This is a genomic window from Paracoccus xiamenensis (assembly GCF_011308835.1).
Classification (GTDB): Bacteria; Pseudomonadota; Alphaproteobacteria; order Rhodobacterales; family Rhodobacteraceae; genus Paracoccus; species Paracoccus xiamenensis.
This window is the reverse complement of record NZ_JAAOHY010000009.1, coordinates 1-56,544: the sequence shown is the minus strand read 5'-3', so window position 1 is coordinate 56,544 and position 56,544 is coordinate 1. Positions and strand designations below refer to the sequence as shown.

General features: G+C 62.8%; 56 protein-coding genes and 1 pseudogene (1 of these 57 only partly in view). 34 read left to right on the top strand and 23 right to left on the bottom strand.

Annotated features, from left to right (window positions below; genetic code table 11):
* The 7 genes in view from G7044_RS15715 to G7044_RS15685 are tightly spaced (each overlapping or abutting the next) and all read left to right on the top strand, a layout consistent with a single transcriptional unit that may run on beyond the window.
* On the top strand, window positions 1-216 hold the final stretch of the coding sequence (locus G7044_RS15715; protein ID WP_166330585.1) for a sugar ABC transporter ATP-binding protein. 1,281 nt of this gene lie to the left of the window's left edge; only the last 216 of its 1,497 coding nucleotides appear in the window; its start codon lies beyond the left edge, outside the window; the stop codon is at window positions 214-216.
* Window positions 216-1,226, top strand: coding sequence for an ABC transporter permease (locus tag G7044_RS15710; RefSeq protein ID WP_166330583.1), 1,011 nt, complete (start codon window positions 216-218; stop codon window positions 1,224-1,226). The genes G7044_RS15715 and G7044_RS15710 overlap by 1 nt, the downstream gene beginning before the upstream one ends.
* Window positions 1,223-2,197, top strand: coding sequence for a galactofuranose ABC transporter, permease protein YjfF (yjfF, locus tag G7044_RS15705; protein ID WP_166330581.1), 975 nt, complete (start codon window positions 1,223-1,225; stop codon window positions 2,195-2,197). The genes G7044_RS15710 and yjfF overlap by 4 nt, the downstream gene beginning before the upstream one ends.
* Complete coding sequence (locus G7044_RS15700) at window positions 2,194-3,036, top strand: SMP-30/gluconolactonase/LRE family protein (RefSeq protein ID WP_166330579.1); 843 nt, start codon at window positions 2,194-2,196, stop codon at window positions 3,034-3,036. Before yjfF ends, G7044_RS15700 begins: the two co-directional genes overlap by 4 nt.
* Window positions 3,033-4,022 carry an aldose epimerase family protein gene (locus tag G7044_RS15695; RefSeq protein WP_166330577.1) on the top strand — a complete coding sequence of 330 codons (990 nt, stop codon included), beginning with the start codon at window positions 3,033-3,035 and terminating at the stop codon, window positions 4,020-4,022. The genes G7044_RS15700 and G7044_RS15695 overlap by 4 nt, the downstream gene beginning before the upstream one ends.
* Window positions 4,019-4,915 carry a 2-dehydro-3-deoxygalactonokinase gene (locus G7044_RS15690; protein WP_166330575.1) on the top strand — a complete coding sequence of 299 codons (897 nt, stop codon included), beginning with the start codon at window positions 4,019-4,021 and terminating at the stop codon, window positions 4,913-4,915. The genes G7044_RS15695 and G7044_RS15690 overlap by 4 nt, the downstream gene beginning before the upstream one ends.
* The gene (locus tag G7044_RS15685; protein WP_166330573.1) at window positions 4,912-5,517 is read left to right on the top strand and encodes a 2-dehydro-3-deoxy-6-phosphogalactonate aldolase; all 606 of its coding nucleotides are present in this window, start codon (window positions 4,912-4,914) and stop codon (window positions 5,515-5,517) included. The genes G7044_RS15690 and G7044_RS15685 overlap by 4 nt, the downstream gene beginning before the upstream one ends.
* 1 nt (window position 5,518) lies before the next feature.
* Here the strand turns inward: G7044_RS15685 and G7044_RS15680 are convergent, their stop codons facing one another.
* The 5 genes from G7044_RS15680 to G7044_RS15660 form a co-directional block, all read right to left on the bottom strand.
* A complete protein-coding gene (locus G7044_RS15680) occupies window positions 5,519-6,430 on the bottom strand; it encodes a DMT family transporter (protein WP_166330571.1) in 912 nt (303 codons plus the stop codon).
* Between the two features lie 158 nt (window positions 6,431-6,588).
* Window positions 6,589-6,930, bottom strand: a complete 342-nt coding sequence (locus tag G7044_RS15675) for a DUF779 domain-containing protein (protein WP_166330569.1) — start codon at window positions 6,928-6,930, stop codon at window positions 6,589-6,591.
* A 53-nt stretch (window positions 6,931-6,983) separates the two neighbouring features.
* Window positions 6,984-8,012 (bottom strand): alcohol dehydrogenase AdhP, encoded by a 1,029-nt coding sequence (adhP, locus tag G7044_RS15670; RefSeq protein WP_166330567.1) that lies wholly within the window; start codon window positions 8,010-8,012, stop codon window positions 6,984-6,986.
* Window positions 8,013-8,101: 89 nt separating this feature from the next.
* Complete coding sequence (gene adh / locus G7044_RS15665) at window positions 8,102-9,628, bottom strand: aldehyde dehydrogenase (RefSeq protein WP_207630331.1); 1,527 nt, start codon at window positions 9,626-9,628, stop codon at window positions 8,102-8,104.
* A 132-nt stretch (window positions 9,629-9,760) separates the two neighbouring features.
* Window positions 9,761-10,705, bottom strand: coding sequence for a GAF domain-containing protein (locus G7044_RS15660; RefSeq protein ID WP_166330565.1), 945 nt, complete (start codon window positions 10,703-10,705; stop codon window positions 9,761-9,763).
* Window positions 10,706-10,970: 265 nt separating this feature from the next.
* Between G7044_RS15660 and G7044_RS15655 the strand changes: the two genes are divergently transcribed.
* The 9 genes from G7044_RS15655 (at window position 10,971) to G7044_RS15615 (ending at window position 20,299) form a co-directional block, all read left to right on the top strand.
* Window positions 10,971-11,651 carry a GntR family transcriptional regulator gene (locus G7044_RS15655; protein WP_166330563.1) on the top strand — a complete coding sequence of 227 codons (681 nt, stop codon included), beginning with the start codon at window positions 10,971-10,973 and terminating at the stop codon, window positions 11,649-11,651.
* A gap of 23 nt (window positions 11,652-11,674) precedes the next feature.
* Window positions 11,675-12,661, top strand: coding sequence for a TRAP transporter substrate-binding protein (locus tag G7044_RS15650; protein WP_166330561.1), 987 nt, complete (start codon window positions 11,675-11,677; stop codon window positions 12,659-12,661).
* A gap of 80 nt (window positions 12,662-12,741) precedes the next feature.
* Window positions 12,742-13,245 (top strand): TRAP transporter small permease, encoded by a 504-nt coding sequence (locus tag G7044_RS15645; protein WP_166330559.1) that lies wholly within the window; start codon window positions 12,742-12,744, stop codon window positions 13,243-13,245.
* A complete protein-coding gene (locus tag G7044_RS15640) occupies window positions 13,242-14,519 on the top strand; it encodes a TRAP transporter large permease (protein ID WP_166330557.1) in 1,278 nt (425 codons plus the stop codon). Before G7044_RS15645 ends, G7044_RS15640 begins: the two co-directional genes overlap by 4 nt.
* A gap of 1 nt (window position 14,520) precedes the next feature.
* The gene (locus G7044_RS15635) at window positions 14,521-15,564 is read left to right on the top strand and encodes an L-idonate 5-dehydrogenase (protein ID WP_166330555.1); all 1,044 of its coding nucleotides are present in this window, start codon (window positions 14,521-14,523) and stop codon (window positions 15,562-15,564) included.
* A gap of 4 nt (window positions 15,565-15,568) precedes the next feature.
* Complete coding sequence (locus G7044_RS15630; RefSeq protein WP_166330553.1) at window positions 15,569-16,741, top strand: alpha-hydroxy acid oxidase; 1,173 nt, start codon at window positions 15,569-15,571, stop codon at window positions 16,739-16,741.
* A complete protein-coding gene (uxuA, locus tag G7044_RS15625) occupies window positions 16,741-17,949 on the top strand; it encodes a mannonate dehydratase (protein WP_166330551.1) in 1,209 nt (402 codons plus the stop codon). Before G7044_RS15630 ends, uxuA begins: the two co-directional genes overlap by 1 nt.
* Window positions 17,946-19,397 carry a mannitol dehydrogenase family protein gene (locus tag G7044_RS15620; protein WP_166330549.1) on the top strand — a complete coding sequence of 484 codons (1,452 nt, stop codon included), beginning with the start codon at window positions 17,946-17,948 and terminating at the stop codon, window positions 19,395-19,397. Before uxuA ends, G7044_RS15620 begins: the two co-directional genes overlap by 4 nt.
* A 2-nt stretch (window positions 19,398-19,399) precedes the next feature.
* Window positions 19,400-20,299, top strand: coding sequence for a sugar kinase (locus G7044_RS15615; RefSeq protein WP_166330547.1), 900 nt, complete (start codon window positions 19,400-19,402; stop codon window positions 20,297-20,299).
* Window positions 20,300-20,370: 71 nt separating this feature from the next.
* Here the strand turns inward: G7044_RS15615 and G7044_RS15610 are convergent, their stop codons facing one another.
* From G7044_RS15610 to G7044_RS15590, 5 genes are read right to left on the bottom strand one after another with little or no spacing between them, the layout of a single operon-like run.
* Complete coding sequence (locus G7044_RS15610) at window positions 20,371-21,879, bottom strand: tripartite tricarboxylate transporter permease (protein ID WP_166330545.1); 1,509 nt, start codon at window positions 21,877-21,879, stop codon at window positions 20,371-20,373.
* Window positions 21,880-21,903: 24 nt separating this feature from the next.
* The gene (locus tag G7044_RS15605; RefSeq protein WP_166330544.1) at window positions 21,904-22,365 is read right to left on the bottom strand and encodes a tripartite tricarboxylate transporter TctB family protein; all 462 of its coding nucleotides are present in this window, start codon (window positions 22,363-22,365) and stop codon (window positions 21,904-21,906) included.
* A complete protein-coding gene (locus G7044_RS15600; RefSeq protein ID WP_166330542.1) occupies window positions 22,365-23,321 on the bottom strand; it encodes a tripartite tricarboxylate transporter substrate binding protein in 957 nt (318 codons plus the stop codon). The genes G7044_RS15605 and G7044_RS15600 overlap by 1 nt, the downstream gene beginning before the upstream one ends.
* Before the next feature lie 57 nt (window positions 23,322-23,378).
* Window positions 23,379-24,056, bottom strand: a complete 678-nt coding sequence (locus G7044_RS15595; RefSeq protein WP_166330540.1) for an RraA family protein — start codon at window positions 24,054-24,056, stop codon at window positions 23,379-23,381.
* 10 nt (window positions 24,057-24,066) lie between these two features.
* Window positions 24,067-25,065, bottom strand: coding sequence for a hydroxyacid dehydrogenase (locus G7044_RS15590; protein ID WP_166330538.1), 999 nt, complete (start codon window positions 25,063-25,065; stop codon window positions 24,067-24,069).
* A gap of 106 nt (window positions 25,066-25,171) precedes the next feature.
* Between G7044_RS15590 and G7044_RS15585 the strand changes: the two genes are divergently transcribed.
* A complete protein-coding gene (locus tag G7044_RS15585; RefSeq protein WP_166330536.1) occupies window positions 25,172-26,056 on the top strand; it encodes a LysR family transcriptional regulator in 885 nt (294 codons plus the stop codon).
* A gap of 92 nt (window positions 26,057-26,148) precedes the next feature.
* On the opposite strand, the gene G7044_RS15580 is transcribed toward G7044_RS15585, so the two are convergent.
* The 9 genes from G7044_RS15580 to G7044_RS15540 are packed head-to-tail and all read right to left on the bottom strand — an operon-like array spanning window position 26,149 to window position 34,806.
* Complete coding sequence (locus tag G7044_RS15580; RefSeq protein ID WP_166330534.1) at window positions 26,149-27,180, bottom strand: hypothetical protein; 1,032 nt, start codon at window positions 27,178-27,180, stop codon at window positions 26,149-26,151.
* Window positions 27,177-28,199 carry a DUF2169 family type VI secretion system accessory protein gene (locus G7044_RS15575; protein WP_166330532.1) on the bottom strand — a complete coding sequence of 341 codons (1,023 nt, stop codon included), beginning with the start codon at window positions 28,197-28,199 and terminating at the stop codon, window positions 27,177-27,179. Before G7044_RS15575 ends, G7044_RS15580 begins: the two co-directional genes overlap by 4 nt.
* A 2-nt stretch (window positions 28,200-28,201) precedes the next feature.
* Window positions 28,202-28,771, bottom strand: coding sequence for a hypothetical protein (locus tag G7044_RS15570; RefSeq protein ID WP_166330530.1), 570 nt, complete (start codon window positions 28,769-28,771; stop codon window positions 28,202-28,204).
* Window positions 28,772-28,774: 3 nt separating this feature from the next.
* Complete coding sequence (locus G7044_RS15565) at window positions 28,775-29,767, bottom strand: type VI immunity family protein (RefSeq protein WP_166330528.1); 993 nt, start codon at window positions 29,765-29,767, stop codon at window positions 28,775-28,777.
* Window positions 29,768-29,785: 18 nt separating this feature from the next.
* Entirely contained in the window at window positions 29,786-30,847 is a 1,062-nt protein-coding gene (locus G7044_RS15560; RefSeq protein ID WP_166330526.1) for a PAAR-like domain-containing protein, read from the bottom strand.
* Window positions 30,844-31,107, bottom strand: coding sequence for a hypothetical protein (locus tag G7044_RS15555; RefSeq protein ID WP_166330524.1), 264 nt, complete (start codon window positions 31,105-31,107; stop codon window positions 30,844-30,846). Before G7044_RS15555 ends, G7044_RS15560 begins: the two co-directional genes overlap by 4 nt.
* Window positions 31,104-31,973, bottom strand: a complete 870-nt coding sequence (locus G7044_RS15550; RefSeq protein WP_166330522.1) for a hypothetical protein — start codon at window positions 31,971-31,973, stop codon at window positions 31,104-31,106. The genes G7044_RS15555 and G7044_RS15550 overlap by 4 nt, the downstream gene beginning before the upstream one ends.
* Window positions 31,974-32,032: 59 nt before the next feature.
* Entirely contained in the window at window positions 32,033-32,743 is a 711-nt protein-coding gene (locus G7044_RS15545; RefSeq protein ID WP_166330520.1) for a hypothetical protein, read from the bottom strand.
* Complete coding sequence (locus tag G7044_RS15540) at window positions 32,743-34,806, bottom strand: type VI secretion system Vgr family protein (RefSeq protein ID WP_166330518.1); 2,064 nt, start codon at window positions 34,804-34,806, stop codon at window positions 32,743-32,745. Before G7044_RS15540 ends, G7044_RS15545 begins: the two co-directional genes overlap by 1 nt.
* A 388-nt stretch (window positions 34,807-35,194) precedes the next feature.
* On the opposite strand from G7044_RS15540, the gene G7044_RS15535 reads away from it, so the two are divergent.
* The 4 genes from G7044_RS15535 to G7044_RS15520 all read left to right on the top strand — a co-directional run bounded on the left by G7044_RS15535 (window position 35,195) and on the right by G7044_RS15520 (window position 38,911).
* Window positions 35,195-36,067 carry a LysR family transcriptional regulator gene (locus tag G7044_RS15535; RefSeq protein ID WP_166330516.1) on the top strand — a complete coding sequence of 291 codons (873 nt, stop codon included), beginning with the start codon at window positions 35,195-35,197 and terminating at the stop codon, window positions 36,065-36,067.
* 201 nt (window positions 36,068-36,268) lie between these two features.
* Window positions 36,269-37,240 carry a DUF1852 domain-containing protein gene (locus tag G7044_RS15530; protein ID WP_166330515.1) on the top strand — a complete coding sequence of 324 codons (972 nt, stop codon included), beginning with the start codon at window positions 36,269-36,271 and terminating at the stop codon, window positions 37,238-37,240.
* A gap of 30 nt (window positions 37,241-37,270) precedes the next feature.
* Window positions 37,271-38,299: a methionine synthase gene (locus G7044_RS15525; RefSeq protein ID WP_166330513.1), complete on the top strand. Its 1,029-nt coding sequence runs from the start codon at window positions 37,271-37,273 to the stop codon at window positions 38,297-38,299.
* 108 nt (window positions 38,300-38,407) lie between these two features.
* On the top strand, window positions 38,408-38,911 hold the full coding sequence (locus G7044_RS15520) for a flavin reductase family protein (RefSeq protein WP_166330511.1): 504 nt from the start codon (window positions 38,408-38,410) through the stop codon (window positions 38,909-38,911).
* A gap of 115 nt (window positions 38,912-39,026) precedes the next feature.
* Here G7044_RS15520 and G7044_RS15515 read toward each other — a convergent pair whose 3' ends face one another.
* From G7044_RS15515 to G7044_RS15505, 3 genes are all read right to left on the bottom strand, one after another.
* Entirely contained in the window at window positions 39,027-40,889 is a 1,863-nt protein-coding gene (locus G7044_RS15515; protein ID WP_166330717.1) for a PhoX family protein, read from the bottom strand.
* A 158-nt stretch (window positions 40,890-41,047) separates the two neighbouring features.
* On the bottom strand, window positions 41,048-41,956 hold the full coding sequence (locus tag G7044_RS15510; protein WP_166330509.1) for a nickel/cobalt transporter: 909 nt from the start codon (window positions 41,954-41,956) through the stop codon (window positions 41,048-41,050).
* A complete protein-coding gene (locus G7044_RS15505; protein ID WP_166330507.1) occupies window positions 41,944-42,606 on the bottom strand; it encodes a DUF1007 family protein in 663 nt (220 codons plus the stop codon). The genes G7044_RS15510 and G7044_RS15505 overlap by 13 nt, the downstream gene beginning before the upstream one ends.
* 464 nt (window positions 42,607-43,070) lie before the next feature.
* Here G7044_RS15505 and G7044_RS15500 point away from each other — a divergent pair, with 464 nt between their 5' ends.
* The 4 genes from G7044_RS15500 to G7044_RS15485 all read left to right on the top strand — a co-directional run bounded on the left by G7044_RS15500 (window position 43,071) and on the right by G7044_RS15485 (window position 46,247).
* Complete coding sequence (locus tag G7044_RS15500; protein ID WP_166330505.1) at window positions 43,071-43,535, top strand: nuclear transport factor 2 family protein; 465 nt, start codon at window positions 43,071-43,073, stop codon at window positions 43,533-43,535.
* A gap of 8 nt (window positions 43,536-43,543) precedes the next feature.
* Window positions 43,544-44,125 carry an NAD(P)H-binding protein gene (locus G7044_RS15495; RefSeq protein WP_166330503.1) on the top strand — a complete coding sequence of 194 codons (582 nt, stop codon included), beginning with the start codon at window positions 43,544-43,546 and terminating at the stop codon, window positions 44,123-44,125.
* A gap of 12 nt (window positions 44,126-44,137) precedes the next feature.
* Window positions 44,138-45,022 (top strand): aldo/keto reductase, encoded by an 885-nt coding sequence (locus tag G7044_RS15490; protein WP_166330501.1) that lies wholly within the window; start codon window positions 44,138-44,140, stop codon window positions 45,020-45,022.
* Between the two features lie 73 nt (window positions 45,023-45,095).
* Window positions 45,096-46,247, top strand: a complete 1,152-nt coding sequence (locus G7044_RS15485; RefSeq protein ID WP_166330499.1) for a low temperature requirement protein A — start codon at window positions 45,096-45,098, stop codon at window positions 46,245-46,247.
* Here the strand turns inward: G7044_RS15485 and G7044_RS15480 are convergent, their stop codons facing one another.
* Window positions 46,248-47,141, bottom strand: coding sequence for a LysR family transcriptional regulator (locus G7044_RS15480; RefSeq protein ID WP_166330497.1), 894 nt, complete (start codon window positions 47,139-47,141; stop codon window positions 46,248-46,250). It lies immediately after the preceding gene.
* 95 nt (window positions 47,142-47,236) lie between these two features.
* Between G7044_RS15480 and G7044_RS18285 the strand changes: the two genes are divergently transcribed.
* From G7044_RS18285 to G7044_RS18080, 9 genes and pseudogenes are all read left to right on the top strand, one after another.
* The gene (locus G7044_RS18285) at window positions 47,237-47,575 is read left to right on the top strand and encodes a hypothetical protein (protein ID WP_235931355.1); all 339 of its coding nucleotides are present in this window, start codon (window positions 47,237-47,239) and stop codon (window positions 47,573-47,575) included.
* On the top strand, window positions 47,550-47,948 hold the full coding sequence (locus G7044_RS15470) for a (R)-mandelonitrile lyase (RefSeq protein WP_166330493.1): 399 nt from the start codon (window positions 47,550-47,552) through the stop codon (window positions 47,946-47,948). The genes G7044_RS18285 and G7044_RS15470 overlap by 26 nt, the downstream gene beginning before the upstream one ends.
* 23 nt (window positions 47,949-47,971) lie before the next feature.
* A complete protein-coding gene (locus G7044_RS15465) occupies window positions 47,972-48,994 on the top strand; it encodes a zinc-dependent alcohol dehydrogenase family protein (protein WP_166330491.1) in 1,023 nt (340 codons plus the stop codon).
* A gap of 9 nt (window positions 48,995-49,003) precedes the next feature.
* Entirely contained in the window at window positions 49,004-49,828 is an 825-nt protein-coding gene (locus G7044_RS15460) for an SDR family oxidoreductase (RefSeq protein ID WP_166330489.1), read from the top strand.
* On the top strand, window positions 49,825-50,394 hold the full coding sequence (locus G7044_RS15455) for a flavodoxin (RefSeq protein ID WP_166330487.1): 570 nt from the start codon (window positions 49,825-49,827) through the stop codon (window positions 50,392-50,394). Before G7044_RS15460 ends, G7044_RS15455 begins: the two co-directional genes overlap by 4 nt.
* 312 nt (window positions 50,395-50,706) lie before the next feature.
* Window positions 50,707-52,953: a S1 family peptidase gene (locus G7044_RS15450; protein WP_166330485.1), complete on the top strand. Its 2,247-nt coding sequence runs from the start codon at window positions 50,707-50,709 to the stop codon at window positions 52,951-52,953.
* 145 nt (window positions 52,954-53,098) lie between these two features.
* Window positions 53,099-53,968 carry a substrate-binding periplasmic protein gene (locus G7044_RS15445; RefSeq protein ID WP_166330483.1) on the top strand — a complete coding sequence of 290 codons (870 nt, stop codon included), beginning with the start codon at window positions 53,099-53,101 and terminating at the stop codon, window positions 53,966-53,968.
* A gap of 53 nt (window positions 53,969-54,021) precedes the next feature.
* Window positions 54,022-55,935, top strand: a complete 1,914-nt coding sequence (locus G7044_RS15440) for a trypsin-like serine protease (protein ID WP_166330481.1) — start codon at window positions 54,022-54,024, stop codon at window positions 55,933-55,935.
* Window positions 55,936-56,032: 97 nt separating this feature from the next.
* Window positions 56,033-56,428, top strand: a pseudogene (locus G7044_RS18080) (transposase); the annotation flags it as partial.
* Window positions 56,429-56,544: the final 116 nt, after the last annotated feature.

Genomic DNA, 56,544 nt, shown 5'->3' with positions numbered 1-56,544 from the left:
GTCGGCGCCCATGCCGAGATCCTGCGCCTGATCCACGACCTGACCGATGCCGGCATGTCGCTTCTGGTCATCAGCAGCGAAATCGACGAGCTGGTCGCCGTGGCCGACCGAGTCATCGTGGTGCGTGACCGCCGCCATGTGGCCGAACTGACCGGCCCCCGCGTCACCGCAGATGCGATCATGCGCGCCATCGCAACCCCAGAGGAGGCCGCCTGATGCCGCTGTTGAAACGGCTTGCCCCGCAACTGATCGCGCTGGCGGCGCTGGCGCTGCTGGTGACGCTGGTTTTTCCGGGCTTTCTGAACATCTCGGTCAATGACGGCCGTCTGGTCGGGCCGGTGATCGACGTGCTGAAACGCGTGGCCCCGGTGGCGCTGCTGGCGACCGGCATGACGCTGGTGATCGCCACGCGCGGCATCGACCTGTCGGTCGGCACCATCATGGCGATCTGCGGCGCGTTCGCTGCCTGGGCCATCGCCGGCGGCTGGGGGCTGGTCCCGGCGCTGTTGCTGGCGCTTGGTGCGGGCGCGCTTGCCGGGCTGTGGAACGGCGCGCTGGTGGCGGTGGTGGGCATCCAGCCCTTTGTGGCCACGCTGATCCTGATGACAATGGGCCGCGGCATCGCCCAGCTGATTACCGAAGGGCGCATCCTGACCTTCACCAATCCAGGGTTCGCCTTTTTCGGCTCTGGCACGTTTCTGGGCCTGCCGTTCCCGGCATGGCTGTGGCTGGCGACCGGGATCGGAGCGGCGCTGCTGATGCGGCGCACAGCGCTTGGCCTGCTGATCGAGGCCATCGGCATCAACCGCCGCGCCAGCGCGCTTGCCGGCGTCAACGCCACCGTGCTGCTGATCGCGGTCTATATCGCCTCGGGGCTGTGCGCGGCGCTGGCGGGGATCGTCGTCACCGCCGATATTCGCGGCGCCGATGCCAATAATGCCGGGCTGTGGCTGGAACTGGACGCCATCCTTGCGGTGGTGATCGGCGGCAATTCGCTGCTGGGCGGGCGGTTCTCCATCCTCGCCTCGCTGCTGGGGGCGCTGATCATCCAGACCATCGACACCGGCATCCTGCTGGCCGGGTTTCCGTCGGAATACAACCTTGTCATCAAGGCCGGGCTGGTGCTGGTCATCCTGATCCTGCAATCGCCCCGCATCGCCGCCGAGTGGCGCGTCTGGCGCGACACCCGCACCGCCCCGCAACCCGCAGCCGGAGCCCGCCCGTGAACGCCCGCGCCCTGCCCCTTTACGCCACCATCGCCATCTTTCTGGTGGCTTACCTGCTGTGCTGGCTGCAATTTCCGAACATCCTGTCGACGCGGGTGATCGGCAACCTGCTGACCGACAACGCGTATCTGGGCATCGTCGCGGTCGGGATGACGCTGGTGATCCTGTCGGGCGGGATCGACCTGTCAGTCGGCAGTGTCATCGCCTTTTCCGGGGTCTTCATCGCCGTGCTGCTGCGCGACACCTCGCTGCATCCGCTGGTGGTCTTTGCGCTGCTGCTGGCACTGACCACCACCTTCGGCGCGGCGATGGGATTTCTGATCGACCGGCTGGCCATGCCCGCCTTTATCGTCACGTTGGCCGGGATGTTTCTGGCGCGCGGCGCGGCCTATATGCTGTCGATCGATTCCGTGCCGATCCAGCACCCGTTCTATGAAACCCTGCAGCGGGCCTATTGGCTGATGCCGGGCAAGGGACGGCTGACGCTGATCGGCGTCACCATGCTGGCAACCGTGCTGGCCGGGATGATCCTGGCCCACCGGACCCGCTTTGGCACCAGCCTTTACGCCCTTGGCGGGGGCGAGGCGACGGCGCGGCTGATGGGGGTGCGGCAGGGGCGCACGACCATGCTCGTCTATGCCTTTTCAGGGCTGATGGCGGGGCTGTCGGGGATCGTCTTCTCGGTCTATACCGGCTCTGGCTATTCGCTGGCGACGGTGGGGACGGAACTGACCGCCATCGCCGCCGTGGTGATCGGGGGGACGCTGCTGACGGGCGGCGCCGGGTATGTCTTCGGCACGCTGGTGGGCGTCCTGACCATGGGGCTGATCCAGACCTACATCGTCTTTGACGGCACGCTGTCCAGCTGGTGGACAAAAATCGTGATCGGCGTACTTCTGCTGTTGTTCATCCTGTTGCAGAATGGGCTGGTGAAGCTGTCACGATCCCGCCTTGCCGGAGACGCCGCATGACGCCTTTCGATGATCGAAGTTGTTTTCTGGGCGAGGGCGCATTCTGGCACCCGCTGCGCCAGCAGTTCTTCTGGTTCGACGTGCTGGAGGGCCGGCTGCTGTCGCGGGATGCCTCGGGTCCGCTGGAATGGCGGCTGGGCCGCATCGCCTCGGCCGCCGGCTGGGTCGACGAAAACCGCCTGCTGGTCGCCACCGAAACCGGGCTGACGGTTCTGGACCTGACCAGCGGCACCGAGGAACCGTTGGTGGAAATCGAGGCCGAGAATTTCGCCACCCGGTCCAATGACGGCCGCGCCGACCGACAGGGCGGGTTCTGGGTCGGGACCATGGACAAGACGGCCCGGCCTCACGCCGGCACCATCTGGCGCTGGTATCGCGGAACGCTGCGCGCCCTGGTCGAGGACATCACCATCCCCAACGCCATCTGCTTTGCCGCCGATGGCCGCACGGCCTTCTATACCGACACGCCGACCGCCAAGGTCTGGCGCCAACCGCTCGACCCAGAGGGCTGGCCCGAGGGTGAACGCGCGCTGTATCTCGACCTCGCGCCGCAGGGGCTCAGTCCCGATGGCGCGGTGATCGACAGCAGCGGCGCCTTTTGCGTGGCCTGCTGGGGCGATGGCGCGGTGCTGCGTTTCGACCCCGAGGGAAAGCTGCTGGACCGTACCGCCGTCGGCGGCAGCCATGCCAGTTGCCCGGCGCTTGGTGGCCCGGATCTTGCCGAGCTTCTGGTCACCACCGCGCGCGAGGGGATCGACCATCCCGATCCCGCACAGGGCCAGACCTGGCTGGTCCCGGCCCCAGCACCGGGGCTGCCGGAACCCCGGATCCTGTTATGACGCCAACGCCATTCGGCACCCTGCCCGATGGCCGCACCGTCCACGCCCTGACCCTGACCGGCGGCGGGCTGACGGCGCGGGTGCTGACGCTGGGCGCCACCGTGCAGGACCTGCGGATGGAAGGCGTGGATCATCCGCTGGTGCTGGGATTTGACGACCTCGCGCCCTATCTGGCCGAGGGCTGTTATTTCGGCGCGCTTGTCGGACGCTTCGCCAACCGGATCGGGGGCGCGGGCTTTACGCTGGACGGGCGCGAGTATCGGACCGATGCAAATTTCCGGGGCCGCCATACGCTGCATGGCGGAACCGAGGGCACCCATGCGCAGATCTGGCAGGTCGCGGCGCAGCGGGCCGATGCGGTCCTGCTGGTGTTGGACCTGCCCGATGGCCATATGGGCTTTCCCGGCAATCTGCGCATCACCGTACGGATCAGCCTTGGCAAGCGCGCACTGCGCCTGTCGCTGCGCGCCGAAACCGATGCGCCGACACCGTGCAGCCTTGCCCATCACGGCTATTTCGACCTGGACGGGCGCGGCGATATTCGCGGCCACCAACTGGAAATCGCGGCGGACCATTACCTGCCGATTGATGACGACCTGATCCCCGCCGGTCCGCCCGCGCCGGTGGCCGGCACTGCCTTCGATTTCCGCCGGCCGCGTCTGATCGGCCCGGGCGGCTATGACCATAATTTCTGCCTTTCCGACGGCTTAGCCCCTTTGCGCGACATCGCAAGGTTGACCGGAAGCGCCGGCATTGCGATGACAGTCGCGACAACGGCCTGCGGGCTGCAATTCTATGACGGGGCAGGAATGAGCGATCTTGGCGGGCTGGACGGGCGGCGATACGGACCCTTTGCGGGGGTGGCACTGGAAACCCAAGGCTGGCCCGACGCGCCGAACCGCCCCGATTTCCCCGACAGCATCCTGCGCCCCGGCCAGATCTGGACCGCCGAAACCCATTACCGCTTCGCCCCGGTGCCGGCATGAGCGCCGACTGGATCGCCGCCGATTGGGGCACCTCGAACCTGCGGCTTTGGGCGATGGCGGGGATGGATGTGGTCGAGATGCGCAGCTCTGACCGGGGCATGGGCGCGATGACCGGGCCAGAGGATTTCGCCGCGGAACTGACCCGCATGACCGAAGGCTGGGCCCCGCTGCCGGTCATCGCCTGCGGCATGGTCGGTGCGCGTCAGGGCTGGGTCGAGGTGCCATACCGCACCGTCCCCTGCCCGGCCACGCCGACACTGACGCCGGTGCCGGACGATCCCGGCGGCCGCCCGGTGCTGATCGCCGGCGGCGTCATGCAGCAGCACCCGCCCGAGGTGATGCGCGGCGAAGAAACCCAGATCGCCGGCATTCTGGCCGCCCAGCCCGATTTCGACGGCATCATCTGCCTGCCCGGCACGCATACGAAATGGGCGCGAATCTCTGCCGGCGAGATCGTCAACTTCCAGACCGTGATGACGGGCGAGATCTATGCCCTGCTGTCGCGCCAGTCGGTGCTGCGCTTTGGCCTGTCCGACACCCAAGTCGACCCGGAATCGCCCGGTTTTCAGGACGCGCTGGCAACGTCGCTGTCGCAGCCGCATCTGGCCTGGGCCAAGCTGTTCCAGCTTCGTGCGGCGGGGCTGGTGGACCAGCCCGACCCCGCGCAGGCGACTGACCGGCTGTCGGGGACGCTGATCGGGCTGGATCTGGGGGCCGCCCGCGCCAATTGGCTGGGTCAGCAGGTGCTGATCGTCGGCGCGCCGCGGCTGGCCGCACTTTACGATGCCGCCCTGCGCCAGCAGGGTGCCGCCCCGGTGATCGGCGATGCCGATGCCGCCACGCGTGCGGGCCTGTGGTCCGCCTGGCAAGCCTTCCGAAAGGACCTCTCATGACCCGCCCCATCATCGCCATCCTGCGCGGCATCACCCCGCCCGAGGCCGTCCCCACCGCCCGCGCCCTGATCGGGGCCGGCATCACCCTGATCGAGGTGCCGCTGAATTCGCCCGAGGCGATGACCAGCATCGGCGCAATGATTGAGGCCTTTGGCGATCAGGCGCAGATCGGCGCCGGCACCGTCCTGCGCGTGGCCGAAGTCGAGGCCGTGGCAGCCCTTGGCGGGCGGCTGATCGTCTCGCCCAATTGCGCGCCCGAGGTGATCCGCGCCACCCGCAAGGCCGGGCTGGACAGCTTTCCCGGCGTGATGACCCCGACCGAGGCCTTCGCCGCCATCGACGCCGGCGCCACCGGCATCAAGCTGTTCCCGGGCGAGCTGGTCGGCCCGGTCGGGCTGAAGGCCATGCGCGCGGTGCTGCCGCCGGATCTGCCCTGCTACGCCGTGGGCGGTGTGAACGCGCAGACGCTGCCGGACTGGCTGGCGGCGGGCGCATCGGGGATCGGCGTGGGTTCGGGCCTTTATCGCCCCGGAGACGCGCCCGATACCGTCGCCGCCCGCGCGGCCGAACTGGTCGCGCTGTGGGATCGCGCGCGGGGCTAGTCTAGCCCTGCGGCGTCATTGCCTTGCGCTGCCGGCTGCGTTCCAGCCCCAGCTGACGCTCTCGCCAGATGATCAGGATCCCGGCGAGGATCACCAGCGAGGCACCGAACAGCATGGTCGTCGTCGCCGCCTCGCCGAACAGGTACCAGCCGATCGCCACCGACAGCACCATCGAGACATATTCGAAGGGCGCCACCAGCGAGGCCTCGCCAAACCGATAGGCCGAGGTCAGGAAGATCTGCCCGATCCCGCCCAGGATCCCGATGGTAATCAGCAGCGCCAGCGTCCCCGCATCCGGCATCACCCAGCCGAAGGGCAGCGTCAGCAGCCCCAGCACGGTCGAAGTGACGGAAAACCAGAAGACGATGGCCGAGGTGCGTTCCTGCTGGACCAGCTTGCGCACGAAGATCTGCGCCAGCGCCGCGCAGCAGGCCCCGCCCAGCGTGACCACCGCGCCCAGTGTGCGCTGATAATCGGGGGTGCCTGATCCGCCCAGCCCCAGCTGCGGCGACAGCACGATCAGCACGCCCAGCAGCCCCAGCACCACCATGGACAGCCGGAACAGCCGCACGTTTTCGCCCAGAAACATCGCCGCGAAGATCACCACCAGCAGCGGCGCGGCATAGCCGATGGCGACCACTTCGGGGAAAGGCAGCAGCGACAGCCCCCAGAATCCCAGCCCCATCGCAGCGGTGCCGATGATGCCGCGATAAAAATGCCCCATCGGGCGAAAAGTGCGCAGGCCGACCGACAGCTCGCCCCGCCAGACCAGCCACAAAAGGATCACCGGAATTGCGAAGAAGGACCGGAAGAAGACCTGCTGGCCCGCGGGCACACCCGTGCCCCCGTCCGAGGTCGCCTTTACGATCGCCGCCATGATGGTGAAGACCGTTACGCTGAGACATTTCAGCATGATGCCGCGAAGCGGGCTTTAAACGGGCGCGTTCATCTTCGGCCTGTCTGGAAGGGGGTGATCCGGGCATATGCCCTGCCCCCGTGCCTATGCCCGCCGACTTGCCGGGTCAAGCACCCGCGGCGATGACCGCTGATAACCGGCCCTGCGCCGCAAGCTCAGCTGGCGGGTGGGACCGCGCAGATCTCGGACCGGGTCAGAAAGCGCTTTTCGCGGCCGTTATCCAGGCTGAACATGCCGCCCCGGCCCGGCACCACGTCGATGATCAGATCGGTATGCTTCCAGGTCTCGTATTGGCTGGCCGAGATATAGAACGGCGCGCCGCCGATCTCTCCCAGTTTCACGTCACGCTCGCTGATCCTGAAGTCATTCTGCGGATAGCACATCGGCGACGACCCGTCGCAACAGCCGCCTGACTGATGGAACAGGACAGGCCCGTGATCGGCGGCGATCTCGGCAATCAGTTCAAGTGCGGCATCCGTGGCGGTAACAGTAGACATGGCTTCCCCTTCCCTGAAGGCTGCGGCGAGGCACCCCGCCGCAGCCCATCATATCACGCCGACAAGTCAAGCACGATGCGGCCGTCGATCTGGCCCTTTTCCATCCGTGCGAAGATGTCGTTGATGTTGTCCAGCGGCTCTGCCGCGGTGTGGGCATGGACCAGCCCAGCGGCGGCGAAGTCCAGCGATTCCTGAAGATCCAGCCGGGTGCCGACGATGGAGCCACGAATGGTCAGGCCGTTCAGGACGGTGCCGAAGATCGGCAGCGGGAAATCGCCCGGCGGCAGCCCGTTCAGCGAAATCGTCCCGCCGCGCCGCGCCATGCCAAGCGCCTGCGCGAAGGCCGGGCGCGATACGGCAGTGACCAGCACGCCATGCATGCCGCCGACCTCATTCTTCAGATATTCGCCGGGGTCCTGTTCCATCGCGTTGACGGTCAGATCCGCCCCCAGTTCCTGCGCCAGTTTCAGCTTGGCCGGGTCGATGTCGACCGCCGCCACCCGCATTCCCATGGCCTTGGCATATTGCACCGCCATGTGCCCCAGCCCGCCAATGCCCGAAATCGCCACCCAATCGCCGGGCTTTGCATCGGTCACCTTCAGGCCCTTATAGACCGTGACGCCTGCGCACAGCACCGGCGCGATTTCCACGAAGCCGATCTTTTCCGGCAGATGTCCGACATAGTTGGGATCGGCGACGACATAGTCCGCAAAGCCGCCATTCACCGAATAGCCGGTATTCTGCTGGCTTTCGCACAGCGTTTCCCAGCCACCAAGGCAATGTTCGCAATGGCCGCAGGCGGTATACAGCCACGGCACGCCCACGCGGTCGCCTTCACGCACGTTCTTGACGCCCGCACCCACGCCTGAAACGAAGCCCACGCCTTCATGCCCCGGAATGAAGGGCGGGTTTGGCTTGACCGGCCAGTCACCATGAGCGGCATGCAGATCGGTATGGCAGACGCCACAGGCCCCGATCTTGACCTGAATCTGGCCGGGGCCGGGTTCGGGGACGGGTGCGTCCTCGATATAGAGCGGCTTGCCGAATTCGCGCACAACGGCGGCCTTCATCATCTTTGCCATGAAATCACTCCTTCTGAAATCGCGTTCCCAAGCGTTGAAAGGCGGGGGCGGACCGCGCCACCCCCGTTCGTTGCTTTGACGGCGAGCGCTTAGAAGAAGCCCAGCTTCTTCGGCGCATAGCTGACCAGCAGGTTCTTGGTCTGCTGATAGTGGTCCAGCATCATCTTGTGGTTTTCGCGCCCGATGCCCGACTGCTTGTATCCGCCAAAGGCCGCATGGGCCGGATAGGCGTGATAGCAGTTGGTCCAGACCCGGCCCGCCTTGATTGCCCGGCCGGCGCGGTAGCAGGTGTTGGCCTCGCGGCTCCACACCCCTGCGCCCAGACCGTAAAGCGTGTCATTGGCGATCTCGATGGCTTCTTCCTTGGTCTTGAAGGTGGTGACGGACACCACCGGGCCGAAGATTTCTTCCTGAAAGATGCGCATCTTGTTGTCGCCACGGAACACGGTGGGCTTGACGTAATAGCCGCTGGACAACTCGCCCCCAAGATCGGCGGCATCGCCCCCGGTCAGAACCTCGGCGCCTTCCTTCTTGCCGATATCGACATAGCTGAGGATCTTTTCCTTCTGCTCGCTTGATGCCTGCGCGCCGATCATGGTGTCGGCGGCGCGGGGGTCGCCCTGCTTGATCGCCTCGACCCGTTTGACGGCGCGTTCCATGAAGCGGTCATAGATCGATTCCTGGATCAGCGCGCGCGAAGGACATGTGCAGACCTCGCCCTGATTCAGCGCGAACATGGTGAAGCCTTCCAGCGCCTTGTCGAAGAAGTCATCATCTTCGCGGGCGACATCCTCGAAGAAGATATTCGGAGATTTGCCGCCCAGTTCCAGCGTCACCGGGATCAGGTTTTCGGCCGCGTACTGCATTATGAGACGGCCCGTCGTCGTCTCGCCCGTGAACGCGATCTTGGCGATGCGCGGGTTCGATGCCAGCGGCTTGCCGGCCTCCAGCCCGAAGCCGTTGACGATGTTCAGCACGCCCGGCGGCAGGATATCGGCGATCAGGTCAGCCAGAACCATGATGCTGGCGGGGGTCTGTTCGGCCGGTTTCAGCACCACGCAATTGCCGGCAGCCAGTGCGGGCGCCAGCTTCCAGCAGGCCATCAGCAGCGGAAAGTTCCACGGAATGATCTGGCCCACCACACCCAGCGGTTCGTGGAAGTGATAGGCGATGGTGTCGTGGTCGATTTCGGAAATCGAGCCTTCCTGCGCCCGCAACACGCCGGCAAAGTAACGGAAATGGTCGATGGCCAGCGGTACATCGGCGGCCATGGTTTCGCGGATCGGCTTGCCGTTATCCCAAGTCTCGGCAATGGCGAGACGTTCCAGGTTGGCCTCCATCCGGTCGGCGATCTTCAGCAGCGCATTGGCGCGTTCGGTGCTGGAGGCGTCGCCCCAGGCATCCTTGGCGGCATGGGCTGCGTCCAACGCGGCTTCGATGTCTTCCGCGCTGGAACGCGCGATTTCACCCACCTCGCCGCCGGTGATCGGGGTCACGTTGTTGAAATAGCGGCCGTCGCGCGGGGCGACCCATTTGCCGCCGATGAAATTGTCGTAACGGCTGGCGAACGGGTTCGCGCTGATGCCGGACATTCCCTTTGGTTGGTCATTTGCCATGTTCTCTTCTCCTCCTGAGATCCCGGATTGGCGACCGGGCATGAATGGAAGGATCGGGATGGGGCGGGATTCGCTCAACCCGTCGTGAAGAAGTCACCAGCGGACCTGTCTCGCTGGTGAGACAGCCGGGGCCTATTTCTGATCCAGCCCAAGCCGCGACATGCGGCGATACAGCGTCGCCCGTCCAATTCCGAGCGCGCGTGCCGCCTTGGAAACGTTGCCTTCGGACCGCGCCAGCGCCCGCGCGATGGCGGCGCGTTCGCCCTTGTCAAAGCCGCGCATCTGGTCGTCGCGTTGCAGCAGGTCGGCCGCCGGGCGCGGCCGGATATCGCCTTCGCGCGGCAGGCCCAGCGCGCGGCGTGCGGCGCGGGTGGCGCCAACGGTCAGGTCGTCGTGATCGACCGCGATCAGGGCGGCCGCGCCGCGTTCTTCGGCGGCGATGACGATACGCGCCTTGGGGAAGGTGGCCCGGAACAGCGTCGCCTCGATCGCAGCGGCTGCCTGCGCGACCTGCGCCTCGATCAGGCGGATATGGGCGGCACCGTCGCTGCGGGCGGCGCTGACGTCAAGCGCTGCGATCAGTCGGCCATCCGGTCCCCAGATCGGCGCATCCATACAGGTCATGCCGGTATTGCGGGTGTGAAAATGTTCGTCCCGGCTGATGGTCAGGGGGCGGCCTTCGGCAAGGCAGGTGCCGATGCCATTGGTGCCCTGAATGGCCTCGGACCAATCGAAGCCTTCGGCCAGTCCCCATTCGCGAAACTGCGCGGCGTCGCCCGCACGCATACGCTGCGCCAGCACGACGCCCTCGGCATCTGTCAGCAGAACGTTGCAGCCCGACAGCCCGACCAGTTCATAAAGCTGGTCAAGCGGCGGCCCGGCCACATGGATCAACAGGTCCATGGCCGCGCGCCGCTGGTTCAGGGCCTCATCCGACAGCCGCCCCGGCAGCAGCGGCTCGCTGGGGTCGAGGCCGTATTTCAGCATCGACCGCCGCCAAGATGTCACCAGCGCCGAGGCGGCGCTGCCCGATTGCGACTGCTCGGCGACGATATCGGCATGGGATTTCCGCGCCATGATTCCCTACTCCCCCGCAACACGATAGCAGGAAGGCGGCGCTTTCTAAGTGATTTCTTGTCGCATGTGAGATGGCTGGCAGTCCGCGCCTACGGTGCATTTCGCCGGCATACAGGCCGCCAGACGCCAACGCAGAGACCGGGCGCCGTCAAGGCGCTGATAGCTATGATATTCTCCAAGGCGGCCTCGTCCAATCGACATCAGAATCAAATGGATTGCTTTCTTGTATGGAAGTATGCAATAAACAGTCACCGGGGGAGGAATCATGTTGGAATTGCCAGCGATCGACCTGACCGCATCCGCTGCACCGCAAGTTTATGACAGGCTGCGCCGGGCCATCCTGCGCGGCGCGCTCGTCCCCGGCGATCGGCTGAGCGAAAGCGAAGTCGCCAAGCTGATGGGGATCAGTCGCCAGCCGGTGCGCGAAGCGTTCATTCACCTCGCCTCGGATGGGCTGGCCGAGGTTCGCCCGCAGCGCGGCACCTATATCCGCAAGATCTCGATCTCTGACGTGCTGTCGGCCCGGCTGATCCGCGAGGCGGTCGAGGGCGACCTGATCCGCATGGTTGCGGCAAAGGCAGATCCGGCCCTACTGCCGCGCCTCGATGCGGAAATCCAGCAGCAGCGGCAGGCGCTGGCGCAGGGGGATTCAGATCTGTTCGTCCGGCTCGACGACCGGTTTCACCGCATGCTGGCCGAAGCGGCCGGACATGAAAGCGTATGGAACGTGCTGGAGGGCCTGAAATCGCAGATGAACAGGCTGCGCCACATCACCGCCAGAACCTTCGATATCCAGAAGCTCATCGACCAGCATGTCGAGATCGTGGAGGGGCTGCGCGCCGGTGACGCAGCGCAGGCCGAACAGGCCATGCGCCGGCATCTGAACCAGCTTCTTGACGACCTGCCCGAGGTCACCCGGTCCCGGCCCGAGCTGTTCATTCCATAGAACGACCCATCAACAGGAGGATGATGATGAAACTCAATCGCCGTAATTTTACTGCCCTCGCCGCAGCCGCCTTTCTGTCCTTGCCAGCCCTTGGGGCATCGGCCGCAGAAGTCACGCTGAAGCTTGGCCATCTGGCCAATGAACAGAACAGCTGGCACAAGGCCGCGCTGAAATTCGCCGAGGACGTCGCCAGCCTGACCGAGGGACGGGTCGAGGTGCAGGTCTTCCCGAATGAATCGCTGGGCAAGGAAATCGACCTGATCAACGGCATGCAGCTTGGCACCGCCGATATGACCATCACCGGTGAAAGCCTGCAGAACTGGGCCCCGATGGCGGCGCTGCTGGCCGTGCCCTATGCCTATTCCTCGTTGGAACAGATGGACGAGGTCGCCTCGGGCGATATCGGCAAGCAGATCGAGGCCGAGATCATCGCCCGCGCCCAGATCCGCCCCATCGCCTATTTCGCGCGCGGTCCGCGCAATCTGACCTCGAACAAGGAAATCATGACGCCGGACGACCTGGGCGGGCTGAAACTGCGCGTGCCGAACGTGCCGCTGTTCGTCAACACCTGGCAGACGCTTGGCGCGGCACCCACGCCCATGGCCTTCAGCGAAGTCTTCACTTCGCTGCAGAACGGCACCATCGACGCGCAGGAAAACCCGCTGGCGCTGATCGAATCGGCGAATTTCAACGAGGTGCAGAAATTCGTCAACAAGACCGAGCACGTCCGGTCCTGGATCTATCTGACCATCTCGGAACTCAGCTGGGGCAAACTGTCCGAGGCCGACCAGCAGGCCGTTCTGCAGGCGGCGCAGAACGCGCAGGCTTACGAGCGTGAGCTGTTCCTGGCGGACGAAGAGCGCCTTGTGACCGCCCTGCAGGAAAAGGGCATGACCTTCGTCGACAGCGACAAGGCCGCCTTTGCGGCCAAGGCCAAGGATGCCGTACTGGCCAATGTCAGCGACGACATCAAGCCGGTGGTCGAACAGCTGTTCGCAAACCAGAACTGATCGCGACCCTTGGCAGCCGGGCAGGCCCCGGCTGCCAGCCCCGCAACGGGATTGTGCCCATGTCGGCATGAGGAGGTGAGATGTCTACATTCACAGGATGGGTACGGGCGGTGCTGCGCATCGGTGTCGGGATTTCGTTCCTGGTGCTGATCGGGGCCGTGACCGTGCAGGTGATCGGTCGCAGCTTTGTCGGCAGTTCCCCGGTCTGGACCGAGGAATTGACCCGTTTCGCACTGCTTTACCTTGCGGGTTTCGGGACCGGGCTGGCGCTGCTGTCGGGTGATCTCGTCAATGTCGATCTGGTCAGCGAAAGCCTGTCGCCCCGCAAATCATGGGCGTTGCGCTTCCTGTCGGCCATTCTGGTGCTGCTTTTCGCGGCCCTTCTGATCGCCCCCGCCTGGCGCTTTACCCAGATCGGCGCGATGCAGACCTCGCCCGCCATGGCGATGCCGATGAATTATGCCCATGGCAGCATATTGCTGCTGGTGGCGACACTCGCGCTTGCCGCCCTTCTGCGGGTGGCGGGCATGCTGACCGGCGCAACCGATGGCCGGCCAGAGCATTTGCTGGGGGAAGTGGAATGAGCCTCGCAATCCTTGGACTGGTCTTTGCCTTTGGCCTGATCATCGGCATGCCGGTGGCAATCACGCTGGGCGTGTCATCTGTGGCCTATCTGCTGTATCAGGGGATCCCCTTGGTCGTCATTCCGCAGAAGATGTATGCGGGCATGGACAGCTTTGTGCTGCTGTGTATCCCCGGCTTCATCCTGGCCGGGAACCTGATGAATGGCGGCGGCATCACCGGGCGCATCATCCGCTTTGCGCAGGCGCTTGTCGGCTGGATCCGGGGCGGGCTGGCACAGACCAACGTCGCCTCGTCCATGCTGTTCGGCGGCATTTCCGGGACGGCGGTCGCTGATGCGGCCTCGATCGGGGGGATGATGATCCCCGGCATGAAGAAGGCGGGCTATCCGGCCGATTTTTCGGCCGCCGTGACCGCCGCGTCTTCGACCGTCGGGCCGATCATTCCGCCCTCGGTTCCGATGATCATCGTCGGTTCGCTGGCTGGGATCTCGGTCGGTAAGATGTTCATCGCGGGCGCCCTGCCCGGCCTGCTTCTGGGCGTGGCGATGATGGTCACCACTTACATCATCTCGGTCCGGCGCGACTTTCCGCGCCAACCTTGGCAGGGCTGGTCCGAGCTGGGATCTGCCTTCCTGGGCGCCTTCTGGGCGCTGGCGATGACCGTCCTGATCGTGGGCGGCATGCTGTCGGGTGTTGTCACCCCGACCGAAACCGCTGTCGTGGCGTCGATCTATGCCATCCTCGTGGGTGCCTTCATCTATCGCGAGCTGCCGCTGGCGCGGGTGCCTGCCATCCTCGTCGACAGCGCGGTGTCTTCTGCGGGCATTCTGGCCCTTGTCGGCACCGCCAACGTCTTCGGCTGGATCCTCGTCAGCGAGCGGATCCCGCAGATGATCGCTGATTCCGTCCTGTCGGTCACTGACAACAAGTTTCTGGTCATCCTGCTGATCAACATCGTCCTGCTGATCGTGGGGATGTTCATGGAAACCATCGCCGCGCTGATCATCCTGTTCGTGCCGCTGATGACACTCGCGCAGGGTGTGGGGATCGAGCCGCTGCATTTCGCCGTCTTCGCGGTGCTGAACCTGATGATCGGGCTGACCACGCCGCCGGTCGGGGTCTGCATGTTCATCTGCGCCAATATCGCCCGGCTGCCGCTTGGCCCGGTGATCCGCGCGCTGGTGCCTTACCTGATAACCAATATCGTCGTGCTTCTGCTGGTGTCCTATATCCCGTGGATCAGCACCTGGCTTCCTTCGCTGATGGACAACTGAGATGACCCAAGACATCGCCTGCCGTCTTTACGCCGCCCACGACCTGCGGGTCGAACCCGCGCCCGAGGCGCTGAGCAGTGCGGACAGCGCCGTCATCCGCGTTGCGCGCGGCGGGATCTGCGGATCGGACCTGCATTATTATCACGATGGCGGCTTCGGCCCGATCCGGGTGCAGCAACCGATTATCCTCGGCCACGAAGCCGCCGGCTTTGTCGAGGCCGCGCCGGAAGGCTCTGGTCTGACGGTCGGGCAGTTGGTGGCGCTGTCGCCCTCGCGTCCTTGCGGGGAATGCGAATTCTGCGCCGCCGGTCAGCCACGCCACTGCCTGAACATGCGCTTCAACGGATCGGCCATGCGGATGCCGCATGAACAGGGTTTCTTCCGAGGCCGCATCGCCCATCCCGCCGGGCAATGCCTGCCCCTGCCCGATGGCATCAGCGCCGCCGCAGCCGCCGGGGCAGAGCCGCTGGCCGTCTGCCTGCACGCGCTGACCATGGCGCCACCCTTGAAGGATCAGCGGGTGCTGATCACCGGGGCCGGCCCCATCGGCGCGATCTGCACGGCGCTGGCGCGGCTGCACGGCGCGGCAGAGATCATTGTGACGGATGTGCAGGACTATACACTTGGGATCGCGCGGCAGATGGGCGCAGACCGCACCGTCAACGTGGCCAGCGACCCGGACGGGCTGGCCGAATACGCGGCCGGCAAAGGCCGGATCGACGTGGTGCTGGAATGTTCGGCCAATGCCCATGCCATCGCTCAGGCCATCGCCATCACCCGCCCGCAGGGCACGCTGGTCCAGATCGGCGTGGGCGGCACGCTGCCCCTGCCCCTGAACCTGATCGTCAGCAAGGAAATCCGCTTTCATGGCACCCACCGCTTCGACAGCGAATTCGCCGAGGCCGTGCGCATGATCGGCGCAGGCGAAATCGACCTGTCGCCCATGGTCACGCAGGTCATCCCCGCGAGCGAGGCGCAGCGCGCCTTTGATCTGGCCGGGGACCGGACGCAGGCGGTCAAGGTGCAGCTGGACTTTGCGGGCTGAGCGGATGGCGGTCATCACCGAAATCGAGGACCTGCGCCGGCTGCATCAACGCCGCGTTCCGCGCATGTTCTATGACTATGTCGATGTCGGCGCATGGACCGGCAGCACCTATCGCGCCAATCGCGACGATTTCGACCGGATCCTGCTGCGCCAGCGCGTCGCCCGCAATATTCAGGATCGCAGCCTTGCCACCACCATGATGGGGCAGCCGGTATCCATGCCGGTGGCGCTGGCGCCGGTTGGGCTTTTGGGAATGCAACACCCGGACGGCGAAATCCATGCCGCGCGGGCGGCAAAGGCGGCGGGCGTGCCATTTACCCTGTCCACCATGTCCATCTGCTCGCTGGAAGATATCGCCGAGGCCACCGGCGCGCCGTTCTGGTTCCAGCTTTATACGCTGCGGGACGAGGAGTTTCTGGACAATATCCTCGACCGGGCGCGGCGTGCGGGCGTCACCGTGCTGGTCCTGACGCTGGACCTGACCATTCAGGGGCAGCGCCACAAGGACCTGAAGAACCGCATGACCGCCCCGCCGCGGCTGACCCCGGCCAATCTGCTGAACATCGCCCTGCATCCGCGTTGGGCGCTTGGGATGCTGGGCACGAAGCGGCGCGGTTTTGCCAATATCATCGGCCATGCCCGCGGGGTCACCAATATGGGCGACCTGATGGAATGGACCGGGCGTCAGTTCGATCAGCGGCTGGACTGGGCGCGGGTCGAAGACATCATCCGCAAATGGGGCGGCCCGGTGATCCTCAAGGGTATCAACGACCCCGAGGACGCGCGCCGGGCGCTGGATACGGGCGCGCAGGCGATCCTTGTGTCGAACCATGGCGGCCGGCAGCTGGACGGCGCGCCCTCGACCATCCGGGCGCTGCCTGCGATCCGGCGCGCGGTCGGGCCGGATTATCCGCTTTACCTCGACGGCGGCATCCAGTCCGGGCAGGCAGCACTGAAGGCCATGGCGCGCGGGGCGAATGGCGTCTTTATCGGTCGCGCCTTCACCTATGGGTTGGGGGCGATGGGGCAACAGGGTGTCGCGACCGCGCTGGAGATCATCCGGCGCGAGATGGACATCACCATGGCGCTGTGTGGCGTCAACAATATCGGCGATTTCGGGCCGGACTGCCTGTGGTCGGATGACCGCGCGGCGGCGCAACAACAAGGAAGCGATTGATGCGACATACATGGCGCTGGTTCGGCCCCAATGACCGGGTTTCCATCGACGACATGATGCAGGCGGGCGTTCAGGGCGTCGTCACCGCCCTGCACCACATCCCCACCGGCACCGTCTGGTCGCCCGAGGAAATCGCCAAACGGCAGGCCGTGATCGCGGCAATGAAGGACGGCGCGCCCTCGGGCCTGAAATGGGAGGTCGTCGAAAGCCTGCCGGTCAGCGAGGCGATCAAGACCCAGACCGGCGACTGGCGCGCCCATATCGACAACTGGATCGCCTCGATGCGCAACCTGCGCGCGGCCGGGATCGAGGTGATCTGTTACAATTTCATGCCGGTGCTGGACTGGACCCGCACCGATCTGGCGTGGAGGCGACCGAACGGGGCCACCTGCATGCGCTTCGACTTCACCGATTTCGCCGCCTTCGACATTCACATCCTGAACCGCAAGGGCGCAGCCGAGGATTTCCCCGAAGATATCCGCGACGAGGCCGCCCGCCGCTTCGCCGCCATGGACGACGCCCGCAAGGAACAGCTTGCCGGCAATGTCGTCTTCGGCCTGCCGGGCGCGGCCGAGCGTTTCTCGATGGAAGATGTGCGCGCGCTGCTGGAAAGCTATGCGCCGGTGACGGACGCCGTCTTGCGGCGGCATTTCCACGACTTTCTGGAACAGGTCGCCCCGGTCGCGCAGGAAATCGGTATGCGGCTGTGCTGCCACCCCGACGACCCGCCTTTCGGCCTTCTGGGCCTGCCCCGGATCATGTCGACCGAGGCCGATTTCGCCGAACGCAGCGCCGCCGTCGATCTGGCCGCGAACGGGATCACGCTCTGCTCCGGCTCGCTTGGGGCGCGGCCCGATAACGATCTGCCGGGGATGATGGACCGGCTGGGTGATCGCGTGCATTTCCTGCATCTGCGCAATGTCCGGCGCGAAGGCGACGCGATCCGCGGTTCCTTCTTCGAGGATGAACATCTGGGCGGGCAGACCGACATGGTGGCGCTTGTCGCTGCCGTGCTGCGCGAGGAAGCGCGCCGCCGCGACGCCGGGCGCGCCGATGCCGCGATCCCGATGCGCCCCGATCACGGGCAGGACATCCTTGACGATATCGGACGCGGCGGCCAGCCCGGCTATCCCGCCATCGGCCGGCTGAAGGGGCTTGCGGAACTGCGCGGGGTCGAGACCGCGCTTAACCACTCTGTTTCCGCATGAGCCCGCGCCTGAGCGATCTGGCCGGCCTGCCCGCGGGCGTCGCCGTCCCGTCCTATGACCGGGCGGCGCATGGCATCGGCATCCTGCATCTGGGTCTGGGCGCGTTTCACCGCGCCCATCAGGCGGTCTATACCGACGATGCGCTTGCCGCCGCGGGCGGCGATTGGCGCATTATGGGCGCCAACCTGCGCAGCCATGACATTCCCGATGCGCTGAACGCGCAGAACGGCCTGTTCACCGTGCTGGAACGGGGCGAAACCGACCGCGCCCGCATCATCGGCGCGCATGGCCCGGCCATCGGCGGCGATCCCGCCGCCATCCTGCGCGCGGCGACCGATCCGGCGATCCGCATCCTGTCGCTGAGCCTGTCCGAAAAGGCCTATGGCATCGACCGGGCAGCAATGGACATCGACGAAGCGCACCCCGCTGTTGCGCGCGACCTGAGCCAGCCGCAGGCGCCGCAGGGACTGCTGGGCCTGATCGTGACCGCGTTGTCCGCGCGGCGTGCGGCAGGCGTCGCGCCCTTCACCGTGCTGTCTTGCGACAACCTGCCCGATAACGGCCCCCTGCTGGGGGCGGGCGTGATGGGTTTCGCGCGCCGCACCGACCCCGATCTGGCCCGCTGGATCGAGGCAGAGGTCGCCTTCCCCGCCACCATGGTCGACCGGATCACCCCCGCCACCACCGACCGTACGCTTGCGGACATCGAGGCCCTGACCGGCCGCCACGATCCCGCCGGCGTCGAGACAGAGCCCTTTCGCCAATGGGTGATTGAGGATCATTTCCCGCAGGGCCGTCCGGCATGGGAAGCCGGCGGGGCCGAATTCGTCCGCGATGTCGGCCCGTATGAGGCGATGAAGCTGCGAATGCTGAACGGCAGCCATTCACTGATGGCTTATGCCGGCCAGCTGATGGGGTTGGAACTGGTGCGCGACGCAGTCGGCGATGCCGACCTCTCGGCGCTGGTGCGCCGCCATATGGCGGCGGCCGCCGCGACGCTTCCGCGCGGTGCCGGGCTGGACAGCGACAGCTATGGCCGCGCGCTGATGGCACGCTTTGCCAATCCCGGCATCGCGCACAGGACGCTGCAGATCGCCATGGACGGGACCGAGAAGCTGCCTCAGCGCTGGTTCGCCCCGGCGGCAGAGCTGCTGTCGACGGGTGGCGATGCGCGGCGCTTTGCGCTTGCCACCGCCATCTGGCTGGCCTGGCTCTGCCGCATGCAGCAGGCCGGCACCCGCCCCGACGACCCACGCGCGGATGCGCTGATGGCGCGGCTGCACGACGCCGGGATGGACGCGGCCCGCCTGCCGATTGCGGTCCTGTCGCTGCCCGGTCTGGCCCCGGCAGCACTTGTGGAAAGCCAGATCTTCACCGGCGCGGTCACTCGGGCGCTGACAACCATCTTCAGGGACGGTATCAGGCGGGCAATCACATCCGGGGACTGACGATGACCGCAACCAGCATCCTTTCCATCGGCGAGGCGATGGTCGAACTTTCCACCGCAGGCCAGCCAGAGCTGTGGCGGCTGGGGATCGCCGGGGATACGCTGAACACCGCCTGGTATCTGCGCCGCCAGCTGCCGCTAGATTGGCAGGTCGCCTATTTCAGCCGGGTGGGCCTGGGCGAGTTCTCGCAGAAGATGATCGACTTCCTGAACGCGGAAGGCATCGACACCGCCCATATCGGCCGCGACCCCCAGCGCGAGATCGCGCTTTACGCCATCTCGCTGAAGGATGGTGAGCGCAGCTTCACCTATTGGCGCGACACTTCCGCCGCGAAGGGGCTGGCCGATGATCCCGAAGCGCTGGCGCAGGCCCTGCAAGGGGTCGGCATCGCCTATTTTTCCGGCATCACCCTTGGCATCCTGCCAGAGGCCGGGCGCGCCGCCCTGCTGGCGGCACTGCAAACGGCGCGCCGGGCCGGCACACAGGTCGTGTTCGATCCGAACCTGCGCCCGAGGCTATGGTCCTCAAACGCGGCCATGTGCGATGCGGTCGAGGCCGCTGCCGCCATATCGGACCTGATCCTGCCCAGCTTCGACGACGAGGCCGCCTTTTTCGGCGATGCCGACCCACAGGCGACGATTGCCCGCTATCTCGGCTGCGGTTCAGGACAGGTGGTGGTCAAGGCCGGCGGCAAGGCGATCCATTATGGCGGCGCCGAGGGCGCGGGCCTGGTCGACGGGCTGGCGCTGGCGGTGCCGGTCGACACGACCTCGGCCGGGGACAGCTTCAATGCCGGCTATCTGGCGGCCCGGATCGCGGGCGATGATGTTGCCGGCGCGATCCGCAAGGCGCATGAGGTCAGCCTGCGCGTCATCAGCCAGCACGGTGCCTTGGTCCGCTGAGCCGTTCAAAAAACGAAACCCGCCCGGCATTGCCGGGCAGGTCCGCAGGAAGATTGGCTGCCTGATCGCGCTCAGGCTTCTTCTTCCTGGAATGCCTCCTCACGCTTCTTGCGGAAGGCGGGGAAAATCATCAGCGCCAGCAGCGCAACCGTTGCGATCAGCATGACAAGGCTGATCGGGCGTTCGACGAAGATGCCGGGATCGCCCTGGGTAATCAGCAGGGTGCGGCGCAGGTTGGCCTCTAGCAGCGGGCCAAGGACAAAGCCCAGCAGCAGCGGCCCCGGTTCGCAATTGGCCTTGCGGAAGACGTAACCCAGCAGACCGAAGCCGGCGGCCAGAACCACGTCGAAGATGCGGTTATTCATGCTGTAGACGCCGATGCAGCAGAACAGCAGGATTGCCGGGTACAGCAGCCGGTAAGGGACCGTCAGCAGGCGCACCCAAAGCCCGATCATCGGCAGGTTGATGACGACCAGCAGCAGGTTGCCGATCCACATGCTCGCGACCAGCCCCCAGAAGATTTCCGGCTGATTGGTCAGCACCGAGGGGCCGGGGGTGATGCCATGGATCATGAAGGCCGACAGCATCATCGCCATCATGTTGTTGGACGGGATCCCCAGCGTCAGCAGCGGAATGAACGAGGATTGTGCGGCGGCGTTGTTCGCGGCCTCGGGCGCGGCCACCCCTTCGACGACGCCGGTCCCGAATTTCTGCGGGTTTTTTGAGACCTTCTTTTCCAGCGAATAGGCGCTGAAGGATGCCAGCGTGGCACCGCCGCCGGGCAACAGGCCCAGCATCGTGCCCAGACCGGTTCCGCGCAGCACTGCGGCCCATGACTGGCGGAAGTCCTCGCGCGTGGGCCACAGACGGGTCAGCGGCGCGACGGTCACACCGGCCGAGCCGCTGCGTTCCAGATTGGTGATGATTTCCGAAAAGCCGAACAAGCCGATGGCGATGACGATAAAGTCGATGCCGTCGAACAGTTCGACCGCGCCGAAGGTCAGGCGTTCGGCGCCGGTGGCCTGATCGGTGCCGACCATGCCCAGCAAAAGCCCGATCAGGATCATGCCGATGGCCTTCAGCACCGGCCCGCTGGCCAGGATGGTCGCGGCCAGCAGGCCGAACAGCATCAGTGCGACATATTCGGCCGGCCCGAAGGACAGCGCGAATTGCGACAGCATCGGCCCGGCAATGGCGATTGCGAAGGTTGCGACGGTGCCCGCGAAGAACGACCCCAGCGCCGCCACTGCAAGCGCCGCCCCCGCCCGACCTTGCCGCGCCATCTGATAGCCGTCCAGAGTGGTGACCACGGCGGAGGCCTCGCCCGGCAGGTTCACAAGGATGGCGGTAGTCGAGCCGCCATATTGCGCGCCGTAATAGATCCCGGCCAGCATGATGATGCCGGCCAGCGGCGGCAGGAAGAAGGTGATCGGCAGCAGCACCGCGATGGTCGCCGTCGGCCCGATGCCCGGAAGCACCCCGATCAGCGTGCCCAGCAATGCGCCCAGAAGGCAGAAGCTGAGATTGGCCGGCGTGATCGCCTCACCAAATCCGAGCATGAGTAGGTTGATGAAATCCATGTCGCCCTCCCCCGGCGCGGATGATCACTGCGGCCAAAGCGGCACTTGCACGCCCAGCCCGTAGACGAAGACAATGGCCCCGAAGGCGGTCAGCCCTGCCGCCAGCAAAAGCGTCGTGCGCCAGTTGCTGCCCGGATCGGCCAGAGAGCCTGCCAAGATCAGGAACATCGAAGCGATCACGAAACCCAGATGGGTAACCGCAAAGGCAAAGCCCACGATGGACAGGGTGATGACAAGCAGCGGGCGCAGCTTGATCGGCTCTATTGGGGCGGCATCGCGGCGCATGGCCGCGATGCCGATCACCAGACCCAGCAGGATCAGCAGCCCGCAGACGACACGGGGCAGATAGCCCGGCCCCATCTGCGCCAGCGTTCCGCCATCCAGCACCCGCGTCTGCCACAGGCCAATCACGCCGAAACCCACGAATATCGCCGCCGTCAACAGGTCGGGACGGTCGCCTTTGCCTGATGCTGCTGGCCCGGCCATCACTGACCTTCCTTGACCATCTTGATGATCTCCTCATACCGGGCGAGGCGCTCTGGCATGGCGGCGGCCCAATCGGCACCCGACTGATAGGACAGCGCGAGGCCCTGCTGCTTGGCCTTTTCCTGGAATTCGGGGTTGGCCACGGCCTTGTCGACCGCCTCGGCCAGCCGCGCACGAACCTCTTCGGGGACGGCGCATGGTGCGGCGATGCCGCGTTCCGACGACATCAGCACGTCAAAGCCCTGCTCCTTCGCGGTCGGCAGGTCGGGCGCCAGGATAGAGCGTTCTTCGGTGAACTGTGCCAGCCCCTTGATCTGGCCGGGCTCAGAGCCTGCATATTCGCCGACATTCAGACCGATCACGGTGACATGCCCACCCAGAAGCGCGGTCTTGGCCTCATTCGCGCCACCGAAGGGGACGGCCGTCATATCGACGCCGGCCGATTCTTCCAGCTGCAGCATGGCCAGATGCTCGTCCGTGCCCACGCCAGTTGTGCCGATGGACACCGCGCCGGGGTTTTCCTTGGCGAAGGACACCAGTTCTTCAAGCGTGTTATAGGGCGAGCCTTCCTGAACGACGAACATGCCCGGATCCTCGACAATACGGGCAATCGGGCAGATTGCTGCGGGATCAAAGCGCAGTTCGCGGTCGATGCGCATGGTCAGAAAGCCGGGCGTGTTCAGCGACGAGATGGTATAGCCGTCGGGCTTGGCTTGCGCCAGCGCGGTATAGGCGATCTCGCCCGAGGCACCAGGGCGATTCAGCACCGGGATCTGGGTCGCAAGGTCGGCCTCGATATAGGGCGCGAGCGTGCGCAGCATGATATCGGTGCCACCGCCGGGCGCGAAAGCCACGATCATTTCAATCGGGCGATCCGTCGGCCAATCGGCAAGCGCCGCAGTGGCGCCGAGGGTCGAAATCGCGGCTGCCAGCGGCAGTGCATAGATGGTTTTCATGTCTTCCTCCCATTTATTGGCGGGACGGCTCCTCACCGCCTGCCGTTCAATCCGGCCTCAGCCCGGAAATTCGCAGCCGAGACGGCGCAGCGCCGCATCGACCCATGCACGATCATTCGTCCCCGCCTCGATCGCCGCCATCTGGCGGGTCTCGGCGTCCTGCTTGGCGACGGTTTTGTCATAGACGTCATCAAGCTGGTCGAAGGGAACGCACAGCACGCCGTCGCTGTCGGCGACGATCAGGTCGCCCGGCTCGATCACCATGCCGTCAATGGCAATGGGGACATTGATCTCGCCGGGGCCGTCCTTGTAGGGGCCACGATGAGTCACGCCCGCAGCCCAGACCGGTAGGTTGGTGCTGACGAAGTTATCGACGTCGCGGATCGCGCCGTTCAGGATGAAACCCGCAACGCCGCGCTTGATCGCATAGGCCAGCATCAGCTCGCCCATCAGCGAGTTGGTCACGTCGCCGCCCGCGTCGCAGACGATCACGTCGCCGGGCTGGGCCATGTCGATGGCCTTGTGCAGCATCAGGTTGTCGCCCGGACGGGCCTTGACCGTCAATGCCGGCCCCGCCAGCGATCCGTCGCGGTGCATCTTGCGCAAGCGATCACCGCCTGCCGTCAGCCGCGCCATGCTGTCGCTGACATTCGCGACCGGCAGCTTTGCGTATTTGGCCACAATGTCGGCCGGGGCCGAGCGCTTGCGTTCAAGGATGCGAAACCCGATTGGCATTGAAAGCTCCTCAGCTTGCGGCCGGCGCGGCGGCGGACAGGTTCTTGTGGTTGATGATGCGGGACTTGGGCAGGTCGACACCGCCCAGCACGTCCACAATGGCTTGCGCGGCATCGACACCGACGCGCAGGTTCGCGGCCGTGGTGACCCCGCCGATATGGGGCGTTACCACCAGTCGCGGCTCGGCCCAGAAGGGATGATCGGAGCCAGTGGGCTCTTTGGCAAAGCTGTCCAGCCCGGCCCCCGCGATCCGCCCGGATTGCAGCGCATCCAGCAATGCCGCTTCGTCGATCAGGCCGCCGCGCGCCGTGTTGATGATGATCGCATTGGGCTTCATCATCGCAAGGCTATCGGCGTTGATGATATGGCGCGTTTGCGGCGTCAGCGGGCTGTGCAGGCTGACAATATCGCTGTCGCGCAGCAGCGCCTGAAGGTCACTCGCCCGCGTCACGCCCTCCTGAAGGAAAACCTCGTCGTCGCAAAAGGGATCATAGGCGATCACCTGCATACCGAATGCCTTGGCATATCGCGCGGTCTGGCGCGCAATCGCGCCAAAGGCCACCAGACCGATGGTCGATCCCGCCAGTTCGCGCCCCTGAAAGCCCGGCTTTTCCCAACGGCCTTCACGCATTCCGCGATCCAGCGGCACGATTTTCTTGGCAACGGCAAGCAACAACGCAAAGGCGTGTTCAGCGACCGAGACGGAATTGGCACCCGAGGCGACCACAACCGGGATATTGCGCCGGGTCGCGGCATCGACGTCGATATTGTCGACGCCAACCCCGTGTTTCGAGATTACCCGCAGATCCGGCGCCGCGGCGAAAATGGCATCGTCCACACGGCCCATCCGAACCAGGATTCCCGCCGGTTGCGTGTCACGGACGATGTTCAGCAGCCCCTCCCCCTCGGTATAGGGGGGCAGATAGACGGGCGCATAGCCGGCAGCTTTCAGGACCGCGTCCGCCTCGGGCGCAAGGCTTGGCCCCGTGATCAGAATATTCTTGGTCATCTCCCCACCTTCTGACGATCTCAGAACCCTCCCCACGTTCATAAAAGTTGCTACGCTGAATGAAAGCGCGTAATTCTATTTCATAAATTAAGCAAAACTGGACATAATGGATACCAGACAGCTCAGGACGCTGCTTGCCATCGTGGAAACCGGCAGCTTCGCGCGCGCCGCCGATAAGGTGGCGCTGACGCCTTCGGCGGTAAGTCAGCAAATTCAGGCGCTTGAAAGCGAGGTGCGCGCCAGCCTTTTCAACCGCGACAACCGCCCGCCAACGCTGACCACTGCCGGCCACCAGATGGTCGAGGCAGCACGCGAGCTGGTTCGGGCGACCGAGAACGCACTTGATGCGATCTCGGGCAAGCGCGTCGTCGGAACATTTGCGATCGGCTCTGTCCGTTCAAGCGCAATCGCGCTGCTGCCCAAGGCGATCTCGCGCATGGTCGCCTTGCATCCGGGGCTGAAGGTCAAGCTTCGGGTCGGCAATTCCGCGGATCTCGTGCAGGACGTGGCGGCCGGGCGGCTGGATGCCGCGATCATCGCCGACAACAGCGTCTCCCTGCGAGAGCTGAACTGGCAGCCCTTCATCCGCGAGCCGCTTTACATCATTGCGCCGCCCGGAACGCCGATGACGGATGCGGCAACACTGCTGGAGTCGCATCCCTTCGTGCGCTTCCGCAGCAATGTTCCGCTGGCGCTGATGATCGAAGCAGAGTTAGGCCGCATGAACCTGACTTTGAACGATATTGCCGAAATGGATACCGTCGCGGCCGTGACCGCTTGTGTGGCGAATGGGCTTGGCGTTTCGATTGTCCCTCATTTCGCCGCTATCGAGGGCAAGGTGGACCTGCTGCGGCTTCCATTCGGGGAACCGCCGGTCTTTCGTCAGATCGGCCTGTTGAAGCGCCCCGAGGGTCCGCGCGCGCAGCTGATCGATGAACTGCATGAACAACTGGCGGATGTCAGCGGCGTGTATGGCGTACACGCGCATTGACTTGCGTTGTGCGTACACGACCGAGGGCGAGCCCACATGGCCCGTCACGCCCGCGAACAGCAGTGACGACACCCAGTCAAGCTGTGCCCAGTCTAGCGAGGTGATTGGCCGTCCAGCGTGGGCAAGGGGTTCCCGTTCACCAGCATTGCCGACCGGCTACCGGTGCGGCTGCTGCTGAGTATCAACGAATGGCCCGGCAAGCTTGCGGCTGCGATTGCCGCAGTCAAAGGCCCAGCTGCGCCCAGATCCCCGACAGCCTGCGAGATAAAGTGCCAGCCACTTTCATCGGGCAGCAGCGCGGTAAGCTCTGATCGGATGACCCCGAGTTCTTCGGCCCGCCAACGTTCAGCATGCGCATCGCTGAAGGCATGCAACGGGCGCTCGTGACCAGAAAGCTGATCCTCGATTGCGGCGCGCAACCCCCCGCCCAGCAGACCACGGCCCGGGTCGCGCCAGTTCTGCGACTCAACTGTCTGGCTTGGCGGGAACAGGACGGCCGAGGGGGTGTTATCGGCGCTGCCCAAAAGCGTGCAAATGGCAGCCTCTGAAGGGATCGGGTTCCAAGGGTGCTGGGATGAACGCGCCAGCCCGGTCGTGCTGCGCAGATCCATCATAAAGGGCGTGACCAGACTGTCAGCAGCCGCAAGATAGACCAATGGCTGCGGACTGCCCTCGATCACCTGAAATGCCTGCGCAAGCCCGCGCATCGCGCCGCAATCATCGCCGAAGACAAGGTGAAGCTGCGTCACTCCGTCAAAGTCCAACCCGGCCGCTACGGCACGGAAAGTTTCGTACAATCCGGCTGTTTGCAGGATCTCGGGCAGCGCCAGAATCATGGGCGCATGATATATCCGGCCGAAGCGCTCCAACTGGTTTGCGCGGCAATCGTGATAAGCGCGCTGCAACAAATGGGCCAGCCGGTCGGGGAAGCTGCCGTTATCGCCAATCGCGGCGACATAGCTCATCACCTGACGCATCCCGTCCACCCCGACCCAGCGCGGATGGCGCCGGAACAGCGGCCGCCCGGCAAGCAGCGCGCTGACCTGTTCGTCGCGCCCACCCGTCGCGGGCGTCATCATGCCATAGGCCAGAATAGCGACTGCCCTGGGTGTCTGCCTGGTCACCTTTCAACTCCGGCTAGCTGGCGCAGCGCAACACGGGTTACCTGGATTTCGTGATCGCGCCCGTCGCAGGGCAAGGTGGAAAGCCACAGAACCGAAAACCGGGACTCGGCAGGAAACAGATCAAGCCGGGCAATATGGGCTTTGCTTGGAACGGTACCGGTCCGCATCTTCGTCTCGACCTGAAATAGCGCCTGCGGCAGACGGAACTGCCAGGGCACCGCGCCGGTGAAGCCATCCAGAAAAACTGGCTCTCCGCCTTTCAGGTACTTCTCTGACCACTGATCTGCCGGTGCCGCGCATGCAAAGCGCGGATCGTGATCCACGGGCATCAGCGGAGAGCGGGCGCGTCGCCAGGCATCGTCGAAGGTCCCCGCAAGTTGCAGCCTTGGGCGCCACCAGCGCGGGATCGGGCCAAATCCAAGAACACGGCTTTGTTGCGGGTCACGCATGCAGTCACAGCCCACGGCTTCGATCCTTGGCAGGATCGTTTCCGTATTCGGGCTGAACTGATGCGGCGCGCGCAGCCATTCACCATAGCCAAGCGGATTTTCCGGTGGGCCATCATCAAGGGGCTGTGGCAGGCTGCCGCCGAAACTGCTTTGCCAGCCAAGGGACAGGCGGTCGTGCCGGCCCTGGTCCGAAAGCTTCCATTTCCGCCCGACAAGACGGGCACGGCGTGGCGGGTGCAAGATTGCCTGTTTGCTGACGGCGCCGACCTTGAACGTCAGCGGCGTTGGACGGTCATCGGACACCGCTGGCTGCAATTCACCGTGAAGCAGGATGTCGCCCGCCGGTGCGAATGGGACAAAGTCATCCTCTGCCAGCAGCACCTCATTTTCGCTTCCACCATAGCGGGCCACGAAATTTACCGGCATCTGCTCTTGCGCGATATGCACCCGCCCCGCGGCATCGGCGGTGAATGTCGCGCGGATCGCGACGCACCAATGCTCATGCCCGTGGGCATCCCGGATGAACGTGCCACCGGCCTGAAAAGGTGTCCTATTCGCGACCTGCCACAAAGTCAGGGCTCCGCTGTCAGGGTGTCGAGGTCATCGTGGACGGGACGGTCCGCGCCCGCGATAACGGCCGCGCGGACCTCCGACAGGGCGGGGGCGACGGCGGCAGACCATTCGGGTCGGACGGCCGTTCCCGGCACCAGCTCGGTGTTGCCATGGTCAAATCGAAGCGCTGGCAAGGGGGAGGGGTTGCCAAAGACCGTATCCTGCAAAACCGCGAAGCCCGGACCGCTCACGAAGCTACCAAGTCGGCGAAGATAGGCGAGGATGACCAGAATGCTTCGCGGCTGGTCGGTACAAAGCACCTGCCCGAGTTCCAGCCGGCCGTAGCCGTTATCGTAACGAAACAGCCAGTCCGCCGGCGATTCTGCCGTATTGCGCAATTCGCGCAGGAAATCGCCGAGGTTCCGCCCGGTAAGACGCGCCAACGCCTCATGATCCAACGGGGAAAGTTCCCATCCGATCCGCTCCCAGTCGTGCCACATCCCTGCCTGTGGGGCGGGTTGGGTCAGCGCCACCGCCAGACTTTCGCGCGGGATAGGGCAGGTCAGATACAGCGAGGCAGGTTCGGACATTCGTCAGGACCTCGCATCAAACCGCGTGATCCATTCCAGCGTCGTCTCGTACCGATCCAGCGGCGCCGGAACGCGTATCAGGTCGCCGGGACGCTGTTCGTACTTCATGAAACGGACGGAACGAAGCGCATCATTTGCGACCAGATAGGTTTCCGGCGGCCCGCCGATATTGACGTCGCCCATCTGCGGATATTGCCCCGCGCGCAGCACTGTTCCGCCGTCATAATCATGCAGGCTGAATTCGGGCGGCAGGCTGTCGCCGGGGGCCGCGCCGAAATGAATTGACCACGCCTCTTTCAGACGCTCGGTCAGTTCTGCACGACCGCCGATCTCTGCCAGGACCTTGTCGCTAAGGACGGTCAGCCAGTTCACCGTCTGGATCTTGCCGGGTCCGATCTTGAAATTGAATGCCCCAAGCATGTCCAGCCCGGAAAAGCGCGCGTGGAAGGGCCAGGTTTCCTTCGGGTACTGGAATTCCATCCCGGCCTCCAGGACCAGCGCGAAGCCGGCTGTTCCATAATCCGGCCGGAGGAGTGACGCCCATTCGACAACCGCCCGAACATAGCGATCCGGATCCGACTTCATGAACGAGGGCGGGACAGCGGTATAGAAATAAGACGGCCAATCAGGTGCATAATTGCCGATCATCTGCGCCGTTGCCCGCCAGCGAGGCGGTGCCTCATCGTCGGTGATGGTGATCCCGAACACGTCGTCGGGCGCGGATTTGGCGGCGTCCTCGCGCTGTCTGTGCGGAAAGTCAGCCCCGCCGATCGCCTGCATGCGCTTGGCACCCGATGGCAGCAGCCGCGTCACCTTGTCCCCAGCCAGACGGGCATAAGCGGCCAATGCCTCGACGCTTGCGGCGCGCGCTGCGCTGTCAAACCCGTTCCGCACGAAAAGCTGGGCCTGGACGCCGACGCGCAGGATCGGGGTTCCGCTGTTGCCGTCCTTTATGATCAGGCCGTCCAGCCGCTCGTAGTCCGTCTTCTGATCCATCTTATCGCTCTTTCACTCTCAGCCCGAGGTTGCCAATACCGCACCGCCGCCAAGCGCGGCAGCAGCCGCAGCGGCGGCAGCGCCGCAAGGCTCTGCAATAATGCAGGCGGTGATGGCAATGCCCGTACCCACTGCCACCACACCCCCTATAATCCAGCCCCAGGGTGTTTCCGATTCCGGTTCCGCCGCAGGCACGGGCACAGGATCGGTCACGGGCGCCGGTGCCGATGGCGGGGGCGGCGGCGGGAACCAGCAGAAGGCGCATTCAACTGCGACGTCGATCAGGTCATAGTCGATCCCCAGATCGTTTGCGGCGGCGGAATATTTGCCCCCCGGAAGCTGGTTGGCATTCGGGCTGTCGCCGGGGAATTTTACTTCGACGATACGGGTCGGGTTCCCGCGACCGTCAGTGGTGACGACATCCGGCCGAATGCCGCCAGCCGGCGTGATCGGGTTGCTGGTTGGCGCGTCGCCTGCCCGATTTCTGATGATGTCCCAACCGTCCTCACCCCGCTGCATCGAGACTTCACGCCAATACGGACTGTCCGCATCCGGATAGTCGCCGGTATAATATTTCTCTTGCAGTTTCTGCGACATGCACCGCTGAAAGTAGATCGCATGCTTGCATTCGCAGGCAATCTCGCAAAGCTCCTTGAGCCAGTCATCCATATCCAGCGGCGGCTGTTGCTCGCCCCCGATGGACACGGTGTTTCCCCTGTTCAGCAACATCTTGTCTGTCAGGCGGCAGGCTGGTTGCCCTTCAAGGAAAACGTCGGGCGACCACGATAACCAGGTCGCGCGATCCTGGTTCACCCCGGACTTGATGCCGCCGCCCTTGCCGGGCTCGTCACCGAAAGAAATACGAAATTCGGACGGCTTGATGGCGCAACTATGGCCGCCATCGGCAAAAACGCTGACAGTCCCCTTCGCCAGATCCCGCGAATAGGCAATATTCAAGTAGGGAACGGGATACCCCCCCTTTCCCGGTGTCAGGCAGATATCCGGCAGGGTCGAGCGAACGAAGCCTTCCGAGCCCTTGTGGCAAAGGGACAGCCCGTTAACATTGACCGAGATGGTCATGAATTCAGCCCGATAGCCGCCCCGTTCAGCGTGATCAGCCCGTCGGTCATGACGGTCAGGTTATCCCCCTCGATCCGGACCGTTCCATCATCGCGAACCAGCAGCTTGGCGCGTCCCGTATCAATGACAAAACCTTTCCGCCCTTCGTCATAGTGTGCGACGGCCAGCAACCTCCGAAGCTGAAGGACTTCCGCCGATGAAAGCGGCGCGACAACCTCATCGGCGTCAATCTGGCCGAGCGTAGTGTCGATCTTGCTCATGGCTTGTAATCCTCCATGCAGGTTCTGAACAAACGCGACTGGTAATAGCCTTCCATCGGCGCGAGATGCAGCGGTTCACGGCACATGCCGGCCTGGTGAAGCGCGATCAGATCGCGACGACACAACTGGGGGCGGTCGGTATCAGCACAAAGCGCCACAACAGCGGATAAGAGGCGATACGGTGCGAGCTCCTCTATCGTGGGAAGCTCGGCGCTTTGGGGGTCGGCGGTGCATAGCGGGCGCAAGACATCAAGCGACGCGATCCGCGCGCTATCTGTCGAACATGGCATTGTATTGCCCAGCACGACGCTGTTTTCGGCCAGGACTGCGTCATCGCCCAGGATTGCCGCCTGCAGCAGCCGCAAGTCGGAAAATTCGCCGAAGTTTCCGATCAGAACAGCCCTTTCGTCGGATCTGGCTCGATATAGCAGATCCAGAAGGCCGGGCGTAAACACCTCGTCCGGCAGATACTTGTTCCCGCGGCGATCCAGAAAAACATCTGCGACGCTGGCAAGACAGGCATCTGCATCCTGAAAGGCCTTCCCGGTCTGCTCGGCAAGCCGCTGACAGTAGAGGCCTATCCCTTCCTCGTCGCCCGCGAAGATGACGTAAGCCCAAAGCATCAGATCAAAGGGCCGCGTCTTCAGTTGATAATCGCCGAGCAACGAAGCGATATAGGGCTGACGCAGCGCATCCAGCTGGCCGCTTTGCATCAGCAGCCAGAGGGCGTCGAAGGGCGGCATTTCATCCAGCCCATCAGCAAGCGCGCCCGACACGACCTCTTCAAAAGACTGGTCCAGCATCGTCGGCAGGACCGAGTCGGCCGGTGTCTGCGCGGCATCGTCGGCAAGCGCGCCGCCGAACATCGCGCAAACCAATACGGTCGCAAGTGCGGCCACCCTGCCCCGCCAGATCCCTGCAAAACTCATTCGGGAACCTCAATCTGTTCCTGGGCCTCGTCCTCGATCCCGCTCAGGACCGGGTCAGGAACCTCGATACCGAACAGGCGTTTCAGATCGTCAGATTGCGGAATGCCATGCTCTTGAAAGGCGGCCTCGATGGCGTAGCGGTCCAGCTCCGGTGTCGGCATTGCCTCGATCGACATGCCGAGCATGGTCATGAATTCCACCACGGTGCGGAAGAAGGGCTCTACCTTTTCGCTATAGGCGGCATATTCTTCAAACCCCGACCTGCCTGCGCGCGTATTGAGGATCCGGCGATACTTGGTCACGACGACACGATCACTATAGGTAAACGCGTAAAGCGTGGTCATCTGGTCATAGACGCCCCACACCTGCTGCATCCCTCGCGTTGCCCCGCGCAGGTGCCTGATCGTCTTGCCGACCGCTGCAAGCTGACCCGTCGAAAAGCCTGCCGATTGCAGCGCCTTTAACCCGGCCGCGCCATATCGCTGGACGATTGCCTGACTGGGCGAATGCGACTTGACCTGGTTCCGCATGGTTTCCTTGACCGTGCGTTCGAATGCCTTGTCATCGTTAGGATCGTCCTTGTTGCCAAGCGCGTCGCGCCCTTCCCATGGACGGTAATGCGTCAGCCGGCCCCGCGCATTCTTTGCGGATTCGGTTCCAAGATCCCAGAAGATGCGCGCAAGAATGCGCGTTGCGCTGTCATCCATCAGTTCATCTCGATCCGGTCGGTCTTGACGGCAAACAGGTCGACCATGCGGAACCGCGCCTCGGTTCCATAAAACGTAATTATCCCATTGGCTTCCATGACGATGGATGAGGCACCGCAGGAGAAGACAATTCGTTCGGCCGCCTCGATGTCCACAGTCTCGCCACTGCTGACATTGCACATCTTGCCGACATTGACGGAATAGCTTGCGCCGGCGATGACTTCCTTCGTCAGGCCCACCGTTTCGACAGATGCGAGTCCGACGGTTTCCGCCTTGGTCTTTTCGACTGTCACAAGGTAGTTGCCCTCGCCGGGGTTCATCATGCCGGGAAAGCCGAGGGCTTTCGCAGCCGCGCCAACTCCGTCAGTCGCGCGGCTGATTGCACTGCCGATAAACCCAGCTAGTGCGGACGGGCCAACGGTCAACGACATGTTGCCGGCCACTGCCTCGTTATGGCTACCGGAGACTTCGATCTTCTTGTTGTGCCCGACCGATTGCATCCAGTTATTGTCGATCCGCTCGCTGTGATTGTTCAGGGTTTTCTCGTTCCGGTCCTTTTGGGCGTGGAGGTAAATCTCTTCCTCGCCCTGCTGGTCCTCGAACCTCAATTCGTTAAATCCCCTGCCGGTCCGCTTGCCATCATGGCTGTTGGTCCGGAAGGTGCTGCGCGTCTTATGCGCCGGCAGCGGATAGGGCGCGTCATTTGCCCCGTTGAACACGTTGCCGGTGACCAGCGGCTTGTCCGGGTCGCCTTCAAGAAATTCGACGACGACCTCCATACCGATCCGCGGGATGACCATGCCGCCCCAGCCTGCGCCTGCCCAGTTCTGCGACACCCGGCAGCGCATCGAATAGGCGTTCGCCAGATCCCAATGGAACCGCACCAGAATGCGGCCGTATTCGTCGCAGTCGATCTCTCCCTCGCCGACCACCTCGGCCGTTTGCGGTCCCTGCACCACGGCCAGCGGCGTCCGCTTCGGCGGGGCCATGGGCGCGGTGTCGGGCATCAGCACATAGCTGCCGGTGAAGGAATAGCCGTCGCTGCCCTGACCGCCCGTGCCGTAGGCTTCGCTGACAAAGTGATGGCTGGCCGACAGGCACAGAAACGTTTCGCCAAGCCCCGGCACCTGGTCGCCCGACAAGGTCATCCGCTTGCCCGCACCAAGGCTGACGCAATCCCCCACGGCCCGGTTGCGGCGGTCCGCGCCACGTTCCTGTTCGGTCCGAAGCCCAGCCACCAGCTTGCCCACATCTTGCGCCAGATAGTCGCCCGGATAATCAAAACTCTCGATCTGGCCCTGCGCGTGCTGCGCATCGCCCAGCCGGTCGACCTCCATCGCCTGATTGGGCTTCTTGAAGTTGTAATCCGTCAGTCGAACCGCGCCGGTGGTGATGTTCCGTTCCGGCGCCCAGTCCCAGAAATGCTCCTGCTCATACTGGTGATGGCCGTCATAGCGCTTGAACGGACGCGGCCCGATCTTCTCATGCGCCAGCACGTCGTCGGTCAGAACCAGCGTGTGGCTGCCGATGGCATGTTTGAAATGGAAACTGATCCCGTGCCGCTCCATCTGCCGACGCGCGAAGTCGAGATCGGATTCACGGTATTGCACCGTGTATTCGAGGGTCGGATAGTCCTTGGACAGGCTGATTTGCAGCGCCGGATCGCCGAGACCGGCATAGTCCGACAGCAATTCCTGCAGGATCTCGATGACCGTCTTGTTGTGGAAAATCCGCTGGTTGCGCCGCCTGCCCGCCAGCCAGAACCATGGCCTGAGCGTCAGATCATAGCGGTGCCCGTTCTCGCCCACACCTGCCCAACGGGCCGAGGTGACGATGCCGTCAAAGGGACGCATTTCCTCATGCGCCTCGATCTCGACGGTGGCATGGGTGCCGACAAGCGCGTCGAAATCCAGATTGTCGCGGGTGGCCAGCGCTTCGACGCGATACTCAAAAAGATCGTTCAGGTGATCCGTACCGTCAAAGCGCAGCAGAGCCAGAACGTCCGGCCCGAGCTCTGTCGTCAACCGACCCAGCCGCTCGGCCTGCTTGAAAGGGGCGTTCATCGCACCTCCGACTTAAAAACATAAACTACAAATCAAGGCTGCTTATACCCGGTTCAGGACCGGATGAACAGAACCGGATGCCGCCTGACGGATCGGCCCAGCATGGGCGTTCGATCCGATGCGATCCCGGCAAAAGCAGGGACCGGCGCGACATCGCCGGACTTCCGCCAGCTTCCGCGTCCCTGCGGATCTGGGGCCAATGCATGACCTGCCATGCGCGAGAGGCCGAGCCTCATGTGGGATGCAAGAAGAACCTCACGCATCCAGGCGCCGCTGAAGACCAAAGAAGGGGCAGGTCAAGCTGCATGTGTTATATAACTATTGCCCATCGCGGAACATGACGCGACAACGCACCAAACCATATCCGCTTGATAACAGGTCACTATCAATGATCGACATCCAACCATTGGCCATTCTGCGCGAGATCGACCGGACGGGCAGCCTGACCGAGGCCGCCGATCAGCTTTGCCTGACACAATCGGCGGTCAGTCACGCGGTCCGCCGGTTCGAGGAGCGCCATGAGGTGAAACTTTGGGAGCGCGAGGGCCGCAAGCTGCGCCTGACGCCTGCGGGGGAGTATCTTCTGGGACTGGCGCAGCGGATTTTGCCGCAACTCGAACATGGGGCTGCGGTGCTTGAAGATTACGCGCGCGGGCGACGCGGCGCGATCCGGGTGGGGATGGAATGTCATCCCTGCCAGGATTGGCTGATGCGGGTCGTCGATCCGTTTCTGATGGAATGGCCGGATATCGAGCTGGATGTGACCACGGCCTTCCAGTTCGGTGGGCTCGCCGCACTCTTGAACCATGAAATCGACATTCTCGTCACCCCCGACCCGATCGAGCGGCCCGGCCTCGAATATCGGCCGGTCTTCGATTACGAATTGGTGCTCGCCGTGGCCGACCACCACCCGCTGGCGCAAAAGCGGCATGTCGACCCCGGGGATATGGCCAGCGAGACCCTGATCACCTATCCCGTCGCCCGCGAGAGGCTGGACATCTATACGCGGTTTCTGGTTCCGGCCCATGCGCTGCCGCGCCGGCACCGGACGGTCGAAACCACCGACCTGATGCTGCGTCTGGTGGCGTCGGGCCGTGCCGTCAGCGCGACACCCGACTGGCTGCTTCGGGGCGTCAAAGGCGTGACGGGGGTGCGGATCGGCGAAGGGATCCCCAAATCCATCCACTTGGGCTATCGCTCGGGCAAGACGGCCAGCTATCTGGACGGCTTCATAAACCTGGCCGCGAGGGTGCAGATCTGAACCTCCCGTCCCGCCCGCGTCGCATCTGCGGGCGCCTTGGCACCGGCATCCAAAACATGAGTTTTAGTCATATGTTTCCGAGAAAATGTCATTTTTCTTCATGTCCCGCTTTGCCCATACAGGGAGCTCGCTCGCAACGCGCTACGGCATGAAGATCGCGGTGTGAAAGACCGAAGAATACCAATTGGACACCGGATCACGATGACTGAGACTTTCACCATCAAGGGCCTTCGTTTCGACGAGACCTATGCGCCCGCCGACAGCACCCGGCTGACGACGAATTTCGCGAACCTCGCTCGCGGCGAACGGCGGCAGGAAAATCTGGCCAATGCGTTGAAGATGATCGACAATCGTTTCAACGATCTGGCGCGATGGGATAACCCTAAGGGCGACCGCTATGGCGTCGAGCTGGATATCATTTCAGTCGAGATGGACGTTGATGGCAGCGGCGAGACCTTCCCGGCGATTGAAATCCTGAAGCCGACGATTCTGGACCGCAAGACGGGTGCGCGAATTGATGGCCTCGTCGGTAACAACTTCTCGTCCTATGTCCGCGACTACGATTTCAGCGTGCGCCTGCCCGAACACAACAAGGGCCGCGATGGCTTCAGCGTGCCCGAGGATTTCGGCGAGCTGCACGGTCGGATCTTCAAGGATTTCGTCGCGTCGGAGGCGTTCAGGACGCATTTTCACAAACCGCCGGTCATCTGCCTCAGCGTCTCGGACAACAAGACCTACCAGCGGACGGCGAACAGCCATCCGGTTCTGGGCGTGGAATACACGCCGAACGAATCCTCGTTGACCGAGCGGTATTTCCAGAAGATGGGGCTGCAGGTGCGTTACTTCATGCCGCCGCGCAGCGTCGCGCCGCTGGCCTTCTTCTTCTTCGGCGATCTGCTGAACGATTACAGCAATCTGGAACTGATCGGCACGATCAGCACCATGGAAGCGTTCCAGAAGATCTACCGCCCAGAGATCTACAACGCCAATTCCGTGGCCGGCGAAAGCTATCGGCCAAGCCTGAAGCATCAGGACTATTCGCTGACCCGCGTCACCTATGACCGCGAGGAACGCAGCCGGCTTGCGATCGAACAGGGAAAGTATGCCGAAGAACACTTTATCAAGCCGCGCCGCGCCATGCTTGACGCCTGGTCGGCGAAAGTCGCTGTGTGAACGATACGAACTGCTACGAAGTGAACTGACATGAATAAACTGCTTCCCACCGCAACCGCCGGCAGCCTGCCGAAACCCGTCTGGCTTGCCGAACCCGAGAAACTCTGGTCGCCCTGGAAATTGCAGGGTGACGAACTGATCGAGGCCAAGCAGGACGCGCTGCGCGTTTCCTTGTCTGAACAACAGCGTGCCGGCATCGACATCGTCAGTGATGGCGAACAGACCCGCCAGCATTTCGTGACGACCTTTATCGAGCACCTGACCGGCGTCGATTTCGACAAACGCGAAACTGTCAGGATCCGGGATCGCTATGATGCCAGCGTGCCCACGGTTGTGGGCGCTGTATCCCGCGAAAAGCCGGTCTTTGTCGAGGATGCGAAGTTCCTGCGCGCCCAGACCGATGCCCCGATCAAATGGGCGCTGCCTGGCCCGATGACCATGATCGACACGCTGTATGATGCCCATTACAAAAGCCGCGAAAAACTCGCCTGGGAATTCGCCAAAATCCTGAACGAGGAAGCGAAGGAACTTCAAGCGGCTGGCGTAGATATCATCCAGTTCGACGAGCCGGCCTTCAACGTCTTCTTCGACGAGGTGAACGATTGGGGCATCGCCACGCTTGAAAGGGCCATCGAAGGGCTGAACTGCGAAACGGCCGTTCATATCTGCTATGGCTACGGCATCAAGGCCAACACCGATTGGAAAAAGACGCTCGGCAACGAGTGGCGGCAATACGAGAAGGTGTTCCCCAAGCTTCAGGCCTCGAATATCGATCTGGTGTCGCTGGAATGCCAGAACTCGCATGTGCCCATGGACCTGATCGAGCTGATCCGGGGCAAGAAGGTCATGGTCGGGGCCATCGATGTGGCGAGCGCCACCGTTGAGACGCCGGAACAGGTCGCCGACACCCTGCGCAAGGCGCTTCGGTTCGTGGATGCCGACAAGCTGTATCCCTGCACCAATTGCGGCATGGCGCCGCTGCCGCGACATGTCGCACGCGGCAAGCTGGCCGCGCTTGGCGCGGGCGCCGAGATCGTCCGTCAGGAACTCTCGGCCTGAAAGCTGCGCATGAACCCGTTTCCGGTTTGCGGGACATCGATGCCCGCAAACCGGATCTGCCTCCGGGCCTCGGCTCCGCCGGCCTGCCCGTCAAAGGAATAGATCCTGATGTATGACAGCACCGTCCTTGACGCCATCGACCCGCGCGACCTGCGCGATTGCTGCGGTCGTTTCGCCACCGGCGTCAACGTCATCACCACGCGCACTGACGAAGGCGATCACGGCATGACGGCCAGTGCGTTCATGTCGGTCTCGCTCGACCCGCCGCTGATCTGCATTTCGGTAAGCCGAAGCGCGAACATGCTGGATAAGATCCGAGAATCGGGGCGATATGCGGTGAACGTCCTGCCCGAGGGGATGCGCGGGCATGCGCTGCACTTCGCCGGTCGGGGCGACGGAACGCTGACCGAGCCGTTTCAGAGCCGCCACGGACTGCCCGTGCTGCCCGGCGCCGCGGCACTGATCATTGCGGACGTTGCAGAGCAGATCGAAGCAGGGGATCACATCCTTTTTCTTGGTCATGTCCGGCATCTGGACCGTGACCCGGCTGCTTCGCCGCTTCTTTACCACGCGGGCCAATTTGGCGGCCTTGCCGCGCCAGCCAGCACGTAGAAACAGCCGTCGGATGTGGCGGCTCTAACACCCCTCGCCACATTGGCTGGCGCAGATCCGCCGCGTGCCCGGCCCCGCGTATTCGCGGCACCGGGTCTTTTGCATCTGCGGGCGCTTACCCGATGGTGGCGCCATCTTCGCGCCAGACGGCGATCACCGAGGAGCGCGGCTTTCCCGCGCCATCGGGCCAGGATCCGCCCGGATGCTGGATGCCGACAAAGGCGACCTTACGATCGGGCGACCAGGTGAGACCGGTCACCTCGGCCCCGTTCGGGGCGGTCAGGAAGCGCGCGATCTCGCCGGTTTCGGGATTGCCGATCAGCATCTGGTTGTTGCCCATGCCGGCAAAATCGCCCTCGTTGCTGTCATCGCCATCGGTCTGGATCCACAGCATCCCGTCAGACGAGAAGGCCATCCCGTCGGGCGAGTTGAACATATTGCCCGCCGTCACATTGTCCGAACCGCCATAGACATTTTCGTAAACCTCGGGATTGCCGGCCATCACATAGAGATCCCAGGTGAAGCCATCGGCGCCGTGATCCTCATCCGCCGGACGCCAGCGGACGATCTGACCGTATTCGTTGGTCTCACGCGGGTTGGGCGCGTTGACCGGCATCTTGTCGCCGCCGCGTTTGGAGTTGTTGGTCAGCGCACAATAGACCTCGACCCGCAGCGGGTTCGCCGCAACCCATTCCGGCCGGTCCATCGAGGTCGCGCCGACCTTGGAGCCGGCCAGCCGCGCGTGAACCAGAATCTCCTCGATCGACATGCCGGTGGTTTCCGGCGTCAGCGCCAGCCATTCGCCGCTCATGTCGTCATTGAATTTCGCGACGTAAAGCGTGCCATCCGACAGCAGCCCATCGGTCGGCTGGCCCTCGGCCCACGTGCCGTTCGAGACATAGCGATACAGGAACTCGCCCCTTTCGTCATCGCCCATATAGACGACGATCCGGCCATCAGCCGCCTGCACCATTTCGGCATTTTCATGCTTGAAGCGGCCAAGCGCGGTATGTTTGACCGGCGTGCTGTCGGGGTCGGTCGGGTCGATTTCGGTGACCCAACCATGGCGGTTCGGCTCATTCGGTTCCTGCGACAGGTCGAAACGCGGGTCGAATTTCTCGTAGGCATAGCGCCCCTCGCCGCCGATACCATAGCGCACGAGACCTTCGGTTTCCTCGAACGGGCCGGTGGCGCCGAAATAGGTGTTAAAATTCTCCTCGCAGGTCAGATAGGTGCCCCAGAGCGTCTTGCCAGCACCGCAATTGTTCATCGTCCCCTTGGGCGACATGCCGTCAGCGTCGGCATTGGTCCGCACCAGATCAGAGCCGGCGGCAGGCCCGTCCATGACCATCTGCGTTTCATGGGTGATGCGGCGGTTATAGGGGCTGTCCAGCACGACCTGCCAGCCGTTTTCGCCCTGCGCAATCTCCATCACGGTGACGCCCTGCATGTTCTTCAGCAGCGTGACCTCGTCGGCGTTGCGCGGAATGCCCTCCGCCTCGGCGGGCAGGTTGACCTCGGAGTTCACATATTCGGAATTGACCGCTAGCAGCACATGGCCGTCATGTTCATAGGTCTCCATGCCGTCGGTATTCTCGCCGAAGACCCGGTCCGACATGTCCAGCGGCACGCCGGTTTCCGGCGACCATGCGGCTTCGGCGTCCGAAAACAGCGCCTGCCCCCATTTCACCAGCGGCTGCCAGCGATAGCCCTGCGGCACGTGGATGTCGAAATCCGTCGCGATTCCGATCGGCGCGAAGGCGAAGGCCGCGGCCTGAGCGCGGGCAGTGCCGGCGGAACCAAGCATGCCCGAACCGAAGACCATGGCGCCCGATCCAAAGGCCAGCGTGCCACCAAGAAACCCGCGTCGCGAAATTGCGGCTTCGACAACACGGTCGAAATCGCTTCCGGCGGGACGCGGGTCGCGCAACTCGTCAAGTTCATCGAAGGAAAGGCGGACGGTGGATTTGATATCCATATCTGGCTCCATGGCTGGATCGTCTGACAGGGTGCCGAGGCTGATCGGCATTGGCACTTCCCTGTAGGATCCTTGCTTGGCGCTTTTGTGTCATGCTGATGAATGTGTTGCGACGGTGGCGCAGACCGGGATCTGTCGGCACGGTCGCCGATGCAGCCTTATACCAGCCGCAAAGCCGTGACACCTGCCAGAGCCGCAATCGACGCACCCAGCATCAGTTCGAACATGGCCACGGCCGGCACCAGAGACCGCCCGCCCGGCAAGGCCAGAAATACGCCCCGGCGCATCAGCGCCGCGATCAGCCCTGCCGAGGCGGTGACCATCATCGTCCCGATCCCCATGACAAAGGCCCCGAGGATGCCAAGAAGATCGAGATCGAGCCGCCATGTCAGGATCAGCAGGAAAAGCGCACTGGTGCAGGGCCGCAAAGCCACGCCAAGGATCAGGGCCGCTGCCTCGCGCCAATCCCTCGTTTTGGCCAGCGCCTCGGGCTCGGGTGCGTGGCTGTGGCCGCAACCGCAATGTGGTCCGTGGTTGTGGTCAGGGCCGATATTTGCTGCGGCGGCGGTGCTGCGCCATGTGCCGCGAAGCCGGCGCGCGCCGCGCCAGAACAACATCACACCGAGGACCGCGATCATGGCGAAGGACAGCGGCTCGATCATGCCCGCCAGACCCTCGACCCGGTCCCGCGCACCGTCAATCAGCCATATTGCGGCATAGACCAGCACCACCGCCACGGCCGCCTGCGCAAGGCTCGTCACTGCGGCAAGCCCGATCAGCCGACGCAGTGAGGATGGCGAGGCCGCCGCATAGGCCGCGATCACCGCCTTGCCATGACCGGGGCCAAGCGCATGCAGAAAGCCATGCGTGAAGCACAGCGCCAGAAACCCCGTGACCGCGCCGGGCTGGCCGCCACGCAGGGCGCGCAATGCGCCCGCCAATGCGTTCTGCGCATCGCGTTGCCAGGCAATTGCATTGCCGGCAAGCCAATCCTGAAATCCGCCGTAGGCCAAGGCGGCAGCGATCAGCGCCACAAGCGCAATGCAGATCGGTGTCAGTTTCCGCATGTCAGGACCACTTCATCCGCAAAGGCTCCGCCGACCTCGGGGGACTTGCCCTCCTCAAGGATTTCTTCGTCGGTCAAATCGCCCAGCAGTTCTTCATAAAGCTTCTGTGCTGCTGCGGTATCGGCCTCATGTATGGCGATCTCGCACCCCTCGCGCCCCGCAAGCTTCGGCGCACCCGCCAGATCGTAGAAGACATAGTAGGTTGGATCATAGACCTGAAGCGTGACCGGCGCGCTGCCCGGGTCGATCCGCTGTGGCAGGGGGCGCAGAAAGCTGACGATCAGACGGTTGTCCCGATAGTCCACCTTGAGATCCAGCGGTCCGCTGAGTTCGACCGGCGCACCATTCGACCTGAGGTAGAGATCGCCTTCGAAACCTTCTGGCCAGTCGTTGAATCGCTCGACTGCCGTCTGGCGTTCAGCCCCGGTCAAAACCCCATCCCCATCGCCGTCCAGGCCCAGATCCTCCAGGATCAGCATCGAGGTAAATTCATCCCAGACCCAGACAATCCCGGTCGCGCCAAGGCGGCCCTGATCGTCAAAGTAAAAGGTGATACCCGCATCGACGAACTCATGCGGATGCGCCCGCCCCCCGGCGGGGGCAAAAACGGAAAGGCACAAGAAGATCAGCAGGATAGAAACAGATCGCATCGGCGGAACATATCCGATTGCCTGCCTGCCAGCCAGTCGCGACGAACATCCCGGCAATCGCTGAAAGCAAGGGTTGAGGTGGCGTTGAAGTAACAGCCTCAGGCAAGCGCCTCGACGATGCCGAGGCCGCCCCGGCATCCTCGGGGGTCACGCCCTGCATCCCTGCGGTAGTCAGCGGGGAAGTGCGGCACCATTGCCGAACCGTTGCAGCAGGTGCGGCAGAGGCCTGCTTTGGGCAGGCATCATCGCCGACTGAGCTGGGTCCAATCTAGCAAGCAATTTCATATTGATTTGCCGTAGTATCGCGCCAGCCTTGATATCAGATCCGGATGGATAGGAAGAACGGGGTTCCCCGGAATTAATCTGTTTCCGATATAAGCGAATGAACTTTTCAGCGGATTATCCTCTGGCGTCGTGGCCCCTATCTACGAGCCATCGAAGCAACACTGCCGGAGGAAAGATCGATGCCTGACACTGCATTGGACGCCCGCATTCAAGCGCTGGAAGACCACGCGGCGCTGAAGAAAATCGTCGATGTGTTCTCGAACCTCGCCGATGAAAAGAAGGTGCGTGAACAGACCTTCCTGTTCACCGAGGACGGCGTGGTCGAGACATGGTTCGGCGACACTGCCCTGCCGCCGCTGAACGGTCGCAAGGAAATCGAGGACAGCTGGACGCCGTTTCTGGCCAGCTTCGACACCGTCTATCACATGAACGGCCAGTTCGTGGCCGAGATCTGTGGCGATACCGCCACCGCCACGCATTACTGCACGGTCGAACTGATCGGCGATCAGGACGGGCGAAAGGTCCGCAACTCGAACGGTGTGATCTATAATGACAGCTATGTCCGCCAGAACGGTGAATGGCTGATCAAGAAGCGCGTCGCCCGCTTTACATGGCGTGACGTGCATCCCTTCAACCCGGCATGAGACGTGACATGAACATTCTGATCATCGGCGCCGCCGGCCAGATCGCCCGCGTCGCCACGCAGGAATTGCTGGACCGGACGGATGCGTCGCTGACGCTGTATGCGCGCAGCGCAGCGCGTCTGGGAAAAGATGCCGACCGCATCCGTATCATCGAAGGCGATGCTGCAGATCAGGCGAAGCTGGCCGAGGCCATGCAGGGGCAGGATCTGGTCTATGCCAACCTGTCCGGCAATATGGAGGCGGCGGCCAAGGCGATCGTGGCCGCGATGAAGAAGGCCGACGTTGGGCGTGTCATCTTCATCTCCTCCATGGGGATTTATGACGAGGTTCCGGGCGAAAGCCATGGCGCGATCCTCGACCCCTACCGCAAGTCAGCCCGTGTGATCGAAGACTCGGTGCTGGATTACGCCGTCATCCGTCCCGCATGGCTGAATGACACGGACGAGATCGCCTATGGCACCACCGCCAAGGGCGAAGAATTTGCCAATCCCGGCGCCTATGTCTCGCGCAGAAGCGTCGCTGATCTGATCGTCAAGCTGACGGAACAGCCCGAACTGGGCCGCGTCAGCCTTGGCGTTCATCATTCGTAAAGGAGATTTCACATGAAAACCCTGACCCTGAACAATGGCGTCACCCTGCCCGCAATGGGCTTCGGCGTGTTCCAAAGCTCGCCCGAGGAAACCGTCGATGCCGTAAAGGCCGCGCTCGATACCGGCTATCGCCTGATCGACACGGCGGCTGCCTATGGCAATGAGGCCGAAGTGGGCGAGGCGATGCGCCAAAGCGGCGTTTCGCGGGATGATATCGTGCTGCAAACCAAGATGTGGATCAGCGATTACGGCTTTGACAGCGGGCTGCACGCCTTTGATCGCAGCGCCCGCAAGCTGGGCTTCGACACCGTCGATGTCTATTTGCTGCACCAACCGATGCCAAGCGACTTCAACGCCACCATACAGGCCTATAAGGCTGCCGAGCGGCTGCTGGCCGACGGCCGCGTCCGCGCCATCGGCGTCAGCAATTTCAGCGAAGATCACCTGAACCGCCTGATGGCGGAAACCGATGTGGTCCCGGCGATCAATCAGGTCGAGGTGCACCCGTTCTTCACCAATGCCGCGCTGCGCAAGACCCATGACAGGCTGGGCATCCTGACACAGGCCTGGTCGCCCATCGGCGGGGTGCAGCGTTACTGGGGCGATGACAAGAAGCCCGAGGACGACCCGCTGACCCATCCGGTCATCACCGCGCTCGCCGAAAAATACGCCAAGACGCCCGCACAGATCATGCTGCATTGGCAGCTCCAGCTTGGCCATTCGGTCATTCCGAAATCGGTCACGCCAAAGCGCATCGCCGAGAATTTCGATGTCGAGGGCTTTGAACTGACCGATGACGAAATCGCGCAGATTGAGGCGCTGGATACCGGCACGCGTGGCGGCCCTGACCCGGAAGCCATCGACCGCGAGACCTATACGTTCAAGGTCGAGGACTGATCGCATCGGGGGCCGCGTCACGCGCGGCCCCTTTCCTGTGGACCTGAGCAGAATTTTCATATTCCCTGCCTCCATGAACGAACGCGCCCGGAAGACTGACGAGACCCGCGAAGAGGCCGCTCCGATCGAATTGTTCTTCGATCTGGTCTTCGTCTTTGCCTTTATTCAACTTTCGCACCATCTGGCCGCGCATCTGAACTGGCACGGGGTGGCGGAAACCGCGATCATGCTGGTCGCGGTGCTGACGGTGTGGTCGGGGACAAGCTGGTCGGCCACGATCATCCGGGATGACCGGGCGCGGCCGACCCTGGCCGTGCTGCTGATCATGGTGCTAGGCCTGATGATGAACGCAGCCATCGCGCATGCCTTTGACAAGCATGCCTGGGCCCTCATCATCCCGCTATTGCTGATTGAGGTCGGGCGGACGCTGTGGACCATCGCCTTCGCGCCGGATTCCGATTACCGCAACCATTACCTGCGGACGCTGATGTGGACACTGTTCTGCGCTGTCTTGTGGATCATCGGGGCGATGCTTGGGCCAGACGGGCGGCTGTTGTTCTGGGGCGTCGCCACCATTACAGCATTCGCGGGGATCTGGACCGGCCATCCCCTGCCCGGCAACCGCCTGCATTCCGCGCAGATGCCCTTTGACGCAAAGTATTTTCTGGAGCGCTGTTCGCTGTTTCTGCTGATCGCGCTAGGCGAAACGGTGATCTCCACCGGCTTCGCGCTGTCAGAGGCGGGGCTGAGCACGCGTACGATCTTTGCCGGCGTGTGCGCCTTTCTTGGCACCACCGCCATGTGGGCGATCATCTTTGGCGTGAACCTGGATATTTCCGAAGAGCATCTGGAAAAGGCGACGGATCAGGTGCGCATCGGCCGGGCCGCGGTCAATTCCGTCATCCTGATGGTGGCGGGGCTGATCCTCAGCGCCGTTGCCAATCAGGTCCTGATCTCTGACACCTACGGGGATGCGCCGATCTCTCACCTGCTGCCGCTGGTCGCGGGGCCGGTGATCTTTCTGTTCGGGCATTATTCCTTCATGCGGCTGATGCCGGATTTCCGCGCCCAAAGACATGTGCTTGGTATCATCGCGCTGGTGGCGGCGGGGCTGCTGGCCATATTCCTGCCCGCGCTGACAGGTATGGCAATGGTCAGCGCGGTCATGGTGCTGATCGCGCTGTTCGACCGGACCAAGCTGTCCGATCTTTCGAATTCGAACTGATCAATCCTTCCAGCGCAGCGCGTCGATCAGCAGGCGGAACGCGGGTGTGACCTGGCGCCTGCTGGGATAATACAGATAATAGCCTGCGAAGGGTGGGCACCAGTCGGCCAGCACACGGATCAGCCGCCCATCCTCGACATACGGCCCCAGATGGTCCGAGGGCAGACAGACCAGCCCACGCCCGGCAAGCGCCGCATCCAGCACCAACCCGGAATCGCTGCAGGTGAACTGACCATCGACGCGGACATTCAGCGGGCGGCCGTCCTTTTCGAACTCCCAGACATACAGCCCGCCAAGGGTCAGCAGGCGCAGGTTGATACAGTTGTGGCCGGTCAGGTCATAGGGGGTTTCGGGCTTTGGATAGGCGCGGAAATAGTCGGGCGTTGCCGCCACCACCATCTCCAGCTCTGGCCCGATGCGGACACCGATCATGTCCTTGTCAACGCTTTCACCCAAGCGCACGCCCGCGTCGAAACCGTCCTTGGCGATATCGGTAAAGCGCGAATCCACGCTGATTTCGATCTTCACATCCGGGTGGTCGGCCATGATCCGGTTCGCGACCGGCATCAGCAGGTTCGCCGCAGCCATCCTGCTGGAATTCAGGCGGATCGTCCCAGCCGGATGGCTGCGCATCTCGTCCAGCGTGGCCAGTTGCGCCTCTATATCGTCAAAGGCCGGGCGCAGGGTCTGGGCCAGACGCTCGCCCGCCTCGGTCGGCGAGACAGAGCGAGTCGTCCGCGTCAGCAGACGCACGTCCAGCCGTTCTTCCAGCCGCCTGACAACGGCGCTGACAGCACTTTGCGAGGTTCCCAGACGGGCGGCAGCACGGGTGAAGCTGCGTTCTTCGGCCACGGCCAGAAAGGCCATCAGATCGCCCATTTCCTCACGCCGCATTCATATCTCCTGAAGATAGGCCCAAGTGGAATCCAGCATTTCAAACGCAGCGGAGCAGTCCTTAGTTTCAGGTCAACACCACAAAGGAGGCCGATATGCCGATGCTCTCGACGCGCACGATTCTGGCGGCGACGCTTCTTCTCACCGGCTCAGTGACGCAGGCACAGCAGCCCGAGACGTTTACCAACAGCCTTGGCATCGACTTCGTGCAGATCCCTACCGGCAGCTTTCGGATGGGATCGCCCGGCAGTGACCCGAAAGCGGCGCGGAACGCGTCGTGCGCGGTGGCAGTTGGCATTCGACGGGCGATGGCTGGCGCAGTGCCTCGCGCCGCGACTACGACCCCGATTATCGCGGCATCAGCATCGGCTTTCGGCTTGTTCGCGACATTGAATGACGGAGATTTCCATGAAAATTACCCGCAACGGATCTGAACCCTCGGCCAAAGGCCCCGAGGATTATTTCACCGGCACCGTCCGCATTGACGCGCCATTTAAGACCGAGGCCCCGGCGCGGGCCAGCGGTGCGACCGTCACGTTCGAACCCGGCGCGCGCACGGCATGGCACACGCATCCGCTGGGTCAGACGCTTATCGTCACCAGCGGCAAGGGCCGCGTTCAGCGTGAAGGTGGCCCGGTCGAAGACATCGGCCCCGGCGACATCGTCTGGTTTCCGCCCGGCGAAAAGCACTGGCACGGGGCGGCTCCCGACACCGCCATGACCCATATCGCCATCGCCGAGGCCGACGAAAGCGGCAGCGTTGTCACCTGGTTGGAAAAGGTCAGCGACGCCGATTACGGCGCCTGAGGTATTCAAGGAAGGAATTGAAAATGTATGCAACCGTCATGCATGGCCCCGGCGATGTTCGCTATGAACAGGTCGAGGACCCCAAGATCCTCAAACCCACCGACGCGATCATCAAGCTTGCCGCAACCTGCATCTGCGGATCGGATCTGTGGCCCTATCGCGGCATTTCGGAACAGGATGGCCCCGTCCATATGGGCCACGAATATTGCGGCACCGTGGTCGAGGTCGGCAGCGAGGTCCGCAACATCAAGCCGGGCCAGTTCGTCGTCGGCAGCTTCGTCCTGTCCGACGATACCTGCCCGCATTGCGATTTCGGCTTTCAGTCCTCCTGCGTGCAGCGCGAATTCATGACCGGCGCGCAGGCTCCCTATGCCCGCGTGCCGCTGGCCGACGGCACATTGGTCGCGACGAATGAAATGCCCGATGCGGACATGATCCCGCATATGCTGGCGACCTCGGACGTGCTGGGCACGGGCTGGTACGCCGCCGATGCCGCGCAGGTCCGCGAAGGCGGCACTGCGGTCGTCGTGGGCGATGGTGCGGTCGGGCTGATGGGCGTGCTCGCGGCGTCGCAGATGGGTGCCGGCCGTGTGATCGTCATGTCGCGCCACAAGGACCGCCAGAAGCTGGCGCTGGAATACGGCGCAACCGACATCGTCGAGGAACGCGGCGAGGATGGCATCGCCCGCATCATGGACCTGACCAATGGCGTCGGCGCGGAATCGGTGCTGGAATGCGTCGGCATGGAGGAATCCATGCAGCAGGCCATGGGCGTCTGCCGTCCGGGCGGCACCATCGGCTATGTCGGCGTTCCGCATGGCGTCAGCTTCGACGGCCAGCAGCTGTTCTTCGGACAAAAGCGCATGCTGGGCGGACCCGCCCCCGTGCGCCGCTTCCTGCCCGACCTGATGGACCGCGTTCTGGCCGGCAGGATCCAGCCCGGCAAGGTCTTCGATCTGGTCCTGCCGATTGCCGACGTGGCCGAGGGCTACAAGGCCATGGACGAGCGCCGCGCCATCAAGACCATGCTGCGGGTCGAGGAGTAAGGGTGCACAATGACCGATGTGACAGTCGTCGTCGGCGCAGGCTCGATCGGGCAGGCCATTGCCCGGCGGGTCAGCAGCGGCCGCCATGTGGTGCTGGCCGATCTGAAGCAGGAAAATGCTGATCGCGCAGCCGAGGCGCTGGAACTGGCGGGGTTTGAAAACACCGCCACGACTGTTGATGTCTCCGACCGCAAATCGGTGCAGGAACTGGTCAAGCTGGCGACTGGCATCGGTGACGTGAAGGCGCTGATTCAGGCGTCGGGGGTTTCGCCTTCTCAGGCGCCGGTCGAGACGATCCTGAAGGTCGACCTCTACGGCACCTCGATGCTGCTGGAGGAGTTCGGCAAGGTGATCGCGCCGGGCGGTTCGGGCATCGTGATCTCATCCCAATCCGGCTATCGCATGCCCGCGCTGACGGCGGAACAGGACGAACAGCTGGCCACGACCCCCGCCGAGGAGTTGCTGGATCTGGATTTCGTCAGGGCAGTCGATGACACATTGCTGGCCTATCAGATGTCCAAGCGCTGCAACTCTCTGCGGGTCCGCAGCGAGGCGATCAGCTGGGGCAAGCGCGGCGCAAGGATCAATTCGATCAGCCCCGGCATCATCATCACGCCCTTGGCGCATGACGAACTGAACGGCGAGCGCGCCGATTTCTATCGCGATATGCTGGCGAAAATGCCCGCAGGCCGCGCCGGGACGCCGGACGAGGTCGCGGCCCTTGCCGCGCTGATCATGGGTCCAGAGGGCGGCTATATCACCGGCAGCGATTTCCTGATCGACGGCGGCGCCACGGCCAATTTCTTCTATGGGCCAGAGGAGATGCAAACGTGACTGAAATTTTGAACCGCCGCGATACCTTCAAGGCAGTGCTGCTGCCGCTGATTGCCGCGCAGCTGGCCGCACAGCCCGCAGCGGCGCAAACTGGCGCTGCCAGCGTCATCGTCTATCTGTCGCGCTCGGGCAATACGCGGGTTCTGGCGGGCGCGCTGTCGCGCCGCTTCAATGCCGACCTGATCGAACTGCGCCCGCGCGACCCCTGGCCCGCCGACTATGAGCAGATGGTCGGCTGGGCATCAGCCATGCGTGAACAAGGCAACAACGTTCCGCTGGCCGGGGATCTGCCGGACATCGCGGGCTACGACACCGTGTTCCTGTGTCATCCGATCTGGGGCGGCGATCTGCCTGCCGTGACGGCCAGCTTTCTGCAAAGCCATGACCTGTCCGGCAAGACCGTGATCCCGATCATCACCCATGGCGGCTATGGCATCGGCGATGCGGTCGCGACCGCACAATCGCTGGCCCCGAATGCCCGATTTACCGAGCCTTTCGTGCTGGAGTGCAATCAGGAACGCGACGATCTGGCCAGCCTGAATGCCTGGCTGGGCGAGAACCTCTAGGCTGGCGCTTGCCTATTGGTGGCTGGGCAACCTGACGCATGAGATCGCGGGCACCGCGCTGTTCGTGCTGCGGGGGCGGCATCTGGTCAATAACGGCTATTGGTGGCGCAACATGCGCAAGGGCCGCTATGACCTGCGCCGCCGGATCGGGTGTAAAGATCCCCAATCCTCGCAGACAGTGCACCAATCCCCAAACAGCACAAACCAAATTCCGCGATAGCGGCTTCATTCAATTCCTCTCGCCAACAGCGCCTAGTTTTTGAAGCCATAATGTGGTAACCTAATCGTGTTATCAAATCAGGAAACAGGATTATGTGGTGCTACTTTTCAAGTGCTGCCCTGACGGCTTTTTTGGTATTATTTCCTGCGGTTGAATTAACCGCGCAGGGGATTAGCGACAGCGTAGTTGTGTATATAGAATGCGTTGACGAATCGAACACCACAAGCAAGGGAAGCGGCGTAATCTTTTCGGATGAAGGCTACGTTCTGACAGCCAAGCATGTCGTGCTGGAGGGCAGCACTTGCAAAGGCCTTATAGGCCGTGCCGACGAACCCCCGCAGCGAGATCTCAACTTGCGCTATCTCTCTGACTACCGCGATTTTGCCATTCTGAAGTTCTCCGATAGCGAAAACGATAATTTTCAGAATATGGCGGTCGCGAAGTCCATCAGCGACTACCTTCAGAAAAATGTAGTCGCTGCAGGGTTTCCCGCACAACAGAACCTGCTTGAGCGACGGTACGGGACAATTGAGAGCATCGAGATTGATGGTTTGGGCCTAGTGAGCGCCAGCGCCTTAACGACAGTCGGGATGAGTGGCGGCCCGGTCGTGTCCGATGGTGTGCTGGTCGGAATAGTCTCAAGGGGGGAGAGCGATGGCTTGGGTCTTCCTGCGCGATGGGCGGTTCTTGCGGCGGATGAGTTCTACGACAAAGTTATCGAGTATCGCGGCAATCCCGAGGTGGATGCCCGCCAACATGAACTGTCACTTCTGTCTGAGCAACTTCAGGGAAAAGGCGTTTGCAGCCAACTTCTGCGTGAGGCGGTACTGTCGAAATATCCCGACAAGGTGCCGGGATTGTCCAGCACAGCAGCGACAGAGCCAAGAAATGAGCTGGCGCGCACTGCCGAGTATTGGGTAACGATCACCACCGGTCCTGCGCGTTGGATTGATTGCAGCGAAGGGACTCTTCGCAAAAGCCACTATTTCCCGATGGGCCTTTTGCTTCGACCGATGCGCGACATTGAGATCGCGGACGTTTCCGGCGAACAAAAAACCTGGACGATCTTTCAGGCCGAATATGGGCTGCTTGTCCTGATTGATACAGAGGCGGTCGCACCGGTTACTGAAGACGTTGGATATATTTTTCCGGAGGGTACCTTTGCCTTGAAGCTCTGCGGGCCAGAAGACCCGGCCGACTGCAATCCGGGTGAGAACCTTCCGCCCTACAACAACAATGTCGCCGATTGGCCATTCCTGACCCCATGGGCGTCCTATCTGAGAACGTCAGATGTGGAAGCGCTGGAGGCAGCCTATGCTGAATATCTCACCTTCGTAGAGAACCGCAAAATCGTCGACAGATTTTCCGAGCAGACAAATTTTTTGCCCACCACCTTTGTTGAGCGCGCCCCGAAGTCACTGGCAGACGATCCTGCATGTATCCCGATGCAGGCACAGCTGTATAAGCCGTTTCGGCGTTTTGACACAAGGATGAAGCATAACAATTCCGAATACGAGGTGCCGGTCGACTACAGCTTTTGCACGACACCTCCGCCAGACGCTGAAGTTGACTTTGTGACACCACGCCCCATGAAAGTTGTTACCTACGACCTGGCGAAAGAGCTGTTTTCACAGCTCTGGTGGGCAACGATCGAGCCGGACATAAACGAAAATCTTGTGCGCGCCATAAGCATTCTTGAACGGCCAAGTCAGCCTATCGTGGCGAAAATAGACTGCGGCGACCAAGCTCTGTATGAGCCTCTTGGCCTGCCCTCGGCAGTCGACGCAACTATAGGTGTCGGTGGTCTCATCAATGAAACCCAGCGGCTTCACTGGGCCGACGATCGTGAATCGACCTATCATTTCAGAATATACCGGCCGGCACGTGGATTCTCGAACAGTAACGCGCTGGCGAATGCCCCGCTGTTTCAAAACGTCGAGCTACGGATAAATTGTGAGAACGGGACACCGGTGCGCCCACGCGAAATACGGATTCATCTCTACCCTGTTTTCGAACAGCCGATCTCGCTTGATGCAACCGCCATAGAAAATACATATCTTGAATTTTTCGAGAACCGATCCTTCGAAGGGCGAAGCCATCTCAACTACGGTTTCATAGAGCGGATTTGTGATTACCCGGAATACTACGCATGGCGTTCGACTTTGGAAAATTACCTGCTGGAAGACGTGAATATCACCCGATACAGCACATCACGACTGGGCGTTGAGCCACAGGTCACGGCAAAGCACTTTGCCCATCTTATTCTGGCAATTCTGTTCTTTACCGACGTGCGCCTGCTGACCGATCAGCCTAACAGTACAGGAACCTGCTTGTCATGACCCTAGTCGCTGAACTCTTCATCTACACCACCTTATCCGCGTTCACCGTTGCCACCTCTGTTCCAGAGCTCGCAGATAAGCAGCCGTGCCAACCAGACCGTATCGCCCAGTTTGCGCCAACTCAGCCCGGAATACCCGAACAAAGATGGTGCTGCTGCGGATCTTGCTGCAACTGGGCGATCAATTGCAGAGCCATCCCCGGATGTCCGTCATGCTGAGAACTGCGACTGTCATTCTGGGTCTGGTTCTTCCGGGAGCTTTGGCGGCCGAAAACCTTTCGATCTGCTTTCGTGAAGACGCCTCGCCGTTCTCTTCGCAAATCGAGGGCGGCGAGTTCACCGGCTACAGCGTCGATCTGTGCAAGATGATCTCTGACATAATGGGCATCAGCGAGCCAGAGATCGTTCCCGTGACAGTAGAGACACGTTTCGGCGCGCTAGATAACCGGAAATGCGCGATGTTGTGCGAGGCGACAACCGTCAACATGGACAGGCGCGACAAATACGAATTCTCACTGATTACCTTTGTCACAGATACCGCGCTTCTTTTTCCGCGACGCTTGATGAGCGGAATACCTTTAGACGCACCACCGCTGAACGTCGGCTATCTGATCGAAACCACCGCCCATAAGAGCATTGCCGCCGGGGGAATTCTGAGCGACCAGCAGATGAAGGTAGAAACCGCCCCATTCAAGAGCCATGAAAGCGCAGTAGAGGCGCTGCTTTCCGGCGGGATCGACGGATATATCGCGGATCGCGACATCCTGAACGCGATGCTCACGGATCACCCGGACCTTGTCGAGAGCCACGTTATCAGCGTGCGCGGTCTGACCTATGAGCCCTATGCGATCGCATTTCATAAGGACAACCATTCACTGCGCCGCGAGGTCGATAAGGCGCTTGCGGGTTTATTTCGTGATGGTCGCGCGAAAGAGCTTGTCGCGAAGCACATTCCAAGCCGGCAGAACGATAACCTGATCGACGCTCTGTTTCGAATCCAGTCGATACCCGAATGATTGTTGCGGGCGCATGAAGCCAACGAGACAAACTGAGAGTAAGGAGTCGTCAGATGAGCATCGCCGCGGTAGTCAAAGGGCTTTTCGGCCGGCTTGTTTCGTGCCTTCTCGCGCTTATCGTCATTGCGCCGATGGCAAACGCTCAGGAAAAGCTGATCACTTTCGAGGACGTCAAGGTCATTTCCCCCAATGCCAAGGATGAGTTCGTTCAAGCGCTCATCGAAGGCGAAGACCTTCTTGAAGAAGCGGGAATAAACACAAGGCTGCGCATGGCCCATTTCCTGGCACAGGTGCTGACGGAAACCGACGGGCTGACGCGACTTGATGAAAACATGAATTATTCATTCGATGCTCTCATGCGCGTCTTCTCCCGCGCACGTGTATCCGAGGCAAAAGCGCGTGAAATCGCTGGAAAGCCGCAAGAGGTGGCAAATTGGGTTTATGGCAACATGCTCGGAAACCGTGGCCAGCACACAAACGACGGATGGGAATATCGCGGTTCGGGCTATATCCAACTGACAGGGCGGGCGAACTTTCGCGAGCGTGGCCGCGAAATCAGCTTGCCACTTGAAAACCAACCGGAGCTGGCGCGCCGCGTTCCCGGAGGACTGGAGGCCGCGATCGCATATTGGACGTCACATAGCATCAATGCGGCTGCGGATGACCACGACAGGCTGAGGGTGCGCGTGCTGATCAATGGCCGCGCAGCTCATGGTTTTGAACAATCGGTTATATGGTTCAACAAAGCGTGGCTCCGGGTTTTTCAGCATAAGGAAGGACTTGGTTTCGAAAGCGCTGTCGAACTGGCCGAATCTACGTTGACGGAAGATGTGTTGCTGTTCGACCGCATTCTTGTCCGTGGCGGGTTCCTGACGCCGGATAGCGCAGGGACGGAAAGTGTTTCGCAAGAAACCCGCGCCGACGCGCTGAAGGCCTATCAGCGTGAGCGCGGCCTGCCTGAAACTGGAGAGCTTGATGACGCGACAGAGCAGGCACTGCTCGACCCGATGGAGTGGCGTCATCTTCCGGTAGGGGATGAGCTTGCGGGCCAAGTGCAGGAGCGGGACGGAGAACAGACAGCCGTAATCGAGTTTTTGGATTCTCCGGAACCAACGGTTCTAGAAATCGCGCCTTTCACCGGGACAAATGAGCAATTGGCCGACAAGCGGCTTCTGCCCAAGGAAGGCGCGATCTTTTCGGCGGCGGTCGGGCAGTATTCCGACTACGAAATGGGCGGAAAAGACGTGGAGCGCGAGTTCTTCGTCCCCTTTTCGGTCATTGGCGAAGATAACCGGGAAGTCGTGCTGGACCCCACGAACTACCCATCGCGCGCCATTGTGCAGATATCGATGAAACAGCGCAAAGGCGGGAAAGACCTTCTTTGCACGGGTACGATGATTTCGCCTGACACCGTCCTCACTGCTGCGCATTGCATTCATTCTGGAACCGTCATCGGCAGTTACTTCGTGGATTACCGCATCATTCCCGCCCGCAACACTGCAAGGGCGCCATATGGAAGATGCGGCGCAAAGCGCGGCTATGTTCTGAGCGGCTGGACAGATGCGCTAAGCCAGGCGGAAGCGCGATACTATGATCTCGGCGCGTTGAAGCTGGATTGTAACATCGGCGAGAAGACCGGCTGGCTGGGTGTCCGCGTTCTTGCCGATGATCAGGTTTCCATACCTACCCGTGTACAGGGCTACGCGGCAGATCGTGCGCCTGCCGGTCGACAATGGGTCAGCGAAGATAAGCTTGCATATCTTTGGGAGCTGAAGGGCTTCTATCAGAATGACACCTTCGGAGGGACATCCGGGTCTGCCGTCACCTCGGTTGAGGAACCCGACGTGATCGTTGGCGTCCACACCAATGGCCGTCACGGTATCGTGGAGCCATGGTCAACCCACAATTCATTCACGCGGATCACACCTGAAAGAATAACGCGTATCATCGAGTGGACGAACGATTGAGAGTGTGGCCTGCAATGCCCTGCTCGCTGAAAACTCGATTATCTGAAGCCGGAGTTTTCGGCTAGATTTTCCCGGGCTGGGAAGGACGCTGAGAAGGATGAAGGCATCCAAGCTCATTGAGGCGCAAAAGGCGCTCACTTTGAAGCAGGGCGAAGAAGGCGCGCCGGTTGCCGAGATCTGCCGGTAGGCCGGGATTGGACAATCGACCCACTTTGTCTGGCAGCAGAAGTATGCGGCCTGCTGTCGGATGAAATGCGTCGACTGAATGCGCTTGACGATGAGAACGCACGATTGAAGCGGATCGTGGCGGAGCTGACACTCGATCGGCAAATGCTGTCAGGCATTATGTTCGACGAAAGCTGTGAAGCCGGAACGGCCGCGCGAACTCGTTCGCGGGATGTGCGCAGATTGGGCGGCTTCAATCCGCAGGGCGTGTGGGGGCCTGAGGTTCGAGTGTTCTAGCGACCACTACAAATCCCGCCATACCCATGAGATATGGGCGAAAGTTGGTGACGCTTGATCAGGCGGCGACTTGAAGTTGGCGGAGGCCGTCGCGGAACTCAACCCCCTGGATGATCTCCGGCAGACGGTTCTGGCCATCGAGTTTGC

Bases quoted from the DNA above. Each gene is read 5' to 3' on its own strand.
- G7044_RS15610 (WP_166330545.1), bottom strand. From the start codon at position 21,879: ATGGATTTCATCAACCTACTCATGCTCGGATTTGGTGAGGCGATCACG.
- G7044_RS15500 (WP_166330505.1), top strand. From the start codon at position 43,071: ATGCCTGACACTGCATTGGACGCCCGCATTCAAGCGCTGGAAGACCAC.
- G7044_RS15700 (WP_166330579.1), top strand. From the start codon at position 2,194: ATGACGCCTTTCGATGATCGAAGTTGTTTTCTGGGCGAGGGCGCATTC.
- G7044_RS15450 (WP_166330485.1), top strand. From the start codon at position 50,707: ATGTGGTGCTACTTTTCAAGTGCTGCCCTGACGGCTTTTTTGGTATTA.
- G7044_RS15490 (WP_166330501.1), top strand. From the start codon at position 44,138: ATGAAAACCCTGACCCTGAACAATGGCGTCACCCTGCCCGCAATGGGC.
- G7044_RS15660 (WP_166330565.1), bottom strand. From the start codon at position 10,705: ATGGCGCGGAAATCCCATGCCGATATCGTCGCCGAGCAGTCGCAATCG.
- G7044_RS15510 (WP_166330509.1), bottom strand. From the start codon at position 41,956: ATGCGGAAACTGACACCGATCTGCATTGCGCTTGTGGCGCTGATCGCT.
- uxuA (WP_166330551.1), top strand. From the start codon at position 16,741: ATGCGACATACATGGCGCTGGTTCGGCCCCAATGACCGGGTTTCCATC.
- G7044_RS15685 (WP_166330573.1), top strand. From the start codon at position 4,912: ATGACCCGCCCCATCATCGCCATCCTGCGCGGCATCACCCCGCCCGAG.
- G7044_RS15560 (WP_166330526.1), bottom strand. From the start codon at position 30,847: ATGACCATCTCGGTCAATGTTAACGGGCTGTCCCTTTGCCACAAGGGC.
- G7044_RS15555 (WP_166330524.1), bottom strand. From the start codon at position 31,107: ATGAGCAAGATCGACACTACGCTCGGCCAGATTGACGCCGATGAGGTT.
- G7044_RS15550 (WP_166330522.1), bottom strand. From the start codon at position 31,973: ATGTTCGGCGGCGCGCTTGCCGACGATGCCGCGCAGACACCGGCCGAC.
- G7044_RS15565 (WP_166330528.1), bottom strand. From the start codon at position 29,767: ATGGATCAGAAGACGGACTACGAGCGGCTGGACGGCCTGATCATAAAG.
- G7044_RS15630 (WP_166330553.1), top strand. From the start codon at position 15,569: ATGGCGGTCATCACCGAAATCGAGGACCTGCGCCGGCTGCATCAACGC.
- G7044_RS15640 (WP_166330557.1), top strand. From the start codon at position 13,242: ATGAGCCTCGCAATCCTTGGACTGGTCTTTGCCTTTGGCCTGATCATC.
- G7044_RS15570 (WP_166330530.1), bottom strand. From the start codon at position 28,771: ATGTCCGAACCTGCCTCGCTGTATCTGACCTGCCCTATCCCGCGCGAA.
- G7044_RS15520 (WP_166330511.1), top strand. From the start codon at position 38,408: ATGTATGACAGCACCGTCCTTGACGCCATCGACCCGCGCGACCTGCGC.
- G7044_RS15590 (WP_166330538.1), bottom strand. From the start codon at position 25,065: ATGACCAAGAATATTCTGATCACGGGGCCAAGCCTTGCGCCCGAGGCG.
- G7044_RS15495 (WP_166330503.1), top strand. From the start codon at position 43,544: ATGAACATTCTGATCATCGGCGCCGCCGGCCAGATCGCCCGCGTCGCC.
- G7044_RS15680 (WP_166330571.1), bottom strand. From the start codon at position 6,430: ATGCTGAAATGTCTCAGCGTAACGGTCTTCACCATCATGGCGGCGATC.
- G7044_RS15615 (WP_166330547.1), top strand. From the start codon at position 19,400: ATGACCGCAACCAGCATCCTTTCCATCGGCGAGGCGATGGTCGAACTT.
- G7044_RS15585 (WP_166330536.1), top strand. From the start codon at position 25,172: ATGGATACCAGACAGCTCAGGACGCTGCTTGCCATCGTGGAAACCGGC.
- G7044_RS15645 (WP_166330559.1), top strand. From the start codon at position 12,742: ATGTCTACATTCACAGGATGGGTACGGGCGGTGCTGCGCATCGGTGTC.
- G7044_RS15440 (WP_166330481.1), top strand. From the start codon at position 54,022: ATGAGCATCGCCGCGGTAGTCAAAGGGCTTTTCGGCCGGCTTGTTTCG.
- G7044_RS15620 (WP_166330549.1), top strand. From the start codon at position 17,946: ATGAGCCCGCGCCTGAGCGATCTGGCCGGCCTGCCCGCGGGCGTCGCC.
- G7044_RS15460 (WP_166330489.1), top strand. From the start codon at position 49,004: ATGACCGATGTGACAGTCGTCGTCGGCGCAGGCTCGATCGGGCAGGCC.
- G7044_RS15515 (WP_166330717.1), bottom strand. From the start codon at position 40,889: ATGGATATCAAATCCACCGTCCGCCTTTCCTTCGATGAACTTGACGAG.
- G7044_RS15605 (WP_166330544.1), bottom strand. From the start codon at position 22,365: ATGGCCGGGCCAGCAGCATCAGGCAAAGGCGACCGTCCCGACCTGTTG.
- G7044_RS15545 (WP_166330520.1), bottom strand. From the start codon at position 32,743: ATGGATGACAGCGCAACGCGCATTCTTGCGCGCATCTTCTGGGATCTT.
- G7044_RS15480 (WP_166330497.1), bottom strand. From the start codon at position 47,141: ATGCGGCGTGAGGAAATGGGCGATCTGATGGCCTTTCTGGCCGTGGCC.
- G7044_RS15540 (WP_166330518.1), bottom strand. From the start codon at position 34,806: ATGAACGCCCCTTTCAAGCAGGCCGAGCGGCTGGGTCGGTTGACGACA.
- G7044_RS15690 (WP_166330575.1), top strand. From the start codon at position 4,019: ATGAGCGCCGACTGGATCGCCGCCGATTGGGGCACCTCGAACCTGCGG.
- G7044_RS15595 (WP_166330540.1), bottom strand. From the start codon at position 24,056: ATGCCAATCGGGTTTCGCATCCTTGAACGCAAGCGCTCGGCCCCGGCC.
- G7044_RS15655 (WP_166330563.1), top strand. From the start codon at position 10,971: ATGTTGGAATTGCCAGCGATCGACCTGACCGCATCCGCTGCACCGCAA.
- G7044_RS15445 (WP_166330483.1), top strand. From the start codon at position 53,099: ATGGTGCTGCTGCGGATCTTGCTGCAACTGGGCGATCAATTGCAGAGC.
- G7044_RS15650 (WP_166330561.1), top strand. From the start codon at position 11,675: ATGATGAAACTCAATCGCCGTAATTTTACTGCCCTCGCCGCAGCCGCC.
- G7044_RS15525 (WP_166330513.1), top strand. From the start codon at position 37,271: ATGAATAAACTGCTTCCCACCGCAACCGCCGGCAGCCTGCCGAAACCC.
- G7044_RS15695 (WP_166330577.1), top strand. From the start codon at position 3,033: ATGACGCCAACGCCATTCGGCACCCTGCCCGATGGCCGCACCGTCCAC.
- G7044_RS15635 (WP_166330555.1), top strand. From the start codon at position 14,521: ATGACCCAAGACATCGCCTGCCGTCTTTACGCCGCCCACGACCTGCGG.
- G7044_RS15465 (WP_166330491.1), top strand. From the start codon at position 47,972: ATGTATGCAACCGTCATGCATGGCCCCGGCGATGTTCGCTATGAACAG.
- G7044_RS15535 (WP_166330516.1), top strand. From the start codon at position 35,195: ATGATCGACATCCAACCATTGGCCATTCTGCGCGAGATCGACCGGACG.
- G7044_RS15600 (WP_166330542.1), bottom strand. From the start codon at position 23,321: ATGAAAACCATCTATGCACTGCCGCTGGCAGCCGCGATTTCGACCCTC.
- adhP (WP_166330567.1), bottom strand. From the start codon at position 8,012: ATGGCAAAGATGATGAAGGCCGCCGTTGTGCGCGAATTCGGCAAGCCG.
- adh (WP_207630331.1), bottom strand. From the start codon at position 9,628: ATGGCAAATGACCAACCAAAGGGAATGTCCGGCATCAGCGCGAACCCG.
- G7044_RS15485 (WP_166330499.1), top strand. From the start codon at position 45,096: ATGAACGAACGCGCCCGGAAGACTGACGAGACCCGCGAAGAGGCCGCT.
- G7044_RS18285 (WP_235931355.1), top strand. From the start codon at position 47,237: ATGCCGATGCTCTCGACGCGCACGATTCTGGCGGCGACGCTTCTTCTC.
- G7044_RS15675 (WP_166330569.1), bottom strand. From the start codon at position 6,930: ATGTCTACTGTTACCGCCACGGATGCCGCACTTGAACTGATTGCCGAG.
- G7044_RS15470 (WP_166330493.1), top strand. From the start codon at position 47,550: ATGAAAATTACCCGCAACGGATCTGAACCCTCGGCCAAAGGCCCCGAG.
- G7044_RS15710 (WP_166330583.1), top strand. From the start codon at position 216: ATGCCGCTGTTGAAACGGCTTGCCCCGCAACTGATCGCGCTGGCGGCG.
- G7044_RS15505 (WP_166330507.1), bottom strand. From the start codon at position 42,606: ATGCGATCTGTTTCTATCCTGCTGATCTTCTTGTGCCTTTCCGTTTTT.
- G7044_RS15530 (WP_166330515.1), top strand. From the start codon at position 36,269: ATGACTGAGACTTTCACCATCAAGGGCCTTCGTTTCGACGAGACCTAT.